Here is a 57,671-nt window from a genome sequence, read left to right on the forward strand (position 1 = left end):
GGAGAGTAGGACGCCGCCGAACTATTATTAACGGGAAACCCCCGCACCTCTGGTGCGGGGGTTTTCTGCGTTCCAGGCCCCCTAGAGGGCCTTTTTCTATTTCCCTTGTGCGTTTCAGAGGCGGCCGGCCGCCTTTAGGGACAGGTATGCGTCTGCCAGGGACGGGGCCAGGTCGTTTGGGGTCGCGTCCACGACTGTTACGCCGTGGCGGATGAGTTGTTCCGCCGTGCGGTGGCGTTCCGCGTGGGCCTGGGCGGCGGCTGCGGCGTCGTACACGGCCTCTGTTGTTCCGCGGGCCTTGGCCATCTGCTCGATGTGGGGGTCGGCCACCGATGCCAGGAGGACCGTGTGGCGTTGTGTCAGGCGGGACAGCACCGGGAGCAGGCCCTCCTCGATGGGGGCTGCGTCGAGGCTGGTCAGCAGCACGATCAGTGAGCTGCGCTTCGCGGTGCGGAGGGCTGTTGAGGTCAGGCCCCTGGCGTCCGTTTCGACGAGTTCCGGTTCGAGGGTGGCCAGGGCGTTCACGACGGAGGGAAGTACCTCGCCCGCCGCCCTGCCCTGGACCAGGGCGCGTACCCGGCGGTCGTATGCGAGGAGGTCTACGCGGTCGCCCGCTCGGGAGGCCAGGGCCGCGAGGAGCAGGGCCGCGTCCATCGAGGCGTCCAGGCGCGGGGCGTCGCCGACCCGGCCCGCCGAGGTGCGGCCGGTGTCGAGGACCAGCAGGATGTGGCGGTCGCGCTCCGGGCGCCAGGTGCGGATGGCGACCGTGGACTGCCGGGCGGTGGCGCGCCAGTCGATGGAGCGGGTGTCGTCGCCGGGGACGTAGTCGCGGAGACTGTCGAACTCGGTGCCCTGGCCGCGCGTCAGGACGCTGGTGCGGCCGTCGAGTTCGCGGAGGCGCGCCAGCTTGGACGGGAGGTGCTTCCTGCTGGTGAAGGGGGGCAGGACCCGGAGTGTCCAGGGGACTTTGTGGCTGCCCTGGCGGGTGAGGAGGCCCAAGGGGCCGTACGAGCGGATGGTGATGCGGTCCGCCTGGTGGTCGCCGCGGCGGGTAGGACGCAGGCGGGTGGTCAGGCGGCGGCGCTCGCCGGGTGGGATCGTCAACCGGTGGCGGGAGGACGCTACTTCGGTGCCGGGCTGCCAGCTGCTGGGGGGCCAGGCGTCGCGGAGCTGGGCGCGCAGGGGGCGGCCGGAGGGGTTCGTGACGGTCAGCTCGACGTCGGCGGATTCTCCGAGGCGTACGGAGGTGTCGCCTGCGCGGGTCAGGCCCAGGCGGCGTACGGGGGCGGCCAGGGCGAAGTCGCAGGCGCAGGCCAGGGCCAGTGGGGCGTTCACGGCGAGGATGCCTGTCCAGCTGGGTTCCCAGATGCCTACGGGGAGGCTGCCGAGGGCCGCGAGGAGTGCTGCGCGGCCGGTGAGGGCCATCAGCGGGGGACCGGGACGTGGGCGAGGATCGCGTTGATGACGGAGTCGGCCGTCACGCCCTCCATCTCGGCCTCCGGGCGGAGTTGCACGCGGTGGCGGAGGGTGGGCAGGGCGAGGGCCTTCACGTCGTCGGGGATGACGTAGTCGCGGCCGGTCAGCCAGGCCCAGGCGCGGGCCGTGGAGAGGAGCGCTGTGGCGCCTCGGGGGGAGGCGCCCAGGGTGAGGGACGGGGATTCGCGGGTCGCGCGGCAGATGTCCACCACGTAGGCGGTGATCTCGGGGGAGATCGAGGTCTTGGCGACCGCGGCGCGGGCTGCCTCCAGGTCGGCGGGGCCCGCGACGGGGCGGATGCCGGCGGCGTGCAGGTCGCGGGGGTTGAAGCCCTCCGCGTGGCGGGTGAGGACGTCGATCTCGTCCTGGCGTGAGGGGAGGGGGACGGTGAGCTTGAGGAGGAAACGGTCCAGCTGGGCTTCGGGGAGCGGGTACGTGCCCTCGTACTCGATCGGGTTCTGGGTGGCCGCGACGAGGAAGGGCTCGGGGAGCGGGCGAGGGGTGCCGTCGACCGTGACCTGGCGTTCCTCCATCGCTTCGAGGAGGGAGGACTGGGTCTTGGGAGGGGTGCGGTTGATCTCGTCGGCGAGGAGGAGATTGGTGAAGACCGGGCCCTGCTGGAACGAGAACTCGGTGGTGCGGGCGTCATAGATGAGGGAGCCCGTGACATCGCTCGGCATCAGGTCCGGGGTGAACTGGACGCGCTTGGTGTCGAGTTCGAGGGATGCGGCGAGGGCGCGGACGAGCAGGGTCTTGGCCACTCCGGGTACGCCTTCGAGGAGGACGTGACCGCGGCAGAGCAGGGCCACGACGAGGCCCGTCACCGCGGGGTCCTGGCCGACCACGGCCTTGGAGATCTCGGTGCGCAGGGACTCCAGCGAGGAGCGGGCGCTGGCGGAGCTCCCGGCGTTGTCAGTGGTCGGGTCCATCATGAAGTACGTACCTCTCTTTCGAGGGCGTCGAGTTGGTCGGCGAGGGTGATCAGGGCCGCGTCGTTGCCGGGCGGCGGGCCGAAGAGGAGGGGGTGCAGGTCCTGGCCCGGGGAGTGGAGCCTGGCGGTCAGGGCGGGGAGCAGGGTCTCGGGGGCGTGTGCCTGGCCGGGGGAGACGCCGATGAGGGGGGCGATGCGGGTGCGGGTGGTCGAGCGGAGGGCGGCGGCCGCGCGGTCGCGGGCGTTCGCCTTGCGGTAGAGGCGGGCTCGGCCTTCGACGGTTTCCGAGGCGCGGATGGCTACGGGGAGGCGTTCGGGGACCAGCGGGCCGAGGCGGCGGGCGCGCCAGAGGGCGGCGAGTGCGGCGGCGACGGTGAGTTGCAGGGTGCCCCAGAGCCAGCCGTCGGGGATCAGGTCGAAGAAGTCGCGGTCGGCGTCGTCGGTGGCGGCGGCGTCGGCGGGTGAGGGGAGGTACCAGACCAAGTTCGGTCGGGAGCCGAGGAGTTGCAGGGCCAGTGAGGCGTTGCCCTGCTCGTCGAGGCGGTCGTTGAAGAGGATGTCCGGGGCGCCGAGTACGACGGTGTCGCCGGGTCCGTCGGCCGCCGGGAGCTGTAGCAGGCTGGGCAGGCCGTCGCTGACGTAGCAGGCCTCGGCGTCCGGGGCGAGGGTGTCGTAGCGGAGACCGCCCACGTCGGCGGAGCCTGCACGCTTGGCTGCGGGCAGGGAGCAGCGGGGGGAGAGCTTCGAGTCGAGGCTGGGGGTGGCGTCCGCGGTGACCCCCGGTGCGAGGGTGCTTACCGAGGGGGTGCCGGGGGCGAGGAGCACGGTGCGACCTCGGGAGTCCTCGGTGGCTTCGCGCAGGCGCGACTGCTGGCGCTCGGTGAGCCGGTCGGGCGATGCCACCAGGAGCGTGGTGTCCGGGCCTGCCGCGGACCTGGCCTCTTCGGAGGTGGTGACCACGCGGGTGGAGACACCGCGGTCGGCGAGGAGTTCGGCGACGGCGCGGCTGCCGTACGGGTCGGCCGAGCGGGGGTCGAGGCGGCCGTGCTGGGCCCCGGAGCGGACGGCCGCCATGGCGATGGCGGCTGCCAGGAGGACGAACAGGGCGAGGAGGATGCCGCGGGTTCGGGTCCAGAGCTGGCGGGGGGTGGGGGTGGAGGAGGTCGTGGGGGCGGAGGAGCGGGAGGAGCGGGAGGAGGCGGACGGCCCTGGGGCGGCGTCGGGTGCGAGTGCCGTCGCGGAGGGGGCGGTGGCTGCGGCTGCGGTCGGGGTGGTGCCGGGGGCCGTTGGCGTGGTGCCGGGGGCTGTGGGTGCGGGGGCGGGGGCGGGTGTAGCTGTGCCGGGCGTTGTGTTGGCGGGGGCCGCAGCGACGGGGGCAGGTGTGCCGGGCGCGGTGTTGGCGGGGGCTGTGGGCGCGGGGGCAGGCGCAGCTGTGTCGGGCGTTGTGTTGGCGGGCGCGGGCGCGGGCGCGGGTGTAGCTGTGTTGGGCGTTGTGTTGGCGGGGGCCGCAGAGACGGGGGCAGGTGTGTCGGGCGCGGTGTTGGCGGGGGCCGCGGGGGTGGGGGCAGGTGTGTCCGGCGTTGCGTTCGTGTTCGCGGGCGCGAGCGCGGGTGCAGGTGTGCCGGGCGTTGTGTTGGTGGGGGCCGCGGGGGTGGGTGCAGGTGTGTCCGGCGTTGCGGGCGCGGGCGCGGGTGCAGGTGTGCCGGGCGTCGTGTTGGTGGGTGTAGCTGTGTTGGGCTTTGTGTTGGCGGGGGTTGGGGTGGGGGCTTCGGTGTTGGAGCTGGGGTTGCTCGCGGCCTGTCGCGAGTTCTCGCCTCTGCCGGTTCCGTCATGGCTCTCGGTCGGCGTTCCGCTCGTGTGGGCGCCGGGTTCGGCCTCGGGTCCGTTTGCCGCCGGCCGTTGCGGCTCGGAGTGCGGGGAGGTGTCGGCGTTCGTGGGGTCCTGGGGGGCCGTCACTTGGGGGCTCCCGTAGGGGTGTTGCTCAGTGTCGGCCTTGTTTGGGTCAGGGCCTTGTCCAGGGTGGTCAGTCGGCGGTACGTCGGCTCCGTGGCGGTGCGGCCGCCGTACGTGATGGCGTCGAACGACTGGGCCGCCGAATGGAGTTCCGTCGCGTGGGCGGGGAGCGTTCGGGAGGCCTCCGCCGCTGCTTCGTCTGCTGTGCGGCCCGGGCGGGGGTCCAGCAGGGCGCGTTCCTCCAGGGAGCGGACGATGGCTCGCATGCGCTCCTGGACGGCTTGGCTCCAGTGGCCCTGGGCCGCGTGTGCCTCCGCGGCCGCGCGGTGTTCCGCCGCCGTGCGGGGGCGGTCGTCGAAGAGCGCGGGGGACGACGTGGGGGCGCGGTGGGGGGTGCCCAGGCGCCACCAGAGGGCGGCGAGCAGGGCCACGATCGCGATGACGACGACCAGGAGGCCGAGGCCGCCGCCCGGGGTCGCCCCCGAGGCGGCGGTGAACAGGTCGTCGACCCACTCCCAGAAGCGGTTCAGGGCGCGCTGCAGGAGGCTGGGGTCGTTCTCGTGGTACGCCGGGTTCGACAGTTCGCGCTCGGCGGCCTCCCGCGCGGGGTCGCGCGGGATCGTGACCGGCGGGCCGTCGTCGCCGGTGCGTCGTACGAGTGGTGCGACCGCTCTCGACCCGTGCAGTGCTGCCCCCGTCACCGCATCAGCTCCCGGGGGTTCCGGGGGCGCCCGAGCCGTTGTCGCCCTGGAGGCCCGCCGCGCGCGCGAGTTCGAGGTCGAGGGCCTCGCGGCGGATCCGCTGGTCGATGTAGAGGAGCACGGTGACTCCGGCGGTGATCGGGAACGTGAGCATCGAGCCGATGACCGAGCCGATGCCGCTGACGATCAGGAAGGTCCAGCCGAGGTCGCCGGTGCCGGTGTCGAGGAAGCCGGTGACGCCGTCGCCGCTCACCGCGCCCGCGATGAGGGTGAAGGGGATGACGATGATCGACGCGATGACGTTGGCGATGATCGCGGCGAGCAGCTGGATGCCGAACACCCGCCACCAGGAGCCGCGGACCAGCTTCGCGGAGCGGGCCATCGACTTCTTCACGCCCTGCTTCTCCAGCATCAGGGCGGGCGAGGCGAGCGAGAGGCGGACCAGCAGCCAGATGGCGACGACTCCGGCGGCGAAGCCGCCGAGCACGGCGAGGCTGATGCCGGCGTCGCCGGCCCCGGCCACCGCGATCAGTACGCCGGGCAGGGTGCCGACGGCGACGACCGCCATGCCGATGAGCGGCAGCAGCAGGGTCAGGCCGATCAGCCTCGGCAGCTGCGGCTTGGCGTCCTGCCAGGCCTCCGCCGTGGTGACCGACTTGCCGAGCACGGCGCGGCTGGTGACCATCGTGAGCAGGGCGGTCGCGACGATCGTGCCGAGCAGGGTGATCAGCAGGATCACGCCGGAGCTCAGCAGGGTGTCGCCCAGGGCACGGGTCAGTTCGCCGACGGTCGCGCTCGGGTCGTCGAGGACCTCCGTGGTCTCGCTGTCGTTGAGGACGAGCCCCTGCAGCAGGATGACGACGATCTCCGTGAACACGGCGACGGCAAGCGAGATGCCGAGCACCGTGCGCCAGTACGTACGCATCGTGGAGACCGCGCCGTCCAGGATCTCGCCGACGCCGAGCGGCCGCAGCGGGATGACGCCGGGCTTGGCGGCGGGCGGCGGGCCCTGCCAGGCGCCCCAGCCGGGGTAGCCACCGGGGCCGCCGGGGCCGCCAGGTCCACCGGGGCCGGGGCCGCCAGGGTGTCCGCCGCCCCAGCCGCCACCGGGAGGCGGCGGTGGAGGAGGCGGGGTCTGGCCGGCGGCCGGCGGGCTGGGGGCGGACCACTGGGCGGGCGGCGGCTGCTCCTTGGACCACTTCGAGCCCGGACCGTCGGGCTTGTCCGCGGGCTCGGCAGGTTCGGGCTTGCCGGAGTCCTGTCCGTCGGAGGGGGCAGATCCGGGCGAAGCCCAGCCCGGAGTGTCGTTCATCGTCGCTCCTTCACGGTGCCCGTCCGCTGTCGCGGCGGCCGGTTGGCAGCCATCGTGCCACGGCACGCCCTTGCGGTGACCGGGCAGCGTATGGGCTGCACACCTTCAATTGTCCGTCAGGTACGGGGCAGACTGGGCGGATGGCTGATCAGTACGCGCAATCAGGCGAGGACACACGGCCGACCGAGACCCCGACGAACTCAGCGCCCCCAGTGAGAGCAGCGAGCCCGGCGATCCCCGCGATCCGCTGGGCCGAGCCGCCGGAGGGCCCCGTACTGGTCCTCCTCGACCAGACCAGACTGCCCGGCGAGGAGACCGAGCTAGTGTGCACGGACGCGCCCGCCCTGGTGCAGGCGATCCGCACGCTGGCGGTGCGTGGGGCGCCGCTGCTCGGCATAGCGGGCGCGTACGGCGTCGCGCTGGCCGCCGTACGCGGCTTCGACGTGGACGAGGCCGCGCTCGCGCTCGCGGGGGCCAGGCCCACCGCGGTCAACCTCGGCTCCGGCGTCCGCAGGGCCCTGACGGCGTACCGCTCGGCGGTCGCGGGCGGCGCCGACCAGGAGCTGGCGGGCGCCGCGGCGCTGGCGGCCGCGCGGGAGCTGCACCGGGAGGACGCCGAGGCCAGCGCGAGGATGGCGGTGCACGGTCTGGCGCTGCTCGACGAGATGCTGCCCGGCGGCGGTCACCGCGTCCTCACGCACTGCAACACGGGGGCGCTGGTCTCCGGCGGGGAGGGCACGGCGTTCGCGGTGGCCCTTGCCGCGCACCGGCAGGGACGTCTTCGCAGGCTGTGGGTGGACGAGACGCGTCCCTTGCTGCAGGGTTCGAGGCTGACCGCGTATGAGGCGGCGCGGAGCGGAATGGCGTACACCTTGCTTACGGACAACGCGGCGGGGTCGCTGTTCGCGGCGGGTGAGGTGGATGCCGTACTGATCGGCGCCGACCGCATCGCGGCCGACGGTTCGGTGGCCAACAAGGTGGGGAGCTATCCGCTCGCGGTGCTGGCCCGCTACCACCACGTGCCGTTCATCGTGGTGGCACCGGTCACGACCGTGGACCCGGACACCCCGGACGGAGCGTCCATCGAGGTGGAGCAGCGGGCGAGTCATGAAGTGACGGAGGTCACGGCACCCTACGTGCCGATGGCCGGAATCGAAGCGGGAAGCGGGATCGCGGTGGCACCCCTGGGGACCCAGGCGTACAACCCCGCGTTCGACGTGACACCACCGGAATTGGTGACGGCGATCGTCACCGAGGAGGGCGTCGTGTCGCCCGTGACAGCAGAGGGCCTGGGCGAGCTGTGTGCCAGGTCACGCCAGGTAACGATGAGCTAATGGGATGATGTCAGGCATGAAGGGACGAGTCCTTGTCGTCGACGACGACACCGCACTGGCCGAGATGCTCGGGATTGTGCTGCGTGGTGAAGGTTTTGAGCCGTCGTTCGTAGCTGATGGCGACAAGGCGCTGGCCGCTTTCAGGGAGGCAAAGCCGGATCTTGTACTGCTGGATTTGATGTTGCCGGGCCGTGATGGCATCGAGGTGTGCCGCCTGATCAGGGCGGAATCCGGGGTGCCGATCGTCATGCTCACGGCCAAGAGCGACACCGTGGACGTCGTGGTCGGGCTCGAGTCCGGCGCCGACGACTACATCGTGAAGCCCTTCAAGCCGAAGGAGCTCGTGGCCCGCATCAGGGCGCGGCTGCGGAGGTCCGAGGAGCCCGCGCCGGAGCAGCTGGCCATCGGTGACCTGGTCATCGACGTGGCGGGGCACTCCGTGAAGCGGGAGGGGCAGTCGATCGCGCTGACCCCGCTGGAGTTCGACCTGCTGGTCGCGCTGGCCCGCAAGCCGTGGCAGGTGTTCACGCGTGAGGTGCTGCTCGAGCAGGTCTGGGGCTACCGCCACGCGGCCGACACCCGGCTGGTGAACGTGCACGTCCAGCGGCTGCGCTCGAAGGTCGAGCGGGACCCCGAGCGGCCGGAGATCGTGGTGACCGTCCGTGGTGTCGGTTACAAGGCCGGACCGAGCTGACGTGACCCGGGACAGTTCCCCCGTACCGCCCGGGGCTCCGGGTGGCCGCTCGGGGCGGACTGGCGGGGCCCGGGGCGGTGCGGCGGGCCGGCGCGGCTCCACGTTCGCGAGGCTTCTCGACGGCGGTCTGCTGTTGCAGGACGGGGTGCAGGGCAGCCCCGTCCTGAGGCTCTTCGTGCGCTGGGTGCGGCGCCCGCTGCTGCCCGCCCTGCGGCTGTGGCGGCGCAACATCCAGCTGAAGGTCGTCGTCACGACGCTGCTCATGTCGCTGGGCGTCGTGCTGATGCTCGGCTTCGCCGTCATGAGTTCCGTGAACAACGGCCTGCTCAAGGCCAAGGTGAAGGCCTCGCAGAGCCAGGCCGACGGTGGCTTCCGGGCCGCTCAGGACGAGGCGAACTCCGCCCGGCCGCGCTCCGGGCAGGACAGCGGCACGTCCGACGGCGGGGCCACGCCGCCCACCGCCGTGTGGATGTCCGACCTGGTGGAGCAGCTCTCCAGCGGCGGCCAGAGCGCGTTCAACGTGGTGACGCTGAGCCCGACGTCCACGCCGGGCGGCGCCAGGGTGCGCGGGCCGCGCGCCTCCGGGGGCGTGGACCCGATCCAGAGCGTGCCCGAGTCGCTGCGCAGCAGCGTCGACAAGGGCACCAGGGCGTATCAGAGCAACACCCGGATCGTCTTCAACGACGGCCGTGAAGCACAGCCCGGCCTGGTCATCGGCAAGCGGCTGAACGACCTGAACGGCGAGTCCTACCAGCTGTACTACCTCTTCCCGCTCACCCAGGAGGAGGAGTCCCTCGGCGTCGTCAGGACGACCCTCGCCACCGCCGGCCTGTTCGTCGTCGTACTGCTCGGCGCCATCGCCTGGCTGGTGGTGCGCCAGGTCGTCACGCCGGTACGGATGGCGGCGGGCATCGCCGAGCGGCTGTCCGCCGGGCGCCTTCAGGAACGTATGAAGGTCACCGGAGAGGACGACATCGCGCGGCTCGGTGAGGCCTTCAACAAGATGGCGCAGAACCTCCAGCTGAAGATCCAGCAGCTGGAGGAGCTCTCGCGGATGCAGCGGCGGTTCGTCTCGGACGTCTCGCACGAGCTGCGTACGCCGCTGACGACCGTGCGGATGGCGGCCGACGTCATCCATGACGCGCGCGTGGACTTCGACCCGGTGACGGCGCGGTCGGCCGAGCTGCTCGCCGACCAGCTGGACCGGTTCGAGACGCTGCTCGCGGATCTCCTTGAGATCAGCCGGTTCGACGCGGGCGCGGCGGCCCTGGAGGCCGAGCCGATAGACCTGCGTGAGGTCGTACGACGGGTCGTGGGCGGCGCGGAGCCGCTGGCGGACCGCAAGGGGACGCACATCCGGGTCGTCGGGGACCAGCAGCCCGTGGTCGCCGAGGCCGACGCACGCCGTGTGGAGCGCGTCCTTCGTAATCTCGTGGTCAACGCCGTGGAGCACGGTGAGGGCCAGGACGTCGTGGTGCGGCTCGCGGCGGCGGGCGGCGCGGTCGCGGTCGCGGTGCGTGACTACGGAGTGGGGCTCAAGCCCGGCGAGGCGACCCGGGTGTTCAGCCGCTTCTGGCGGGCCGACCCGGCACGCGCGCGTACCACCGGTGGTACGGGCCTCGGGCTCTCCATCGCGCTCGAGGACGCTCGGCTGCACGGCGGCTGGCTGCAGGCCTGGGGCGAGCCGGGCGGCGGTTCGCAGTTCCGCCTGACGCTGCCGCGCACGGCGGACGAGGCGCTGCGGGGCTCGCCGATACCGCTGGAGCCCGACGACTCGCGGCGCCACCGCGGCCTGAACGACGCCGGTCTGCCGCTCGGCGGCGCGGCCAAGCTGGCCACGGTGCCGGCGCAGCCGTCGACGTCCGAGCGGGTGCCGCCGCCCGTCCCGGCGAGGGCTCCGATCGCGCCGCGGCTCGCGCAGGCGGCCACGGCGGACCCGGCGGCGCTGCCGGGCAGCGGGTCGCGCGTCGTGCCGCGGCGGCCCATGGACGACGACATGCCGCGTGACGAGGAGCCCGATGGCCCCGCGTCCGAGGCGAGCGGGACGGACGGGACGGACGGGACGGACCAGACGGAAACAAATCCCGCAAGGGAAGGGGAGGCCTCTCGTGGGCGCTGACCACGATCGCCGCACCTGTCGCCGCACGCACCGGCGCGCACTGCGGGCCGGTCTGCTGTTCGGCTCCTGCGGGGTGCTGCTCGCGGGCTGCGCCTCGATGCCCGACAGCGGCAACCTCAAGGCGGTCGACGCCTCCCAGCGGCCGGACTCGCAGTCCCAGGTCCGCGTCTACGCGATGCCACCGGGTGAGGACGCGAGCCCCGAGGAGATCGTCCAGGGCTTTCTTGAGGCGCTGACCAGCGACGACCCGGAATTCGCGATGGCGCGCAAGTACCTGACCAAGGACGCGTCCAGGGGCTGGGACCCGGATCTGCAGACCACGGTGCTCGAGAACGGGCCGAGCACCGGATCGGGCAGTGTCGGGGACGACGGCGAGAGCGGCCGTTCCTTCCCGCTGACCGGGCGCAAGGTCGCCACGGTCGACAAGGAGCACGCGTACCAGCTCGACAACGCCGCGTACAACCAGGTCGTCCACCTCACGCAGCAGGACGGATCCAACGGCAAGGAGTGGCGGATCGACCGGGTGCCGCCGGGCGTCGTGCTCGGGCAGTCCGACTTCCAGCGGATCTACTGGTCCGTCAACAAGTACTACTTCGCGACGCGTTCGTCCGGCGCCACCGGAGGCGGCCAGGAAGGTCTCGTCGCCGACCCCGTCTACATACGTCAGCGAATAGACCCCGTGACGGAGACCGTCAAGGCGCTCCTCGACGGGCCCACCACGTGGCTCAAGCAGGTCGTGGGCACCCGCTTCCCTACGGGTACGCGGCTCAAGGCGGACACCAGGACGCTGGCGCCCGACGACCAGGGCAAGCTGACGGTGCCGCTGAACGCGAAGGCCGATCCCATAGGCCAGGAGCGGTGCACCGAGATGGCCGCCCAACTGCTGTTCACGCTCCAGGACCTGACGTCGTCCGGCGTCGAGGAGGTGGAGCTCCAGCGCCGCAACGGCTCGCAGCTGTGCGTCCTGAGCAAGGACCGGGCCGAGTCCGTCGCCTCGCGCCGCACCGCGGACCACCCCGACTTCCAGTACCTCATCGACGACAGGCGGCGCCTGGTGCGGATGCCTGCCAGCGCCAAGGGCAAGGTCGATCCGGAGCCCGTGCAGGGGCGGTTGGGCAGTGGCGAGCAGCCGCTGCGGTCCGCCGCCGTGTCGCGGGACGAGGAGCGGGCGGCCGGGGTGTCGCTCGACGGGCGCTCGCTGTACATGGGGTCGCTGGTCTCCACGGGCGCGCTCGGCAAGCCGGAGGTGCGCAGCAGGGCCAAGTCCGAGAAGGACGGTCTCTCCACGCCCAGTTGGGACGGCCGCGGCGACCTCTGGGTGGCCGACCGTGACCCGAAGCGGCAGCGGCTGCTCTGGCTGGAGCAGGGGGCGGGAGACCCGCTGCCGGTCAAGATCTCGGGCCTCGACGGGCGGATCGAGGCGGTGCGGGTGTCGGCCGACGCCGTACGGGTCGCGCTCCTCGTGAAGAAGGACGGCAAGACGTCCCTGAAGATCGGCCGCGTCGAGCGGACGGGTGCCAAGGGCGAGCAGCCGGACATCTCGGTGGTCGAACTGCGCCAGGCGGCACCGCAGATGGAGGAGGTCACCGCCATGTCGTGGGCGGGCGGCAGCCGTCTCGTGGTGGTCGGGCGCGAGTCCGGCGGTGTGCAGCAGATGCGGTACGTCCAGTGCGACGGCTCGGTGCCCGCGGGCGCGACGCTGCCCGGCCTCACCGGCGTGAAGGAGATCGCGGCGTCCGAGGACGAGCGGCAGCCGCTGGTGGCGCACTCGGACGACGGGATCGTGCGGCTGCCGACGGGTGCGCAGTGGCAGACGGTGGTCAAGGAAGGTACGGCGCCGGTCTACCCGGGGTGAGGCGTCGCGGGTAAGGCCGCTCCTGTGCCGTGGAGTTGTCCACAGGCGGTTTTCCACAGGGGTGGCAGCGGCGCGCGCGCCTTGGCACAGTGGTGGGCATGCCGGGGTGGTGGCGGGACCTCACCGATCTGGTGCTGCCGGCCGAGTGCGGAGGCTGTGGCACACCGCGTACGGCGCTCTGCGCACAGTGCCGCGAAGCCCTGTGCGGGACCGTGCCGTGCCGGGTGAGCCCCGATCCGCGGCCGCCCGGACTGCCGGTGGTGCACGCGGCGGCTCCCTACGAGGACGGGGTGCGGGCGCTGCTGCTCGCGCACAAGGAGCGGGGCGCCCTGGGGCTCGCGGGGCCGCTGGGGGCGGGGCTGGCCGCGGCGGTGCGCGCGGGGCTGCGGAGTGACGGCGCTTGCGTGCGGGGTGACGCTTCGACGCGCGGTGCCGCTCGGGCGCGTGGTGACGCTCCGGTACTGCTGGTGCCCGTTCCGTCGGCTCCCCGGGCCGTGCGGGCGCGTGGGCACGATCCGGTACGGCGGATCGCGCTGGCGGCGGCGGGTGAGCTGCGGCGCGGCGGGACGCGGGCCCGGGTGCTCTGCGTGCTGCGCCAGCGGCGTGCGGTGGCCGACCAGGCGGGGCTCAACTCCCGGCAGCGGCAGGTGAATCTCCACGGCGCTCTGGAGGTGACCGCGGGTGGCGGGCGGCTCGTCGCCGACGGCGGCCGGATCGTGATCGTGGACGACCTGATGACCACGGGCGCGTCTTTGTCCGAGGCGGCCCGCGCAATACGTGACGTACACACGGAAGGTGAAAAGCGGGCCGCGGTGGTAACAGCCCGTGAAATAGCGTGCGAGAACAGGGTCACCGCCGCTGTTGTCGCCTCCTCACCGGATTCTTTCGGAATAAACCGGAACTGACTGGGAACTTGCATCGTTGCAGGTAGTGAGAGGGCCAATACACCTGAATGGAGGTATGCGGCGGTAGAGGGTGACGACATCCGTCCGGGCGAGATATGTTCGGTTGTGAGGAATGGCGGACGCCGCCCCTCGCATATCGGAATGCCGGTCGCCGGGTTTTTCCGCAATCACCGGGGCCGGTCGGGGTGTAGATCTTGTTCGCGGGGGAGGAGGAGGTGGAAGTCACCGAGTCCGAGGCTCCGGGAGTCACCGGGGCCTGGTGCAAAAGGGAGATGCTCCGCCACCGAAGCGGGGCGATCCGGGAACGGAGTTCTGCGTGGACATCGTCGTCAAGGGCCGCAAGACCGAGGTACCCGAGCGGTTCCGCAAGCACGTGGCCGAGAAGCTGAACCTGGAGAAGATCCAGAAGCTTGACGCCAAGGTGATCAGCCTGGACGTCGAGGTGTCCAAGGAGGCCAACCCGCGTCAGGCCGACCGTTCCGACCGCGTGGAGATCACACTCCGCGGACGTGGACCCGTGATCCGCGCGGAGGCCTCGGCAACCGATCCGTACGCGGCGCTCGACCTGGCCACCGCCAAGCTCGACGCCCGGCTGCGCAAGCAGCACGAGAAGCGCCACAACCGGCGCGGCACCGGCAGGCTCTCCGCCGCCGAGGTTGCCGAGCGGGTGCCGGACGCGGCGACTCTCAACGGAGACGGCACCGTCGTACGTGAGGAAGAGCCGGACGGTATCCCCGTCAAGAGGATCGGCTCACTGGAGATCCAGGGCGAAGGCCCGCTCGTGGTCCGCGAGAAGAGCCACGTGGCGGCCCCGATGTCGCTCGACCAGGCGCTCTACGAGATGGAACTCGTCGGGCACGACTTCTACTTGTTCGTCGACTCGGAGACGAAGGAACCGAGCGTCGTCTACCGGCGACACGCCTACGACTACGGCGTCATCCGCCTCAACACCGACCCCATGGTCACGCGGGCGGAGTCCGCGGGCGGGGGCGGTGCGCTCGGCGGCTGACCCCGGTCGGCCGAGGGCTCGATGGTGCCCCTGGAGCGCGTGTGCGCCCCCAGGGGCATCATCATGCGACCCCTGCGCGCACCGCGCGGCCGTCCGGGCATGAAATCATGGGCGGAGCCGGCCAACCGGTGTGCTGTCGCCTCGGGTTGGCGACAGCCGACGCACAACGGGCCATGGCCTTCAGGGGGAGGAACGATGGCGGACAGCTTCGGACCGATGCGGGATGAGGGTGCCGACAGCGGCATCGGCATCGGCACGGACGCGGGCGCACCGCGCAAGGAGCCCATCAGGGTCCTGGTGGTGGACGACCACGCGCTCTTCCGTCGTGGCCTGGAGATCGTCCTCGCCGCCGAGGAGGACATCCAGGTGGTCGGGGAGGCGGGCGACGGCGCGGAGGCGGTGGACAAGGCCGCGGACCTGCTGCCGGACATCGTGCTGATGGACGTACGGATGCCCAAGCGCGGCGGCATCGAGGCCTGCACCTCCATCAAGGAGGTCGCACCCAGCGCCAAGATCATCATGCTGACGATCAGCGACGAGGAGGCCGACCTCTACGACGCGATCAAGGCGGGCGCCACGGGCTACCTCCTCAAGGAGATCTCCACGGACGAGGTCGCCACGGCGATTCGCGCGGTGGCCGACGGACAGTCGCAGATCAGCCCGTCCATGGCGTCGAAACTGCTCACCGAGTTCAAGTCGATGATCCAGCGCACCGACGAGCGCAGGCTGGTGCCCGCGCCGCGGCTGACCGAGCGCGAGCTGGAAGTGCTGAAGCTGGTCGCCACGGGCATGAACAACCGCGACATCGCGAAAGAGCTCTTCATCTCCGAGAACACCGTGAAGAACCACGTCCGCAACATCCTGGAGAAGCTGCAGCTGCACTCCAGGATGGAGGCGGTCGTGTACGCGATGCGGGAGAAGATCCTCGAGATCAGGTGAGGCCGGGGGCTCCGGCTCAGCCCAGGGCGCGGACCAACTCGGCGGTCAGCTCGGGACGGTCCACCCGCTCCACCCGTACGGAATCGCAGTTGACCCAGGTCGCCGCCTCGCGGAGCGCCTGTGCCACCGCGGGCACGGACTTGGGGCCGTCCAGCGACACCTGCTTGGCGACCAGCGTGCTGCCCTCGCGGGCCGGGTCCACGCGGCCGACCAGGTGGCCAGCGGCCAGGACCGGCATCGCGAAGTAGCCGTGGATCCGCTTGGGCTTGGGGACGTACGCCTCGAGGCGGTGGGTGAAGCCGAAGATCCGCTCCGTGCGGGCCCGCTCCCAGATCAGGGAGTCGAAGGGCGAGAGGAGCGTCGTGCGGTGGCGGCCGCGCGGGACGCTCGCCAGTGCCGCGGGATCGGCCCAGGCAGGCTTGGACCAGCCCTGCACCGTCACCGGGACGAGCCCCGAGTCCGCGACCACCGCGTCGAACTGCTCGCCCTTGAGGCGGTGGTAGTCCGCGATGTCCGCGCGCGTGCCGACGCCCAGCGACTGCCCTGCCAGGCGGACCAGGCGGCGCAGGCACTCCGTGTCGTCCAGGTCGTCATGGAGCAGCGCCTCGGGGATCGCGCGCTCCGCGAGGTCGTACACCCGCTTCCAGCTGCGCCGCTCGGTGCAGACCACCTCGCCGTACATCAGCGCGCGCTCGACGGCGACCTTCGCGTCCGACCAGTCCCACCACTCGCCCTTGTTCTTCGCGCCGCCCAATTCCGTGGCCGTGAGGGGGCCTTCGGCGGTGAGCTGCTTGATCACCGTGTCGTACGCGCCGTTCGGCAGGTCGTGGTGCCAGTGCGGACGGGTGCGGTACGCGCGGCGGCGGAAGGCGAAGTGCGGCCACTCCTCGATGGGCAGGATGCACGCGGCGTGCGACCAGTACTCGAAGGCGTGCGGCCGGGCGGGGCCGGAGCCCGCCGACGCCCCGTCCCAGTACGCCGCCTCGATCCGGTCGCGGCCCACGGCGCCCAGACGTGCGTACGGAATGAGCTCGTGCGAGCGGGCCAGGACCGAGATCGTGTCGAGCTGGACCGCGCCGAGATGCCGCAGCACGCCCCGCACGCCGGACCTGCGGTCCGGGGCGCCCAAGAATCCCTGGGCGCGCAGCGCGATGCGGCGGGCCTCGTCGGCGGAGAGGTCGATGGCGGGGCGCGGCAGGCTCGTCATGCCGGAAACGATAGGCGGCGGCACTGACAACGCCCCGCGGCCTGCGGGAAGAGGCGTGAAGAGGTGGGCTGCGGGGTCGGCCTCAGTCCCCGGCCGCCTCAGTCCCGGGCCGGCAGATAGGGCTGGCTCGACGACAGGCCGAGGTCGCTCGGGAGCAGGGCGCCCACCCAGCAGTCACGCAGCGTGGACTTGTTCAGGAGGGCGCCGCGCAGGGTGCCCTCGAAGGCGAAGCCCGCCTTCTCCGCCACCGCGCGCGATCCCGTGTTGCCGACCTCGGCGCGCCACTCCAGGCGGGTGCAGCCCAGGTCGCCGAAGGCCCACCTGGCCAGGGCGAGGACGGCCTCCGTCATGTAGCCGTTGCCCCGGTGCTCCTTCGCCGTCCAGAAGCCGACCTCCCAGGCGCCCGAGCGCGGGTGGTGCAGGCTGGCGGCGGCGATCAGCGGGCCGCCGCCCCGGGGACGTACGGCAAAGGTGTACTCCGTGTCGTAGCGCCAGCCGTCCGGCACCATGCGCGTGATGAAGCCCTCCGCGTCCGTGCGCGCGTACGGGGAGGGGATCGTGGTCCAGCGCTGGATGTCGGGGTCCTGACAGGCCGCGTACGTCTCGTCGGTGTCGGCGGACGTGAAGGTGCGCAAGGTCAGGCGTTCGGTGGTGAGGGTGACGGGCTCCATCCGGTGATTCTGCGGGGGCGAGGGGCCATGGGCCAGTGCTTTTCGCCGCGCTTTCACCCGCATTTCGCCGAGCGCTGATCGGCACAACCCGGCACCTTCCAGGCCCCCCGTCCGTTGACGTATCGGCAGACCTCCCGGCGCGGCCCGCTCCTCGCTTACGATGGCCGTTGCCCTATGAGTAAACCGACCATGCCAGGCCCGACCGGCAAGGAGACCAACCCCCGTGTCCGTCCTCTCGAAGATCATGCGTGCAGGCGAAGGCAAGATCCTGCGCAAGCTGCACCGCATCGCGGACCAGGTCAACTCCATCGAAGAGGACTTTGTCAGCCTCTCCGACGCCGAGCTGCGCGCGCTGACCGAGGAGTACAAGGAGCGTTACGCCGACGGCGAGACCCTTGACGACCTCCTCCCCGAAGCCTTTGCCACGGTGCGTGAGGCCGCCAAGCGCGTCCTCGGCCAGCGGCACTACGACGTCCAGATGATGGGCGGCGCCGCGCTGCACCTCGGCTATGTGGCCGAGATGAAGACCGGTGAGGGCAAGACGCTCGTCGGCACCCTCCCCGCGTACCTCAACGCCCTGTCGGGCAAGGGCGTGCACCTGATCACGGTCAACGACTACCTGGCCGAGCGCGACTCCGAGATGATGGGCCGCGTCCACAAGTTCCTGGGCCTGTCCGTCGGCTGCATCATCGCCAACATGACGCCGGCCCAGCGCCGCGAGCAGTACGCGAGCGACATCACGTACGGCACGAACAACGAATTCGGCTTCGACTACCTGCGCGACAACATGGCGTGGTCGAAGGACGAACTGGTGCAGCGCGGCCACAACTTCGCGATCGTCGACGAGGTCGACTCGATCCTGGTGGACGAGGCCCGTACGCCGCTGATCATCTCCGGCCCCGCCGACCAGGCCACCAAGTGGTACGGCGACTTCGCCAAGTTGGTCACCCGCCTCACCAAGGGCGAGCCCGGCAACCAGCTGAAGGGCATCGAGGAGACCGGCGACTACGAGGTCGACGAGAAGAAGCGCACCGTCGCCATCCACGAGTCCGGCGTCGCCAAGGTCGAGGACTGGCTGGGCATCGACAACCTGTACGAGTCGGTCAACACCCCGCTCGTGGGTTACCTGAACAACGCCATCAAGGCCAAGGAACTCTTCAAGAAGGACAAGGACTACGTCGTCATCGACGGCGAAGTCATGATCGTCGACGAGCACACCGGCCGTATCCTCGCCGGCCGCCGCTACAACGAGGGCATGCACCAGGCGATCGAGGCGAAGGAAGGGGTGGACATCAAGGACGAGAACCAGACCTTGGCCACGATCACCCTGCAGAACTTCTTCCGCCTCTACAAGCGCCACGACCACGACGGCAAGGAGACCCCCGGTCTCTGCGGCATGACCGGTACGGCCATGACCGAGGCCGCCGAGTTCCACCAGATCTACAAGCTGGGCGTCGTGCCGATCCCGACGAACCGGCCCATGGTCCGCGCCGACCAGTCGGACCTGATCTACCGCACCGAGGTCGCGAAGTTCGCCGCCGTCGTCGACGACATCGCCGAGAAGCACGAGCAGGGCCAGCCGATCCTGGTCGGCACGACCTCCGTGGAGAAGTCGGAGTACCTCTCCCAGCAGCTCTCCAAGCGCGGCGTCCAGCACGAGGTCCTGAACGCCAAGCAGCACGACCGTGAGGCGCCGATCATCGCCCAGGCCGGCCGCAAGGGCGCCGTCACCGTCGCGACGAACATGGCCGGACGAGGCACGGACATCAAGCTCGGCGGCAACCCCGACGACCTCGCCGAGGCGGAGCTGCGCCAGCGCGGCCTCGACCCCGTCGAGCACGTCGAGGAGTGGGCCGCGGCGCTGCCCGCCGCCCTGGAGAAGGCCGAGCGCGCCGTGAAGGCGGAGTTCGAGGAGGTCAAGGACCTCGGCGGGCTCTACGTCCTGGGCACCGAGCGCCACGAGTCGCGCCGCATCGACAACCAGCTGCGCGGTCGTTCCGGCCGTCAGGGCGACCCGGGCGAGTCCCGGTTCTACCTCTCGCTGGGCGACGACCTGATGCGTCTGTTCAAGGCGCAGATGGTCGAGCGCGTGATGGCGATGGCGAACGTCCCGGACGATGTGCCGATCGAGAACAAGATGGTGACGCGCGCGATCGCGTCCGCCCAGTCGCAGGTCGAGCAGCAGAACTTCGAGACGCGTAAGAACGTCCTGAAGTACGACGAGGTCCTCAACCGCCAGCGCGAGGTCATCTACGGCGAGCGTCGCCGCGTCCTGGAGGGCGAGAACCTCCAGGACCAGGTCACGCACTTCATGGACGACACGATCGACGCGTACATCTCGGCGGAGACCGCCGAGGGCTTCGCCGAGGAGTGGGACCTGGACCGGCTGTGGGGCGCCTTCAAGCAGCTCTACCCGGTGAAGGTCACCATCGAGGAGCTGGAGGAGGACGCGGGCGACCGCGCGGGTCTGACCGCCGAGTTCATCTCCGAGTCCATCAAGGACGACATCCACCAGCAGTACGAGGCGCGTGAGGAGCAGCTCGGCTCCGAGATCATGCGTGAGCTGGAGCGACGGGTCGTCCTCTCGGTGCTCGACCGCAAGTGGCGCGAGCACCTCTACGAGATGGACTACCTCCAGGAGGGCATCGGCCTCCGTGCCATGGCGCAGAAGGACCCGCTGGTCGAGTACCAGCGCGAGGGCTTCGACATGTTCAACGCCATGATGGACGGCATCAAGGAAGAGTCCGTCGGCTACCTGTTCAACCTGGAGGTCCAGGTCGAGCAGCAGGTCGAGGAGGTTCCGGTGTCGGACGCGGCCGGGGCGACGTCCCTGGACAAGAAGGACGCCGTTCCCGCCGGTGGCGGCCGTCCCGAGATCCGCGCCAAGGGGCTCGACGCCCCGCAGCGGCCGGACCGTCTGCACTTCCAGGCGCCGAACGCCGAGGGCGGCGTCGACGAGGGCGACTTCGAGACCGAGGACGCGGGTGCGCGGTCCGAGTCGGACGGCATGACCCGGGCGGAGCGGCGCAAGGCCCAGAAGGGCGGGCGTCGCCGCAAGAAGTAGCGGCGCGCTGTAGCTGTAGCTGTAGCTGTTGGGGGCCGGGCACCGTGGGGTGCTCGGCCCCTTTGCCTTTTCATCTCCCGGGCGCGCCGACCTCCACCGCCGTGCAGCGCCACCTCTGGTCCGCGCCCAGGTGCAGGCGGAACGCCAGGGCGCTGAGGGTGGCGCCCGTGCCGATTCTCGCGAAGACCTCGTAGACGCCGGGGCACGGTTCGTAGTGGCCGATCCGGTGGATCGTGGGGCGCCGGCCGTTCACGGTCAGGGGCGTGCGTTCGGCGAGGCGGGTCAGGTCGTCGAACGCGGTGTGCGCGATGTGGCGCGCCGCCCAGTGGACCGGCTTCTGGCCGCTGAGGACCAGGAGCAGACGCTCGGTGAAGAGCTCGGTGGGGTGCGGTGGGGGCTGGGGCGGGGTCCTGGGCGGGCGCGTCGGTGTACGGGCCGCCGCGGGGCGGCGGGGGTCCGTGCGGCCCGGTGGGCGGGTGGGCGCCGGCGGGCGGGGACGGGGCCTGGTCATCACCTTCTGCATGCCGTATCGCCTCCGGCTTCGCTGGCCCGGTTCCTGGGATTTCGGTACCGGGGAGTAACTTCCGTCGGAGATCTTGTACGGGGACGAGGGCGCGGGTCGCAAGGGTCTGCCGGTGGTGGGGGCAGGGGGCGGAGGAGTCACCTATCCGGGTGATCGGGGGTGGCTCGGGCCTTGGGGGCGCTGGGGTGTGCCGGGTGAAGGGCGGGGGTGCGGGGTGACGTGGGGGGTGGGTGTGGGGCGCAGCTCGAAGGGGGACTCCCGCACGTATTCTGGAGGCCTCTTCTTTGACCTCCGACTCTCTGTCTCCACCGGTGCAGTGTGTCTACGACTGTGAAAGCGGGCCGTCATGCGCGTCTACGTTCCCCTGACCCTGAGCCGTCTCGCCGAGGCGTACAAGGCGGGCGAGCTGGGGCCCGCGCCGCTGACCGCCTATGCCGTGACGCCCGCTCTGCGTGAGTGGTACGTCTCGGACGACGTGGAGGAGCTGGAGTACGCCGCCCTCAACCGGGCCGCGCTCGCTTCGCTGCGGTTGATCGCGGGTGATCCGGGGGCGGCTCGGCGGCGGGTCGTGCTGGCCGCGGATGTGGCGGACGGGGCGGTGGAGCTCGATCCGGAGCTGGACCCGGAGCTGGACCCGGAGCTCGACCCGGAGCTCGGGCTCGGCGAGGTGCGGGTGGCCGGGGTGCTGGGCCTGAAGAAGGTCGCCGCCGTGCATGTGGATGCCGGGGATGCGGAGGCGGATGTCGCTGCGGGGGCGGAGGCTCTGGGGGTCGCGGACCAGGGGGACGATGACGCGCGGTTCACCGTGGACGGTGTCGAGGACCACGAGCTGCTGTGGTTCGCGACGCAGGAGATTCCCGGGCTGATCGCCTGAGGGTTCCCTGCGGGGCTTGGGCGGGGTCCTCTCCCACCCACCCGCCCGTCACCCCGCATCCGACCCTGGACGAACAGGCCTTCCCGCCCACCCGTCCGATTGCCCCGCAATCGGGAACGCTCCTGAGGGAACGTGCCGGTTTGTCCGCCCGGAGCACGGTTCCCGGCGCCCCGGAGCCGAAGCCGCCCCGGATGGCAGACGGTGCGTCCGGGTACCGTTTGCCTATGGGGAAGCTGCTGCGCGGGGCGCATATCGTGTGGGACTGGAACGGGACTCTGCTGCATGACATCGATGCGGTGATCGAGTCCACGAACGCCTCCTTCGCGGAGCTCGGCCTCGAGCCGATCACGCTCGAGCGGTATCGCGACCTGTACTGCGTGCCCATTCCGCTGTTCTACGAGCGGCTGATGGGGCGGCTGCCCACCGATGCCGAGTGGCTGGTCATGGACGCCGTGTTCCACAAGCACTACTGGATGCGGGTCGAGGCGTGCGCGCTGGCCGACGGCGCCGCCGAGCTGCTCGCGGGGCGGCGGGCAGCCGGGCGTACGCAGTCGCTGCTCTCGCTCGCGCCGCACGAGCACCTGGTGCCGATCGTGCGGCGGCACGGGATCGAGGAGCACTTCGTGCGCATCGACGGGCGCACGGACACCTCGCACGCGGGCAAGGCCGAGCGCATGGTGCGCCACCTGGAGGCCCTGGAGTCCGTGCCCGCGGACCGGATCGTCGTGATCGGTGACGCCGTCGACGACGCGGTGGCCGCCGCACACGTGGGCGCGCAGGCCGTGCTCTACACCGGGGGCTCGCACAGCAGGGCCAGCCTGGAGGCCGTCGGTGTCCCGGTGGTCGACAGCCTCGCGGAAGCCGTGGAGAGGGCCGAGTCGCTGGCCGCCTAGCTACGTCACCGGGGCCTTCGCCCGCAGGACCGTGAGGAACTCCCTCATCCAGCCGGAGTGGTCCGGCCAGGCACGGGCCGAGACCAGCGTGCCGTCGACCACCACCTCGGCGTCCTTGAACGTCGCGCCCGCCGTCTGCATGTCCAGCTCGAGGGCCGGGTACGCCGTGACCCTGCGACCGCTGAGGCCGCCGATCGCCGCGGTCAGGAGCGGGCCGTGGCAGATCTGCGCGACCGGCTTGTCCGCGTCGAAGAAGGACTTGAGGATCTTGCGGAGCTCCGGGTCGTTGCGCAGATACTCCGGGGCCCGGCCGCCCGGGATCACCAGAGCGGCGTACTGTCCGGGATCGACTTCCGAGAAGGCGAGGTCCGCGGGCCACGTGTAGCCCGGCTTCTCCGTGTACGTGTCGAAGCCCGGCTCGAAGTCGTGCACCACGAACTGCAGCTTCTTGCGGGCGGGGGCGGCGATGTGGACGTCGTACCCCTCCTCGCGCAGCCGCTGGAAGGGGTACAGGACCTCCAGGGACTCCGCCGCGTCACCGGTCACTATGAGGATCTTGGCTGCCATCGGTGCTCGCTCCCCTGTCGTGCGTGTCCGTCGTGTCCGTCCGTCCCGCTCAACGTGCATCCGCCCGTCCGGTTTGCCAAGAGGGCCCACCGGTCCGGAGAGCGGGTCCATCGCCGACAGATGGCGCGAAAGTCTCTGTGCAGAGTGTCAAAGTTCCACCCCTGCTTTTGTACACATACGGCTCATGACGACTCCCGGGTCGAGGGAGATAGCCTTGACCTGTGATCAGCGCGATATCCCGCGGGGGCGTGTACGCCCCCGCCCTGCGCCCGGGGAACACGGAGGACATCCGTGCCCGGGACGTCGCTGACGCTTCTTCGCGGTGCGGCCAGCCAGATCATCCCAGCCATCGGTCAGCGAAACCGCTGAAAATGGCGGATAACCGCCCGCTCATCTCTCACCGCGGCATAACGTCGACTTCGACCGGAGACCCCGCGTCGCGGCGTTACGTCGGATCACTTCCTTCTACGTCACGCAACGGCGCGCGACAGGAGTCAGAGGACAATGCAGACCAAGCTGGACGAAGCCAAAGCCGAGCTGCTCACACGGGCGGCCCGGGTAGCTGAGAACAGCCCGGTCGGTGGTCGCCTACCGAATGGGGCCACGACCGGGACGACGAACGAGGCCGCTCCTGACGAGGACACGGCCCTTGCGTTCCTCCAGCGCTACTACCTGCACACCGCCCCGGAGGACCTTGCCGACCGTGACCCGGTCGACGTCTTCGGAGCAGCCTTCTCCCATTACCGGCTGGCCGAGAACCGCCCGCAGGGCACGGCCAACGTCAGAGTGCACACCCCGACCGTCGAGGAGAACGGCTGGACGTGCAGCCACTCCGTCGTCGAGGTGGTCACCGACGACATGCCTTTCCTGGTCGACTCGGTCACCAACGAGCTCTCGCGGCAGGGGCGCGGCATCCATGTCGTCATCCACCCCCAGGTCGTCGTACGCCGTGATCTGACCGGCAAGCTCCTCGAAGTTCTCACCGACCCGGGCACCGAGCGCCCGCACGACGCGGTCACCGAGTCCTGGATCCACGTCGAGATGGACCGCGAGACGGACCGCGCGGACCTGAAGCAGATCAGCGCCGATCTGCTCCGGATTCTGTCCGACGTACGCGAGACCGTCGAGGACTGGGAGAAGATGCGCGATGCCGCGCTGCGCATCGCCGATGAGCTCCCCACCGAGCCGACCGCCGACGACCTGCGCGACCAGGAGGTCGACGAGGCCCGCGAGCTGCTTCGCTGGCTCGCCGACAACCACTTCACCTTCCTGGGCTTTCGTGAGTACGACCTGACGGAGGACGACTCGCTCGCCGCCGTGCCCGGCACCGGCCTCGGCATCCTGCGTGCCGACCCGAAGCACGAGGGCGAGGAGGACCACCCGGTCAGCCCCTCCTTCAGTCGGCTGCCCGCGGACGCGCGCGCGAAGGCCCGTGAGCACAAGCTCCTCGTCCTGACCAAGGCCAACAGCCGTGCCACCGTGCACCGGCCCAGCTACCTCGACTACGTCGGCGTGAAGAAGTTCGACGCCGACGGCAACGTCATCGGCGAGCGCCGCTTCCTCGGCCTCTTCTCGTCCGCCGCGTACACCGAGTCCGTGCGCCGCGTGCCGGTCATCCGCCGCAAGGTCCAGGAAGTCCTCAAGGGCGCGGGCTTCTCGCCCAACAGCCACGACGGCCGCGACCTGCTCCAGATCCTGGAGACGTACCCGCGCGACGAGCTCTTCCAGACCCCGCCCGACGAGCTGCGCGCCATCGTCACGTCCGTGCTCTACCTCCAGGAGCGCCGCAGGCTGCGGCTCTACCTGCGCAAGGACGAGTACGGCCGCTACTACTCGGCCCTCGTCTACCTGCCGCGCGACCGCTACACCACCGGTGTGCGGCTGCGGATCATCGACATCCTCAAGGAGGAGCTCGGCGGCACCAGCGTCGACTTCACCGCGTGGAACACGGAGTCGATCCTCTCCCGGCTGCACTTCGTGGTCCGCGTCGCGCCGGGCGGCGGGCTTCCGCAGCTCACCGACGCCGACACCGACCGCATCGAGGCCAGGCTCGTCGAGGCCGCCCGCTCCTGGGCCGACGGCTTCGGCGAGGCGCTGACCGCCGAGTGCGGTGAGGAGCGTGCCGCCGAGCTGCTGCGCCGCTACTCGGGCGCCTTCCCCGAGGGGTACAAGGCCGACCACACGCCGCGCGCCGCCGTCGCCGACCTCCAGCACCTGGAGCAGCTCAAGCACGGCCGCGAGGACTTCGCGCTCAGCCTGTACGAGCCGGTGGGCGCCGCCCCCGGCGAGCGCCGCTTCAAGATCTACCGCTCCGGCGGCCAGGTCTCGCTCTCCGCCGTCCTGCCGGTCCTCCAGCGCCTGGGCGTCGAGGTCACCGACGAGCGGCCCTACGAGCTGCGCTGCACGGACCGCACGAACGCCTGGATCTACGACTTCGGCCTTCGCCTGCCCAAGTCCCAGAACGGCAACGGCGACTACCTCGGCGACGACGGCCGCGAGCGCTTCCAGGAGGCCTTCTCGGCCGCCTGGACGGGTGAGGCCGAGGTCGACGGGTTCAACTCGCTGGTCCTGCGGGCCGGGCTCAACTGGCGCCAGGCGATGGTCCTTCGCGCCTACGCCAAGTACCTGCGCCAGGCGGGCTCCACCTTCAGCCAGGACTACATGGAGGACACCCTCCTCAACAACGTCCACACCACCCGGCTGCTCGTCTCGCTCTTCGAGGCGCGGATGTCCCCGGACCGCCAGCGCGCCGGGACCGAGCTGACCGACGGGCTCATGGAGGAGCTGGACGGCGCGCTCGACGAGGTCGCGTCCCTCGACGAGGACCGCATCCTGCGGTCCTTCCTCACCGTCATCAAGGCGACGCTGCGCACGAACTTCTTCCAGGAGGCGGAGGGCGGCAAGCCGCACACCTACGTCTCCATGAAGTTCGACCCGCAGGCCATCCCCGACCTCCCCGCGCCGCGTCCGGCGTACGAGATCTGGGTGTACTCGCCGCGCGTCGAGGGCGTCCACCTGCGCTTCGGCAAGGTCGCCCGCGGTGGTCTTCGCTGGTCCGACCGGCGTGAGGACTTCCGTACCGAGATCCTCGGTCTGGTCAAGGCGCAGATGGTGAAGAACACCGTCATCGTGCCCGTCGGCGCCAAGGGCGGCTTCGTCGCCAAGCAGCTGCCCGACCCGTCCGTGGACCGCGACGCGTGGCTCGCCGAGGGCGTGGCCTGCTACAAGACGTTCATCTCGGCGCTGCTGGACATCACCGACAACCTGGTCGCGGGCGAGGTCGTGCCGCCGGCCGAGGTCGTGCGGCACGACGAGGACGACACGTACCTCGTGGTCGCGGCCGACAAGGGCACCGCGACCTTCTCGGACATCGCCAACGAGGTCGCCCAGTCCTACAACTTCTGGCTCGGCGACGCCTTCGCCTCCGGCGGCTCCGCCGGCTACGACCACAAGGGCATGGGCATCACCGCCCGCGGCGCCTGGGAGTCCGTCAAGCGGCACTTCCGGGAGCTGGGCACCGACACCCAGACCGAGGACTTCACGGTCGTCGGCGTCGGCGACATGTCCGGTGACGTGTTCGGCAACGGCATGCTGCTCTCCGAGCACATCCGCCTGGTGGCCGCCTTCGACCACCGGCACATCGTCATCGACCCGAGGCCGGACGCCGCGACCTCGTACGCCGAGCGCCGCCGCCTCTTCGAGCTGCCGCGCAGCTCCTGGGCGGACTACAACAAGGAGCTGCTCTCCGCGGGCGGCGGGATCTTCCCGCGCAGCGCCAAGGCGATCCAGCTCAACGCCCACATCCGCGAGGCGCTCGGCATCGAGTCGGGCGTCGCGAAGATGACCCCGGCCGACCTGATGAAGGCGATCCTCCAGGCGCCGGTCGACCTGCTGTGGAACGGCGGCATCGGTACGTACGTGAAGTCGTCGGCCGAGTCGAACAGCGACGTCGGCGACAAGGCGAACGACGCGATCCGCGTGAACGGCGCCGACCTGCGCGTCAAGGTCGTCGGCGAGGGCGGCAACCTCGGTCTGACCCAGCTGGGCCGCATCGAGTTCGCGCGCGCCGGCGGGCACATCAACACCGACGCCATCGACAACAGCGCGGGCGTGGACACCTCCGACCACGAGGTGAACATCAAGATCCTGCTGAACGCGGTCGTCGCGAACGGCGACATGACCGTCAAGCAGCGCAACACGTTCCTCGCCGCGATGACGGACGAGGTCGGGACCCTGGTCCTGCGCAACAACTACGCGCAGAACACCGCCCTGTCGAACGCGGTCGCCCAGTCCCCGTCCCTGCTCCACGCCCACCAGCGCTTCATGCGCCGCCTGGGCCGCGACGGTCACCTGGACAGGGCCCTGGAGTTCCTGCCCACCGACCGGCAGATCCGCGAGCTCCTGAGCTCCGGCCGCGGGCTCAGCCAGCCCGAGCTCGCCGTGCTCCTCGCGTACACGAAGATCACGGCGGCCGACGAGCTGATCCAGACGACGCTCCCGGACGACGACTACCTGCGCGGGCTGCTGCACGCGTACTTCCCCGCGGCGCTGCGGGAGAAGTTCCCCGAGCAGATCGACGAGCACGCGCTGCGCCGCGAGATCATCACCACGGTCCTGGTCAACGACACGGTGAACACGGGTGGTTCGACCTTCCTGCACCGCCTCCGTGAGGAGACGGGGGCCTCGCTGGAGGAGATCGTGCGGGCGCAGCTCGCGGCCCGCGAGATCTTCGGTCTGAGCAAGGTCTGGGACGCGGTCGAGGCGCTCGACAACGTGGTGGCGGCCGACGTGCAGACGCGCATCCGGCTGCACTCGCGCCGCCTGGTCGAGCGCGGCACGCGCTGGCTGCTCAACAACCGGCCGCAGCCGCTCCAGCTCGCCGAGACCATCGACTTCTTCAGTGAGGGTGTCGCCGAGGTCTGGACCGAGCTGCCCAAGCTGCTTCGCGGCTCCGACCAGGAGTGGTACCAGAGCATCCGCGACGAGCTGACCGGTGTGGGTGTCCCCGACGAACTCGCCCAGCGCGTCGCCGGGTTCTCCTCGGCCTTCCCGGCGCTCGACATCGTGGCGATCGCCGACCGCACGGGCAAGACGCCGATGGCCGTCGCCGAGGTCTACTACGACCTCGCGGACCGGCTGCGGATCACCCAGCTCATGGACCGCATCATCGAGCTGCCGCGGGCCGACCGCTGGCAGTCGATGGCGCGCGCCTCGATCCGCGAGGACCTGTACGCGGCGCACGCCGCCCTGACGGCCGACGTGCTGGCCGCCGGGGACGGCGAGGACACTCCCGAGCAGCGCTTCAAGGCCTGGGAGGAGAAGAACGCGGCGATCCTGAGCCGGTCGCGGACGACCCTGGACGAGATCCAGAGCTCGGACGCGTTCGACCTGGCGAACCTGTCGGTCGCGATGCGGACGATGAGGACGCTGCTGCGCACGCACTCGTAATCCGTCAGGCGGTATGCCTGGCAGTCCGTCGAAGGGGCGCCCCGAGCCGAGAGGCCCGGGGCGCCCCTTCGCGTATCGGGACTGGGCCGATCACACCCCCCTGAAGGGCGCCAATCGGGCAATAGCGATACTTAGTAGGATGAGCTGGTATCTGACTGGAGGGACGCATGGGAGCGACAGGTGAGCGGGGGACGCCGGAGGCGCGACCCGATGTGTCCGTAGTGGTGATCGTCTACAACGACGCCGAGCGGCTGCCGACCGCCGTGCGGTCGGTGCTCGACCAGACGCTGCGCGGCGTCGAGGTCGTCCTCGTCGACGACCACAGCACGGACGGCTCGTACGACGTGGCGCGGGAACTGGCCGCCGAGCACCCCGAGCGGGTGCGGGCCTACCAGCTGCCGGAGAACAGCGGCGCGGGCGGTGAGCCCCGCAACGTGGGAATCGGCCACACCGTCGGCCGCCACGTGATGTTCCTCGACAGCGACGACGTCCTGGAGCGCAACGCCTGCCGCAACCTCCTCGAAGCCGCCGAGCGCGACGGCTCCGACATCGTCTCCGGGCTCTGCGTCCGTCTTTCCATGGACACCCGCAACAAGAAGCGCGACCAGTGGTACCCCTGGCTCTACGCCACGACCCGCACCCTGGAGTCCGTCACCGAGCTGCCCGACCTGTTCGTCTGGGACACCCTCTCCACGAACAAGCTCTACCGCCGCGACTTCCTCGTCGAGAACGGCCTGCGGTTCCCCAAGGGCATGTTCTACGAGGACCTGATGTTCATAGCCGAGGCCTATCTGGCCGCCGAGCGCATCACCCTCATCCCGAACCAGGTCTACTTCTGGCACGTCCACGAGCGCGCCGCCGACGCCGCGAAGTCCGTGACCAACCGGCGCCACGAGATGACCAACTTCCAGCACCGCCTGGAGATCCACCGACGGATCGACGCCCTGCTCGCCGAGCGCGGCCTCGACGAGCTGCGGCTCGCCAAGGACGTCAAGTTCCTCAAGCACGACCTGGTGCTCCACCTGCGCGACCTGCCGTTCCGCGACGCCGCCTACCGGCAGGAGTTCGCCGGACTCGCCCGTGACTATCTCGCCGGGCTCGACCGCGCCGCGTACGACGAGGTGCAGCCCATTCAGGCCATCTGCGGCTACCTCCTGGAGCAGGGCGACTGGGCGAACCTGCTGCCCGCCGTCGACACCCTCACCAACCGCGACAAGATCTCCTCGCCGCTCGCCGAGCGGGACGGCCGCGTGTACTGGTGCGCCGAGCACCTGGAGGACCCGGTCGGCCGCCGGGCCCTGGACGTGACCGGGCTCGGCTACCACACCAAGCGCTTCGACCAGATGTTCCTGCGCAACGTCCTGACGCGGTACGAGGAGTCCGCGGGGACGGTGAGCATGGCGGGCCGCGTCACCAACCCGCTCGGCGTCGTCGGCCCGGACGCCGTGCTCACCGCCGAGCTGGAGTTCAGCGCGCGCCGCCGCAGCCTCCAGTCCTTCCGCTTCCCGGTCTCCGCCGTGCGGTACGAGGGCGAGACCATCGCCTGGGAGGCCGCCGCCGACCTCGCGAGGCGGCTGCGTCCGCTCGGCGTGGTCGACGCGGTGTGGGACGTGCGCCTGCACCTCACCGCCGACGGCGTGCGCACCCGGACGCGGCTCACCGCGGAGGACCCGGGGCTCGCCGAGGGGAGGCTTCCGGTGCGGCCGAGGCTGACCCGCCTGGTCGCCGACCACATGGAGCCCGAGGTCTCGCAGCGCGGGCACCTCGCCTTCCGCCTCGTCACGCGCGACGCCGCCGGTGGCCGGATCCAGGAGCTGGTGGCGCGCGGCACGCAGGGCGTACCGGGACGGCTCGCCAAGTCCGGCTTCCGCAGGGCGAAGAAGCTGCGGAAGGACCTCACGTCCGGGCAGAGCAAGCTGCGCGTGTACGACGAGGTGTTCAGCCGCCTGCCGGTGAAGAAGGGCACGGTCGTCTTCGAGAGCCACCTCGGCAAGCAGTACAGCGACAGCCCCCGGGCGATCTACGAGGAGATGCGGCGCCAGGGGCTCGACTTCGACGCCGTGTGGTCCTACGCCGGGAAGCCCGAGGGCTTCCCCGAGGACGCGACGCTGGTGCGCCGCTGGTCCCTCCCGTACCTGCGGGCCCTGGCGCAGGCCGAGTTCTGGGTCGACAACCAGAGCTACCCGCTCAAGCTCACCAAGCGGCCCGGGACGACGTACATCCAGACCTGGCACGGCTCGGCGCTCAAGCGCATGGGCTTCGACGAGCCCGCCTGGAAGCTGCGCAGCAAGCCGCGGCAGGACGAGCAGCAGCGGGTGCTCGACCGCTTCGACCGCTTCCTCATCCGCTCCGAGCACGACGTGCGGACCCTGGCGAAGGCCCTGCGCCTGAAGGAGAAGGTGCTGCTGCGGGTCGGCTACCCGCGCAACGACGCGCTGGTGCGGTCGAAGCGGGCCGAGGACGCGAGCGGGGTGCGCGAACGCGGCCCGCTGGCGACGGAGTTGGGCATCCCCGAGGACAAGCAGGTGCTGCTCTACGCGCCGACGTTCCGGCGGCACGGCGGTCGGCACGGACGCTTTGAACTGCCCTTCGACGTCGAGCGGTTCGCCGAGGAGTTCGGCGACCGGTACGTACTGCTCGTGCGCTCGCACTATCTGAACCACGTGGTGCTCCCGCCGTCCGTGCGGGGCCGCGTCATCGACGTCTCCGCGCACCACGACGTCACACCGCTCTACCAGCTCGCCGACGCGATGATCACCGACTACTCGTCCGTGATGTTCGACTACGCGCTCCTGGACCGGCCGATGCTGTTCTTCACGTACGACTACGAGGAGTACGTCCACGAGGGCCGCGGCACCTACTTCGACCTGCGGGAGCGGGCTCCAGGACCGGTGGTCGACACCGAGGACGAGCTGTTCGGGGCGCTGAAGGCGCTCGACGAGCAGGCGCTGGAGTACGCGGCGGCGCGGGCGCGGTTCGTGGCCGAGTTCGGCGAGTACGACCGGGGCGATGCCGCCAAGAGTGTCGTCGATCAGTTCTTCTCGCACTGGAGCGGCAAGTGAACCGGGACATATTCTTCGTCTCCAACAGCGTCAACGAGCTGGGCGGGATCACCAGTTGGTCCCACCAGATGGCCCGCCTCTTCGTCGAGCGCGGCCACCGCGTGCACGTCATCGGCATCACGGACCCCGGCGTCCCGCAGGACGTCGGCACGGACCTGCCCTACCCCACCACGACGCTGTACGACGAGCATCCGCCGCGCGTCGGCCCGGCGCGCGGCATCAAGGGCCGGCTCAACGTGGCCGAGCACCGGCTGCGCACGAAGCGCGAGGAGGGCATGCACGAGCAGGCCGCCAAGCTGACCGCGCTGTTCGCGCAGGCCGGTCCCGGAGCCGTCGTCATCGTCACGCAGGTGTGGGCGATGGAGTGGGTCGAACTCGCCGACACCGGCGGCATGTCGGTCATCGGCATGAGCCACGAGTCGTTCGCCTACTCGCGGGCCTGCTCCCGCTTCGGGCGGGTGCGCAAGCACTACAAGGACGTCGACCGGATGCTCGCGCTGACCCGTGAGGACGCCGACCTGTGGATCAGGCAGGGCCTGGACAACGCGTCCTTCATGCCGAACCCGCTGCCCTTCATGCCCGAAGTGCCCTCCCAGCGAACCGAGAAGGTCGTCACCAGCATCGGCCGGCTGCACGACCAGAAGGGCATCGACATGCTCCTCGACACCTGGGCGGAGGTCGCGCCGCTGCACCCGGACTGGACGCTGCGGATCTACGGCTCCGGCGAGGACGAGGAGGTGCTCAAGAAGCAGTGCACGTCCCTGGGCCTGGACGGCTCCGTGGAGTGGATGGGGCGCACCAGCGACGTGCCGGGCGCGCTGCGGGGCGGGTCGGTGTTCGTGCAGTCGTCGCGGGGCGAGGGCTTCCCGCTGGCGCTGATGGAGGCGATGGCCACGGCGGTGCCGTGCGCGGCCTTCGACTGCGCGCCGGGCGTGCACGAGATCGTCCAAGACGGCGTGGACGGGCTGCTCGCGCGGCTCGGGAACACGGGTGAACTGGCGCGCAGGCTGCACACGTTGATGTCCGACAAGGAGCTGCGGGACCGGATGGGGGAGCTGGCCAGGGTGAACATCCAGCGCTACACGACGGGTGAAGTCGTGCGGCGCTGGGAGGAGTTGTTCGCGTTCCTGGAGCGGTAGGGGCGGGCGGCTTCGCTACTTCTTGCCGCCCGTGAAGCGCTCGTACTCCTTCAGGACGTCCTCCGTCGGGCCGTCCAGGCGCAGTTCGCCGTGCTCCAGCCAGAGCACGCGCTCGCAGGTGTCGCGGATCGACTTGTTGTTGTGGCTGACCAGGAAGACCGTGCCCGCGCGCTTGCGCAGCTCGCGGATGCGGGCCTCCGAGCGCTTCTGGAAGGAGCGGTCGCCGGTCGCCAGGGCCTCGTCGATGAGCAGGACGTCGTGGTCCTTGGCGGAGCCGATGGAGAAGCGCAGGCGTGCCGCCATGCCGGAGGAGTACGTGCGCATGGGGAGGGTGATGAAGTCGCCCTTCTCGTTGATGCCGGAGAAGTCGACGATGTCCTGGTAGCGCTCCTGGATCTGCTCGCGGGACATGCCCATCGCGAGGCCGCCGAGGCGGACGTTGCGCTCGCCGGTGAGGTCGTTCATCAAGGCCGCGTTCACGCCCAGGAGTGAGGGCTGGCCGTCGGTGAAGATGCGGCCGTTCTCGACGGGCAGGAGCCCCGCGACCGCCTTCAGGAGCGTCGACTTGCCGGAGCCGTTCGTGCCGATCAGGCCGATGGCCTCGCCCTTGTGGGCGGTGAAGGAGACGCCTCTGACGGCGTGCACCTTGCGTACGCCGGAGTCCTCGCCGTCCTTGCCTCCCTTGCCGCGCTTGAGGATGCGGCCGAGGGCGGCGGTCGCGCTGCCGCGGCCGGAGGGGGAGCCCGCGCCGTGCACCCGGTAGACGATGTCGACCTGGTCGGCGATGACCGTGGGGGCGGGCCCGTAGGTGGGGGGAAGCGTCTTTTCCAGGGTTGCTGTCGTCTCAGCCACGGCCGTACGTCTCCTCTGCCTTCCAGAAGTAGATGAACCCGCCGACTCCGGCGAGCAGCGCCCAGCCGATGGCCCACGCCCAGACGTGGTGCGGGAGCTGGCCCTTGGCGAAGCTGTCGATCAGGGCGAAGCGCATCAGGTCGATGTAGACGGCGGCCGGATTGCACTCCAGGAGGACTTGGAGGACGTGCGGCAGGTGCTGGTCCTTCAGGACCGCGTCGATGCTCCACATCACGCCGGACACGTACATCCACGTACGCAGCACGAACGGCATCAGCTGCGCGATGTCCGGCGTCCTGCTGCCCAGGCGGGCCATGACCAGGGCCAGGCCCGTGTTGAACGTGAACTGCAGGAGCAGGACCGGGACCACCAGGAACCAGGACATGCTCGGCGGGACGCCGAAGCAGAGCAGGATCACGACCAGCGCGCCCATGGAGAACAGGAGCTGCTGGAGCTGCTGGAGGCTGAACGAGATCGGCAGCGCGGCCCGCGGGAAGTGCAAGGCGCGCACCAGGCCGAGGTTGCCGGCGATGGCGCGGGTGCCCGCCATGACCGAGCTCTGCGTGAACGTGAAGATGAAGACGCCGGTGACCAGGAACGGGACGTAGTCCGGGACGTCGTGCTTGGTGTTCATCAGGACGCCGAAGATGAAGTAGTACACCGCGGCGTTCAGGAGCGGCGTCATCACCTGCCAGACCTGGCCGAGCTTCGCCTGGCTGTACTGGGCGGTGAGCTTGGCGGTCGCGAAGGCGGTGATGAAGTGGCGCCGCTGCCAGAGCTGCCGGACGTATCCGGGCAGCGAGGGGCGGGCGCCGCTGACGGTCAGGCCGTGCCGGGCGGCGAGCTCGGCGGCGTCGGGTACGGCGACCGCGGGGCGGGATGGAGCGTCGAGGACCTGACTCACGTCCGCTGCTTTCACTCGGAGCCATGGGGCGCTGACGTCGGGACGGGCCCGTATCGTCGCAACGTCGAGAGTAGGGCGATGTGACGTCGGAACGCAACCGTATCGTCGTCACGTTCTATGCTGTCCGTATGACGACGAGCAGGCCAGGAGATGAACAGCCGCGCCGCAGGGCGCCCGCGGGGGCCGCGGTGCTCCGTGAGGATGTGACCGAGGCCATCAGGGCCGCCGTCTTCGAGGAGCTCGCGGCGGTGGGGTACGCGCGCATGTCCATCGAGGGCATCGCGCGCCGCGCGGGCGTCGGCAAGACCGCCGTCTACCGGCGCTGGCGCTCCAAGCTGCACCTCGTGCTCGACCTGGTGGCGGCGATAGCGGTCCAGGGCCTTCCGATGCCGGACAGCGGCTCGCTGGAGGGCGATCTGCGGCTGCTGTACGAGGTGACGTCGCGCGCCCTGCGGCATCCCGTGGCCTCGCAGGTGATCCCGGACCTCCAGGCGGAGGCGGCACGCAACCCGGAGATCGCGGAAGCCCTGCAGAAGGCCCTGCGGGAAGGGCAGCACGGGGTGGCGAACGGCATCGTGCGGGCCGCCGTGGCGCGGGGAGAGGTGCGGGAGGGGGTCGACGAGGACCTCGCCCTCGACCTGGTGTCGGGGCCGCTCTACTGGCGGTCCGTGGTGGTGCGGGCCGAGCTGCCCAAGGGGTATCTGGGCAGCCTCGCCGCGGCTACGGCGGCGGGGCTCCGGGCGTTGTGAGGGGGCTGTGGGAGCGCGGTTCTAGGCGTGCTTCTCCCGCAGCAGGAACAGGGCCACGCCCGAGCCGAGCGTGACGGCGCCGGTGCACACGCTGATCAGCACCTGCCGCACGCCGTCGAAGGCGAGGCTGGTGGAGACGTCGGCGGCCAGGGTGATCGCGAGGACGAGCCAGAGCAGGGCCTTCGTGGCGGGGCCTTTGGGCCGGGGGGTGGGGCGAAGCTGGGGCTGCCGCCGAGCGACAGCGGGCACCGGCGGGTGCTGGCCGTGCTCGCGTACCTGAACAGGTCGGCCTAGCCGGGTTGTTGCCGACTCGGCCGACCTGGCGCCCCGGCCGTACCTGAGGGGTCAGGACCGCTGCTCCCGCTTGGCGAACAGCGTCACGCCGCAGGCGAGGGCGATGATCCCGGTGCCCACGCTGACGAGGGCCTGGCGTGTGTTGTCGTCGATGACGAAGCTGGACGAGATGTTGACGATGAGGGCGACGGCGAGCACGAGCCAAAGGATCTTCATGGGTCAAGTGTGCGGGACCGGACCCGACCGTCTACTCCCGCCCCGCCTCCGGATGCAGCCGCACCCACCCCGCCCACGCCGACGTCACCATCTCGCGCACGTCCCTCTTCGCCGACCAGCCGAGCTCCGTGGCGATGCGGGTCGACGCGGCCACCACGCGGGCCGGGTCGCCGGGGCGGCGGGGTGACATCGTCGGCGGGCGGTCGTAGCCCGTCACCTCGTTGATCAGCGTGGCCATCTCCAGGACCGAGACGCCCTCGCCACGGCCGATGTTGAGCGTCAGGTCCGTGCCGCGCGGCGCCGTGGCCAGCTTGCGGGCCGTGGCCACATGGGCCTCCGCCAGGTCCGCCACGTGGATGTAGTCGCGGACGCACGTGCCGTCCGGCGTCGCGTAGTCCGCGCCGAAGACGCGCGGCGCCTCGCCCTCCGTGAGCTTCTCGAAGACCATCGGGACGAGGTTGTAGACGCCCGTGTCGGCCAGCTCGGGGCTTGCCGCGCCCGCCACGTTGAAGTAGCGGAGCGACGCCGTCGACAGGCCGTGCGCGCGGCCCGTCGCGCGGACCAGCCACTCGCCGGCCAGCTTCGTCTCGCCGTACGGGCTCATCGGGAGGCACGGCGTCTCCTCCGTCACCAGGTCCACGTCGGGCATGCCGTACACCGCCGCCGACGAGGAGAGGACGAAGGACTTCACCCCGGCTTGCGTCACCGCCGACAGCAGGACCCGCAGGCCCTCCACGTTCTCGTGGTAGTAGCGCAGGGGCTGCTCGACCGACTCGCCCACCTGCTTCTTCGCCGCCAGGTGCACGACCCCCGTGATGCCGTGCTCCGCCAGCGTGCGGGACAGCAGCTCCGCGTCCAGCGTCGAGCCCGTCACCAGCGGTACGCCCTGCGGCACGCGCTCGGCGATGCCCGAGGACAGGTCGTCGTAGACCACCGCCCGCTCGCCCGCCTCCGTCATGGCGCGGACCACGTGTGCCCCGATGTAGCCGGCGCCGCCGGTGATCAGCCAGGTCATCGTCTGGGAGCCTTCCCTGTCGTCTTCGTTTCCCGAGTCGCGCCGAGCGTCGTCGGCGTTCGGACGTGCAGTGTCGCAGAGCCCCGCGTACGGACGGCGTCAGCGCCCGCCGCCGCCCACCCACCGCGCCAGCCGCCTGCGCACCACTCCCGCCAGGCCCCGCAGCCCCGGCGCGAGCCGCACGGCCAGGTTCCCCGCCTGCGTCGCGTACGGCTGGGCCAGGAGCAGACCCCGGCGCGACGGAAGCGCCGTGCGCCGCAGCAGTCCCGGGCCCGCGACCGCCCGCGCCGTCGTCTCGCGCGCCGTCCCGTCGCCGAAGTGCAGCCGCAGCCGCAGGTCCCACACGCCGCCGCCGAGCGAGCCCAGGTCCAGGACCGCCTCGGTCACCCAGGTCTCCCGGTCCTCGGCGTCCGCCGGGTCGAACGCCGCCGTGCGGCGAAGGACCGGGCCCTCGCGGTTCCTCGGCACCAGCTCCACGTCGACCGTCGTCGGGCCCGCCTCCGCCACCCGTCCGTACAGCTCGTGCAGCCGCAGCGTCAGACGGCTGCGGTGCGCGCGGGGGCGCAGCTCGGCGTCCACCGCGAGCGGGAGCAGGCGGATGGGGCGCACGAGGAGGTGCTCCAGGGTGACCTGGGGGAGGTCCGGTGACCAGATGGGCGTGCTGCCGTCCGGCGAGAGGGCGTACGGAGGCGACAGGCGCGCCGGGCGGGCCGCCACCTCCTGGAGGCGGGTCAGGTCGCGCGGCTCGGGGGACGCCAGGATCACGCGGGCGATGACCCTGCCCGGCGCGGGCGCCGCGTCCAGGTCGCCCGTGTCGAAGGTCGCGAGGTACGCGCGCGTGGCCGTCCACCACTCCCGGCGGTACTCCGGGCTCCGCGCGGTGAGCTCACGCGCGTACATCCGCAGGCTGTGGTCGATGAACTTGGCCCGTGCCGCCCGTGCAAGGCGTTTGCCCCCCGTCCCCGTGGTGCTGCGTGCCTCCCGGAGGATCTCCACCGACTGGCGGTGGGCCTCCAGGCGGGCCTGCCAGTTGTCGATGCCCGAGCGGTCCAGGGAGATGGACAGCTTGGCCGCCGTGCGGCGCACGTTCCACACGTAGACGGGGTCCGTGATCAGCGCGATGCGCGGGCCCGCCGCCAGGACGCGGGCCGTGAAGACGAAGTCCTCGTACGTGAAGCGGCCCTCGGGGAAGCGCAGCGCGTGCCGGCGCAGGAAGTCGGCGCGGTAGAGCTTGTTGACGCAGAGGGTGTCGTGGACCAGGCGCGTGCGCAGCTCGGGGCGGGCGATCAGCCGGGGCTTGTTGTAGAGCATCGGCTGCCAGGGGCTCTCGCGCCCGGAAGGCAGCTCGCGGCGTACGCAGAGGCCGGTGACCACCTCGGCGTCGTGCCGTGCGGCGGCCTTGAGGAGTGCGTCCACCGCGCCCGGCGGCAGCACGTCGTCGCTGTCGAGGAACATCACGTACGCGGACGTGGTGGCCTCGATCCCGTCGTTGCGGGGAGTGCCGCAGCCCCCGCTGTTGGCGGCCCGGCGGATGGGTTTGACGCGCGGGTCCTCCTGCGCGAGCGACGCGAGCAGCTCGCCGCTGCCGTCGGTCGAGCAGTCGTCGACGGCGATCACCTCGCGGACGGCGGGGCCCTGGACGAGGGCCGAGCGCACCGCGTCCGCGACGTGCGCCGCGTCGTTGTAGCCGATCACGACGACACAGACCTGGGGTGTCGGGGGCGACGGGGGCGAGAGGGGCGGAGAGGGGTACACAGGGGAAATTTTAGAGCTTGCCGGTAATTATCCGATTAGGGGGTCTTTTTCTGGTTCGTGTTCCCGTCGCCCACGCGCGCGAGGACCTCGCCGGTGCGCGGTCCCCACGCCACCACCACGGCCTCCTTCGGCACCCTCTGGTCGGGCGAGAGCAGCAGCCAGCGCACGTCGTAGCGGCGCACGATCCGCGCGCGTTCGGCGCGGGTCGAATCGGGGGAGAGGTAGTCGCGCACCTCCTGGAGGCGGTGGTTGCGCGTGTCCTCGGCGAGCGAGGCGTCCGGCCAGGCGGGGGCGACGAGGTTGGCGCCGTACGCGGGGACGGAGCGGGTGGGGTAGTAGCCGTTCGTCAGGACGGTGTCGCCCTTGTGCAGGTGGCTCATCGCCCAGCCGTAGCCCGGCCAGCGCGGCGGCTGGTCGAAGCCCACCGGGTCCAGGGCGCGCGGCACGACCGCCCCCGCCTGGAGCGTGAAGAAGCCGATGGCCGCCCCGGTGGCCGCGACGCCGCCCAGGGCCATGCGCCACCGGCGCCAGGGGCGCGGCGCCGCCAGCTCGATCGCGAGGGCGAACTGGAGCGGGACCAGCGTCAGGCCCAGGATGCGGCCGTAGGTGTAGTGGCCGCTGAGCCAGCCGTAGGCCACGACCGCGCAGTCCAGGGCGAACATCAGGACCAGCGGGTCGCGCCGGACCCTGCGGAACCTCAGGGCCAGCGCGGGCAGGCCGAGCAGCGCGAGCCAGAACCGCTGCGGCATCTCGGTGTAGAGCTGCCGGTGGATCCAGTCGACGCTCTCGTCGCCGACGAGCGAGAACAACGAGAAGTAGGGCCAGCTCGCCGCGACCACCGCCGCCGTCGCGCCGGTCACCGCCCACTTCCACAGCCCCGCGAAGGGCCGCGGGGCCGAGGCCGCGAACGCCACCACCCCGATCACCGCCGCCACGGACGAGATCGGGTGGACGAGCAGGATCGCCCCGCACAGCACGCCGAGCCCTCCGTACGCCCAGCCGCCGCTGGGCGACTTCGCCAGCGAACCCGCCCAGCTCCACGCCCAGAACGCCAGGCCGATCGCGAACGTCGAGGGGTACGCGAGGTTCCCCGTCATCGACATCAGACCGAGGTAGCCACTCCACCACGCCATCCGCGTGCCCCAGAGCAGCACCATCGCGAACAGCGCAAGAACCGGCGCCCATTGACGCGGCGTCAGGACCTTCACGAACCGGCCGAGCCCCGTCAGGAGCACCAGCAGGTTCAGCGGCCCCGCCAGCTTCACGACCTCCCAGCCGGCGAGCCCCGTCAGCCGCGCGAAGGCGCCCTGCGCCACCGCGTACGGCGAGTAGTACGGGCTGCCCGCCCCCGGCAGGTCCGCCATCGGATGGCGCGGGTGCAGCAGATCGGCCTTGAGCCGCTCGACGACCGCCGCGTGCTGCCCGAAGTCGCAGCACATCGGCACCCGCCAGAAGGCGAGGGACATGACGATCCAGAAGAGACCGCCGAAGACGACGTACGGGCTCGGCCGCCACCGCCTGCGTCCGTGCAGCGCCGTCGCGCCGTGGACCTGGCGGCGCGTGAGGAGGCCCGCTCCCCGCGTGGCCATGCTCATCGCATGAGCCTCTCCGCGACCCGTGCCGAGGCCTGCCCGTCGTCCAGGTCGCAGTAGGCCTCGCGGAACGCCGCGTACGCCTCCGCGTGCCGGGCCGTGATGGAGTCCAGGTCGCGCAGCGCCTCGACGACCTCGCCGGTGGAGGCGAGCAGCGGCCCCGGCGCGCTGGTCTCGAAGTCGAGGTAGAAGCCGCGGACCGTGTCGCGGTAGTGCTCCAGGTCGTAGGCGTGGAAGAGCATCGGACGCCCGGTGTGCGCGAAGTCGAACATCAGGGAGGAGTAGTCGGTCACCAACACGTCCGAGACCAGCAGGAGTTCGGCCGTGCGCGGGTGGGACGACACGTCGCGCACGAAGGGCGCGTGGGCCCCGGGCAGCCGGCCCGCCGTCAGCGGATGCTTGCGCACGAGCAGGACGTGGTCGTCGCCGAGCACCTCCTGCGCCGCGCGGAAGTCGAGCGCGGGTTCGTAGCGGAAGCGGCCGGGGGAGTAGGCGAGGTGGTCCCGGTAGGTCGGCGCGTACAGGATGATCCGCTTGTCCGGGGGGATGCCCAGCTCGCGGCGCACGCGTTCGGCGACCTTGCCGCGGTCCGCGGAGAAGAGGACGTCGTTGCGGGGCGAGCCGGCTTCCATGACCTCGCCCTCGTAGGCGAGCGCCCGCCCCAGGTGGGGAGTCGAGAAGCGGTTGGGGGACACGAGCACGTCCCACTGGCGGGAGAGCTTGGGCAGGACGTCGAGGTGGCCGTGGTCGGCGTAGAGGGTGTCGGTGAGGTCGGTGCCGATGCGCTTGAGGGGCGCGCCGTTCCAGGTCTGTACGACGGTCTGGCCGTCCCGCCGCTCGAAGAAGTCGGGCAGATGGCCCGCGGTGACGATCCGCCGGCAGCGGGCCAGCGCCTCGTACCAGGCGGCGCTGTGCTCCTCCACGCCCTTCGCGCCCGCGGGCACCCGCGTCTGCTGGTCGTGCGTCACCCACAGGTGCTCGACGTCCGCGCCGCGCCGCACCAGCTCCTCGTGGACCGCGCGCGGCGAGTCCCCGTCGAAGTAGAGCACCGCGTCCCGCAGCGGCTGGCTGCGCTGGCGCGGATAGTGCGCGGTGCGCAGCCGATGCCGCCGATAGGCCCCGCGCTCACCGCGCGCGAGCACCGACCCGGCCTCCAGCAGCAGCCGGTCCCCGAACCGCCGGTCGACGGTGAACTCCCGTCCCTCCACGGTCCGATGGAGCGGAAAGCCCGCGGAGACGGACGCGAGCAGCCGCACGGGCATGCCGTCCTGAAGCACCCCGTGCGCGGCGGTGTCGCCCCCGGCCTCCCGCAGGAACGCGTACCAGCGCCCCTCCCGCAGCACCCCGCCGCCGGGCGCCACCACGGCCCGGAATCGCCCGGCGGTGCGCTCCACCGGCACGGTCAGTTCCTCGTCGCGTCCGCTGTGCCGGAGCACCAGTTCCGCCGCGTCCCAGCTCGCGTCGGACACCGTGCCCTCGACGGTCAGCGTGCCGTCCGTGCTCCACGCGACCCGGTCGGCGATCGGCTGCCGGGTGAGCTCGACGACGAGCTGGCCCTGGTCGTTCGCCGACGCGCACAGCTCGCGGCCGCCCGTGGTGCGTGAGGTGTAGCGGCCTGGCGGCAGGTCGAGCGCCGCCGCCAGGGACTTCAGCCTGCCGTCCGGCAGGACCAGGTTGGCCTGCCAGCGGTCGCCGTGCGGGGGCTCGACCTCCTTGGGGGCCAGGTGCGGGGTCGGCGCGATGTCCTCCAGGTCCGCGAGGCGCACGCGTACGTCGAAGCGGTCGTCGCCCGGCAGCGTCACGGGGTAGTCGAACTCCGCCGACGAGTGCTTGTGCGTCAGACGCAGCGCCGTGGGCCGCAGGTGGCTGGGCAGATGGCCGCTGAGGACCATCTCGTCGCCGTCCCGGTGGTGGGCGTCGACCCGGGCCACGTAGTCCTGGATCTTCAGCACCAGGCGGCCCTTGCTGAAGCCGAGGACGAGCCGGAGCCCGTCGCCCAGTTCGCGTACGACGGACTGCGCGGCCGATCCGTCCAGCGGGCGGACCGCGGCCCGGCGCACCGAACCGTGGCCCGCGACGACCACGCCGAGCAGCCAGTTCCCCGGCCGCCACCGGCCGCCCGTCTTCAGCTGCTCGGGGTCGACGGTGAGCTCGAATCCGGAGAGGTCGTAGCAGTGCAGCCGCTGCCGGGAGTTCTCGGTGGCCTGCGGCGCGGCGACCGTCCGGGTCGCCACCTTCCTCAACTGCGCCCTGCTGTGCGCCGACTTGAGGATCGCGGCCTTGACGGAGTGCCCCGGCCGGGTCGCCTCCAGATTGCGCACGTACGCGTACCCGCTGATCCGCAGCAGCCCGTCCGGGCTCCAGCCGGCCTCCCGCACCCGGGCGATGACCGGCAGTTCGCCGCGGCCGAGCCGGGCCAGTTCCTGCGGCACCCGGATGTGACCGCCCGAGCTCCGCGGGTAGGCGGCGCTGCGCCGCAGCACCCCGCGGACCTGGAAGGCGTTCTTGTTGCGCTGCTCGAAGGTGAGCAGGTCGATCAGGTCGGCGGTGCGCCCTTCGCGTACGAGATGCCACTTCACGCGCAGCGACACCGGAAGCCCCGCGACCACCCCCGGGTCCGCGCGGCGCAGGAACGCGGCGGCGCCCTTCATGAACGTGGCGCGGTACTCGGGCCCGCCCATCGGCAGGCCCTCCAGGAAGTACACGAAGTCGTCGCGCAGGCACGAGGTGTCGTACGTCTTCCGCATCTCGGGCGCGTGCTCGGCGAGGAAGGCGCTGACGTGCGCGCACGCCGCGATCCGGTCGCGCACGCCCTTGACGTCCGTGCGCCGCCGGGTGATCGAACCCTCGCGCACCCGCCAGTAGTAGACGTGGTCGCTGAGCACGTCCACGGAGCCCGCGAGGAAGTGCGCGGGGATCATGACGGGCGTGTCCTCGTAGAGCTTGCCCTCGGGGAAGGTGAAGCCGTGCCGGTCCCAGAAGGCGCGCCGGAAGACCTTGTTCCAGGCGACGCGGTCGGCGAGCAGCTCCAGGTCGCGGCTGATGTGCGTGCGCGAGCGCGGCTCGGTGAGCCACTTGTACTGCCAGGCCTGCTGGCGTCCGCGCTCGTTCAGGCGCCAGACGTTGCCGCTCGCGAAGTCGGATCCGGTCGAGTCCAGGCTCGCGGTCATCCGCGCGTACGCGTCGTGCGGCACGACGTCGTCGCTGTCGACGAAGGTCAGGTACTCGGCGGTGGGGGTCGCGTGCCGCACCCCGGTGTTGCGGGCGGCGCTGAGTCCCGCGTTCGGCTGGCGCACATAGACGAACCGTGGATCCTTCGCCGCGAACTCACGTGCGATGCGCGGACTGCCGTCCGTCGAGCCGTCGTCGACGAGCACGGCCTCCAGGTCGGCCATGGTCTGCCCGGCGATCGACTCAAGGCACTCCTCCAGAAACTCTTCGACGTTGTAGATGGGCACGACGACGCTGAGACGGGGCTGCACGAAGACCGGCCTTTCGTACGCTCCCAGTCATGGGAGTAATCATGGGAGTACGGGCGTATTCATCCCCTTTGCCCCTTCCGGTCAATTTCTTTGCCTTCCTTCATCCCAATGAGTGATGCGCGGTCTTCGACAGGGCGTGTCCGGCTGATTACTGTCGGTGTCCATGACGCGCTTCTCGGTTGTCGTGCCCGCCCATCGCGTCCAGGGCTACCTGAGGGAATGCCTGGACTCCGTGCTCGACCAGAGCTGCACCGATCTGGAGCTGATCGTCGTGGACGACGCGTCGCCGGACGCGTCCGCCGCGATCGCCGCGGAGTGTGCGGAGCGCGACCCGCGCGTGCAACTCGTCCGTCTTCCGGCGCACGCGGGTCCGGGCCCGGCCCGCAACATCGGCGCGGACCGCGCCACCGGCACCCACCTCCTCTTCCTCGACGGCGACGACCTGCTCCTGCCGGGCGCCCTGGAGGCCATCGCCGAAGCCCTCGACGCGGCGGACGGGCCGGACGTGCTCGTCTTCGGCCACGACCGCGTCGACTGGTGGGAGAGCGTGCGCGCGGGCGGCGACGACCTGGCGGGTGACCCGCTTGCTGTCACCGTCGCCGCCTGGAACCGCGTCTTCCGGCGCGACTTCTGGCACGAGCGCCGACTGGCGTTCAGCGACGGGGCCTACGAGGACGTGGTGCCGGTGCGGCGCGCGACGCTGGCCCCCGGCGCCCGCACTGCCGTCCTGGACAAGGCCTGCGTCCGCTGGCGCGAGCGGCGCGGCGGCAGCTTCGCCAAGTCGCCGGGCCGGGAGCACTTCGCGCTCATCGGGCGCTACGAGGAACTGCTCGCCGCCGCGGACCCCGCCGACCGCGCCCGGCTCGTGCCGCACGCGGCAGCGCATCTGCTCGCCGTGCTCGACGACCCCGGGCGCGTCGCGCCGCGCGACCGCCGTGACTTCTTCCGCGGGGCGGCCCGCCTCTACCGCACGTACGGACCGGCGGGCCCCGCGCCGACCCCGGGCGAGAAGGCCCTCGCCACCGCCTCGTACGCCGCCTACGAGGCCCAGCGCAAGAGCCGCTCCCGCAGGACGGGCGTCACCCGCAGGCTCAAGGAGCGGAAGAAGAAGCTGCGCGCCCGCGCCATGCGCCTCACCTACCGGGCCGACCTGCGCCGCCCCCTGGACCCCCACCTCGCGGTCTACGGCGCCTACTGGAACCGCGGGATCTCCTGCAATCCGGCCGCCATCCACGCCAAGGCCCGCGAACTCGCCCCGCACATCCGGGGCGTGTGGGTGGTCTCGTCCCGGCACAAGCACCGCGTACCGGCCGGGATCGAGTACGTCGTCGAGGGCTCGCGGCGCTACTGGCAGACCATGGCGCGAGCGACGTACCTGATCAACAACTCCAGCTTCCCCGGCGGGTTCACCAAGCGCCCCGGCCAGGTCTATCTCCAGACCCACCACGGGACGCCGCTCAAGAAGATGGGCCTGGACCAGCGCCGCTACCCCGCGGGCACGCACGGCATCAGCTTCCAGAAGGTCCTCGACCACACCGACCAGTGGGACTTCAGCCTCTCCGCCAACCCGCACTCCACGGAGGTGTGGGAGCGGGTCTACCCCTCGACGGCGTACCAGGCCCTGGAGGCGGGCTACCCGCGCAACGACGTCTACTTCACGGCGGACCAGGAGGAAATGGCGCGCATCCGCGAGGAGCTGGGCATCGCGGACGGCCGGACGGTCCTGCTCTACGCGCCCACCCACCGCGACTACCAGAAGGGCTTTCTGCCCCGCGTCGACCTGGAGCGCTTCGTGCGCTCACTGGGCCCTTCGTACGTCGTGCTCGTGCGCGCCCACTACTTCTACGGCGCCGACGCCGGCCTGCGCGCCCACCCGCAGCTCGTCGACGTCACCGGGCACCCGCGCGTGGAGGACCTCTGCCTGGCCGCCGACGCCCTGGTCACGGACTACTCGTCGCTGATGTTCGACTACGCCTGCCTGGACCGCCCGATCGTGACGTACGCCCCCGACTGGCAGGCGTACCGCCTCGCGCGGGGCACCTACTTCGACCTGCTCTCCGGCCGCGCGGGCGAGACGCCGGGGGCCGTGGCCACCACCGAGGAGGAGCTCGTCGGGCTCTTCCGCAGCGGGGAATGGGACACGGCCGAAGCGGCACAGCTGCGCAAGGCCTTCCGGGCGCGGTTCTGTCCGTACGACGACGGGGGCGCCGCCGAGCGGGTGGTGCGGCGGCTGTTCCTGGAGGGTCAGCCCCGCTCGTAGGGGGAGCGGACCGGGAAGTACGCCGTCAGGAACGAGCGGATGGCCAGCGCCATCTCCTCGTCGGCCAGCTCGCTGTCCGGGGACTCGCCGATGCAGAAGGCCGTCTTGTTGCGGCCCTGGAGCAGCTGGCCCAGGCGCGCGTGGTCGGCGCGGCTCCCGATGTCCACGAAGTCGTAGGCGATGCCCGCCGGCACGGCCCGGCCGGTGAGGTACGCGTAGTGGTGGTGCAGGGACGACACCAGGGCGAGGTCGCCGTTGGAGCGGAAGCGGCTGTGCGCGGTGGCTTCGAGCTCGTCGGGGAAGCGCTCGGTGAGCTCCGCAAGGACGCTGCGGTGCAGGGCGTAGGGCGCGTGGAAGAAGCTGTGCGTCGCCGTCCTGCCGAACTCCCGCCTGAGCAGCTCCCGGTTGTTCTTCGCGGCGGCCAGGTAGCCCTCGTCGTCCGGGGAGACGGGCAGCGCTGGCACGGACGCCGACGACCAGAAGAAGCGGGAGGTGCCCGAGCTGAGGAAGAAGGTCTCCGGGGTGGTGGGGCGGCCCAGGAACATGTCGTCGTTGAGGTAGAGGAAGTGCTCCGACAGGCCCTCGATGCGGTGCAGTTGGCTCTCGATGGAGTGCGAGTTGAAGGTGGGCAGCGCGGTGTCCGGGTCGGCGAACAGGTCGCGGTGGTCGACGACCGTGACGTCCGGGTGGTCCTCGTTCAGCCAGGACGGGGTCTGGCCCGCGGTGACGAGGTAGATGTGCCGGATCCACGGCGCGTACATCGCCAGGGAGCGCATCGAGTAGCGCAGCTCGTCGCGGTTGCGGAAGCGGACGGCGCCGTGGTCGGCGGACGTCTCGTCGTCGGGGCCGCCGAGGGCCGCCCTGCGGCGCGCGTGCCACTCGGGGTCGGAGTCGTCGACCCAGGTGTAGACGGCGTCGATGGGGAAGTCGACGTCACCGATGAGGAGTTGGGCGAAGACGTCGAGGGTCGGGTAGGTGCGGTCGGCGACGCGGAGGGTCGCGGTGGGGGAGAGCGAGGGCAGCTCGGACCCGGCCAGGGTGGTGCCGAAGGGTGCGCGCCGGGTGTCGGTCCCGCCGGGCCCGCCGTCCGCGGTCCGTGGCCAGAACGCCACCGTGCAGGACTGCTGGACGCCGTGCCGCAGGGAGAGCGTGGTCGTGGTGACCGGCTTGAAGAGCTTGATGCCCGCGACCTCGCCGATGCCGTCGAGGCGCTCCGCGAGCACGACTCCGGGTGCGGCGTCGCGCGGATGGATCAGCTCGGCGTAGACGGGCTGCCCGTGCAGGGACTCGGCGATGGCCTTGAGCGCGCCGTCGCGTTCGTCGTCGGCCACGGCGAGGGTGTGCGTGGTGCCGGACGTGCGGACCAGGACGTAGGGAATGTCCTCCGACTCCAGCGCGGTGGCGGCCAGTTCGAGGTTCCAGTCGGTCATGTCGGGCGCCAGGACGTCGTCGCGGCGCTCGGCGAGCCGCCCCACCGAACGGATGACCAGGCCGCTGGTGTCCGCTTCGAGGATCTCGTCCTCGCGGGCGCGCTCCTCGGGGGCGGGCGCGGCGTCCAGGGTGTACGGCGTGGTGGGGCGGAAGCCGCTGCCGCCCGACGCGACGCCGAGCGCCACCCGGTCCGCGCGGTCGTCGAGCCGCTCGGGGGCGTCGCGCCGGGCCACGAGCCGGGAGTACAGCTCCTGCCAGTGGGCGGTGACGTCGGTGGAGGAGAAGCGGGCGTAGACGCCTTCGCGGGCGGCGTGCGCGTAGCTGCGCCTGGTCTCCGGGTCACCCATCAACTCGCTCATCGCGGCGGCCAGTTCATGGATCTCGCCGGGCGGCACGAGCAGTCCGTCGACGCGGTGCCTGACGATCTCGGCGGGTCCGGTCAGGACGTCGTACGCGACCACCGGCACGCCCGCGGCGAGCGCTTCGAGCAGCACGAGCGGGAACGCCTCGTTGTGCCCTGCGGTCATCAGGGTCAGCCCCGCCTTGGCCCACTCGGCGGCCATGTCCTGGCAGGGGCCCAGGAGTTCGACGCGGTCCTGGAGGCCGAAGCCGTCGACCAGGCGGCGCAGGTGCTGCTCGCGGTGGCCGCCGCCGAAGACGCGCAGGGTCCACTCCGGATAGGCGTCGGCGACCTCGGCGAAGGCCCGGACCGCGTGGTCGACGCGCTTCTCGCCGGTGAGCCGCGCGGCCATGACGATGACCTTGCTCTCGCCGTCGGCGCGCGGCCGGAAGCCGTCGGGCACGGCGTTCGGGATGACCGCCAGCTCGGGAGCGGTGGCGCCGAGGGACTCCGCGATCCAGTCGCGGGTGCGCTCGGTGAGGGTGACCAGGGCGTCCAGGCGCGGCGCGTGCAGGAGCAGCGGCTCGCCGGAGGGGCCGCGGCGCTGGGTGGGGCGGTGCTCCTGGTGCACGGTGACGACCCTGGCCGGGACGAGCCCGACGGCGGCGGCCATCAGGGCGGGCGTCGTGGTGACCAGGACGTCGGTGTCCAGGGTGGTCAGGGCGGCGGCCATCTCGACGTCCGAGAGACGGTCGAAGGCGGACTCCCAGGAGGGCTTGATCAGTTCGCTGGGCAGCGCGGCGAGGGTGCGGCAGGCGGCCTCGTCCAGACGCGAGGCGCGCACCGGGCGCTCGGGCGACGCGGTGCGGTCGACGAGATAGCGGACGGGCAGGCTGCGGGCCTCGGGGAAGAAGGGCTCGGGGCGGGTCCGGAAGACGGAGATGACCTCGACGTCGTGGCGGTCCGCGAGGTGCTGCGCCTGGGTGTAGGTGGCCAGCTCGGTGCCGCCCATCTCGTCGCCCCAGCCGAGGAGGTACGTGATCTTCATGAGCTCTCCTTCACGAGGTCTCGTTCATGAGGTCTGATCCGTGATGTCCCAGCAGGTGACGGCGAAGCCACCGGACTTGGTGAAGTGCGCGTGGGCGCGGACGAGGGAGCCGCCGGGCAGCGCGAAGACGCGGAAGGGCGTGGGGCAGGAGGCCGCGGGGTCGCGCACGTCGGAGAGCCAGCGGCCCAGCGGCAGCGTGGACCCGCCCGTGTCCGCCGTGTCGCCCGTGTCCCCCGTGACGTGGAAGTCCCACACCCACTGGCCGGGGCCGGCCCCGGCCATCTCCCCCAGGGGCAGCCGGAAGGTGAACGCGGCGCCCTCCCACACCGCCCCGACGGGCACGGTGACCCCGTCGCGCCGCCGCACGGCCCTGGCCCGCCACCGCCGCCGGGAGCCCGCCATGACGAGCCGCCCGTGCACGGTGATGCCGTCGCCGCCGGGCACGAACCGCACGAGCTCGGCCCGTGGCCGCGACCGGGTCACCTGGAGCACCGCGCGCCCGCTGCGGCACCGGACGACGCGGATGAGCGTGCCGGTGCGCGGGTCGGGGGCGTGGCGGAGGGTGGGCGTGGGCGGCAGTTCGCTCTCCCCCTCGATGCCGATGCCGCGCCGCCGGACACGCCCGAGTGCGTCGACGGTGACGACCGTGAGCCGCCAGACGCCCTCGCCGAGGCGCGCACCGGCCCGGGTGTCCCCGGCGGCGAGCACGTCGCGCAGCGTGGCGGTCCCGGCGAGCAGCAGGCCGCCGTGGGCGTGCTGTTCGAAGGCGAGCGGGACCCGGAACCTGCGGTGGCCGCGCGAGAGGACCAGCTGGGCCCGCTCGACCTGCTCGTCGGGGAGGGCGGCGACGGCGACGTTGAGCGTCCTGCTGTCCCGGATCGACAGGTGCACGGGCGCCAGGAGCGTCTGGGCCCCGTTGCCGACCCGGCCCGCGGCGGCGCGTTCCGCACGGAAGCGCGTGGCCCGTGCGGTGGTGAGGAGCCGCCGGGCCGCGGGCGGCAGGACCGGGGTCATGGCGTGAACCCAATGTGGCGCATTGGGCCACTTTGCCTGTTGTTCGTTCCCGCGCGGCCCGTTGATCGCCCCGATGCGGGTGTGGCCGCGTCCGGGTCACCCGCCTGGCGGAGGAGGGAGTGACGTGAGGCGATATGTGTAAGTTAGTCCCTTAATGATCAGTCCTCTCGCGCAGTTCCAGCGCCGCAAGGAACCATCCGCACCACCGGCCGAAGTCCCCTCTTCGGCCCGCCCGACGACCGCATCGGCCCTGTGCCGCCGCTGGGCCGACCCCGCGGCCGTGGCCCTCGCGACCCTCCTGGTCGCCTGGCGCGCGAGCGCGCTCGGCCAGTGGATCGTCGACGACGCCGCCATCACCTTCGCCTACGCCCGCAGCATCGACGAGGGCCTCGGTCCCGTGCAGCAACCGGGCGCCGACCCCGTCGAGGGGTACTCCAACCCCGCCTGGCTCGCCCTGCTCCTGATCGGCCGCAGGCTCGGCCTCTTCGACCACGGCGCGCTAGCCGGCGTCAGCGACCTGGTGCTCTACCCCAAGGCCCTCGCGCTGCTCTGCACGGCGGGCGTCCTGGCCTGCGTGGCGGCGGCGGCGCGTGCCGTCCTGCCGGGGCGGGCCTGGGCGGTCACGCTCCTGACCGGCGGCCTGCTCGCCGGGAACCTGTCGTACGTGGCGTGGTCCTTCTCGGGCCTGGAGAACCCGCTGTACGCGCTGACCGCCGCCGCGACCGGAGCGCTGCTCGTCCGGGCGGCCGTGCGCGGCACCCTGCTGCGGCCCGCCGTCGCCGCGGCGGCGGGAGCCCTCGCGCTGCTGGCCGCGCTGACCCGGCCGGACGGCGCGGTGCTCGCGGCGGCCCACCCGCTGACCGTGCTGCTGCTCCTGCGCCGGGGCGACCTCGCGCACGCGCTGCGGGCGGTGGTGCTGGGCTGCGGCACGTTCGCGCTGCCCTACACGGTCTTCCTGCTGTGGCGGTACGCGACCTTCGGGCTCTGGGTCCCGAACACCGCGGTGGCCAAGGCCCAGCAGCCCCCGCAGATCGGCCAACTGGCCACCGCCGGCGAGCTGCTGACGTACGGAGGATGGGCGCTCGCCCTGATCGGCGCGGCCTGCGTCGGCACCGCGCTCACCCGCCACGGGCCCGCCCGCAGGGCCTTGGTGGCGCTGCTCGTGCCGCTGGCCCTGACGCTCTTCGCGTACGGCGTGCTCGGCCGGGACTGGATGGCGCTCTACCGCTTCGCGACCCCGGTGTGGGTGCTCGCCGCCACCGCGTTCGCCCTGGCCGCCGCCGTCGTCTGGCGCGCCGAACGCCCGCGCGCGCGGGCCCTCGTCGGCTGCGCCGTCGCGGGCGCGCTGCTCCTGTCGGTCACCGGACAGGCCGCGCAGGACCGCAGGTTCGTCCAGCGCCCGACCCTGTCCATGTGCTTCGTCGCCGAGCGCTACGGCCACACCTTCAACGCGTACGCCCGCTACCTCGGCCTGCGCGACGCCACCGTCGCCCTGCCCGACCTGGGCGGCACGCTGCTCACCTCGCGGCTGCGCGTGGTGGACGTCGCGGGCCTGACCGACCGCCGCGTCGCCGACGCCTACGCGGCCGGCGACCCCGCCGCCCTGCGCGCCTACGTCCTGCACGAGGTGCGCCCCGAACTGCTCCACGTGCACGCCGCCTGGACCGCCAAGTCGGGCCTGACCCCGCCCCGCCTGGCCGCCGCGGGGTACGTCCCCCTCTACCGCGAGGGCAACGGCGGCGACTTCGTCCGCGCCGACGCCGTACGCGACCCGGCCCGGATCACCGCACTGCGCGAGCGCGTGAAGCCCACCCTGGACCACATGGTCGCCGAGATGCGCCCGGCGGGCTGTGGTCCGGCGCTGCGCGCGGGAGAGGGGTCCCCGGCATGACGACGGCCCTCCCCCGGCAGACCAGGCCCCTCCCCGGACCGGACGCCACCGCCGACCCCGCGTCCCGGGTCGACTCCCTCACCGGGATGCGTTTCCTCGCCGCCTTCGCGGTGTTCGTGCACCACTTCACCGGCGTCAGCTCCCACGGCGGCGTCGCCCACGCGCCGCTGCTCTTCCCGTACTCGATCATCGGCGCGACCGGCGTCGACTTCTTCTTCGTGCTCTCGGGATTCCTGCTCACCTGGGGGCACCGCCCCGGCACCCGCGCCCGCCTCTTCTACTGGCGCCGCTTCGGCCGCATCTGGCCCGCCCACCTGGTCGCGACCATCCCCTGCGTCTGGGTCTTCTACCTCTGGGGCGGTGTGCCGACGGACGCCGTCAGCTTCGTCGCCTCGCTGTTCCTCGTGCAGACGTGGTTCCCCGGCGTCACCCCGATGTTCCCCGGCAACGGCGTCGCCTGGACCCTCAGCGTCGAGGTCTTCTTCTACCTCCTCTTCCCGTACGCCGTCCGCGGCGCCCTGCGGATGCGCGCCCGCACCCTGGTCCTGCTCGCCGTCGGCGGCCTCGTCGCGATGTGGGCGCTCAACTGGTGGACGGCCACCCACCTTTCCCCCTTCTCCAGCGAATGGGTCATGCGGCACCCGCTGACCCGGCTTCCGGAGTTCGGCGTGGGCATGGCCTGCGCCCTGGCCCTGCGCCGCGGCCACCGCCTCCCCCTCCACCCGCCGGTGCTGTTCGCCTGCTTCGTCGCGTACGTGGTCGTCCACAGCAACCGCCTGGCCCTGTTCGGGCCGTACGCGGCCGGTCAACTCACCTGGGCGCTCAGGTCGGTCGCTGCCCTCTTCGCCGTCCTGTTCATCGCCGCCTACGTCCAGCGCGAGCTCGCCGGACACCGCGGCTGGCTCTGCTCGCGCCCGATGGTGCTGCTCGGGCTCTGGTCGTACGCCTTCTATCTGCTGCACCAGACCCTCAACCGGCTGATCATCGACACCTGGGGCCGCCCGCAGCCGTCCGACTACGCGGTCTTCACGCTCCTGGGCGTGGCGGTCGTGGTGACCGCGCTGTCCTGGGCGCTGTTCACGTACGTCGAGGAACCGGCGAGGAAGTGGTGCGCCCGGCACACCCCGCGCGGGTGGGGCGCCAAGAGCGCGGCGGCGAAGACGCCTGGACGACGTGACCCTTTGTGCCGATAAACGTTGAACGCGAGCAACGCGCAGAAGAACCCCTTTGGAGGAGAGCGTGCACCAGTCCGCGTACGAACAGATGGAACTCTGTGTGGAGCAGTACATGCCCCCGGGCAAGCGTCACCGGGTGGTCGATCTCGGTGCCCGGGTCTCCGACGGGCAGACCCGCACCCACAAGGCCCTGCTCGAAGGGCGTGACACGGAATACGTGGGCGTCGACGTCCTGGACGGCCGCAACGTCGACGCGGTGATGACGAAGCCGTACCGCATCCCCGTGAAGTCCCGCAGCGCCGACTTCGTCATCTCCGGGCAGGCCTTCGAGCACATCCCCTTCTTCTGGGCGACGATGCTGGACATCGCGCGCGTCCTGAAGCCGGAGGGCATCGCCTTCGTGACGGCGCCCTCGCGCGGCCACGTGCACGACGCGCAGGACTGCTGGCGCTACTACCCCGACGGGTTCCGCGCGCTGGCCGCGTACACCAGGCTCGAACTGCGCGAGGCCTACACGGACTTCCCGCCCATTAAGGGCATCCGTCACGCCTACGGCAAGATCGACGCCAAGCACGCCTACTGGGGCGACTCCGTCGGCGTGTTCCAGCGGCCCAAGAGTTACCCGAGCCTCACCATGGCGTTCGTGCGCGGCACCACCAAGTGGTGGGCGAACAAGGTCGGCGGGGTCGACGGCGTCCCGCTGCCCGAGCCCATCGAGGGCCGCGGCCTGTGCGGCAGGCCGAAGGTGGTGGCCCCGCGCTCGGTGGACGAGGAGCCCGTGGCGACGCCAAGTGACGCCAAATGAACTTATGTTGACGATGCGTGACATTGCGGACGAGTTGCGCGTACTGTCCGCTTCCATGGCATGGCGACGCGCTGTGAATGGCGCCCTGAAGCAACTGACCGGATACCAGCTGACGCGCAAACCCGTGCCGGCCCAGCGCGCGGCGGCGGTCCCCGCACCGAAGCCCGCCCCACCGGCACCGAAGGCGAAGCCCAAGCCGAAGCCCAAGGCCCTGAGCCTCCCCGCCGACTACGACGACGAGGCGAAGGAGATCATCCGTGCGGTGAAGCCGTTCACGATGACCTCTCCCGAACGGCTGAACGCCTTCATCCTGGCGACCCGGCACGTCGTCCGGCACGGCATCCCCGGCGACATCGTCGAGTGCGGTGTGTGGCGCGGCGGTTCGATGCAGGCCTGCGCCAAGGCCCTGCTCGCGGCCGGTGACACCGAGCGCGACCTGTACCTCTTCGACACCTACGAGGGCATGACCCCGCCCACCGAGGAGGACCTGCGCCTGGACGGGAAGTCCGCCGAGGAGCTGCTCAAGGTGCAGGGCAAGGACCGGCCGATCTGGGCGGTCGCCTCCCTCGACGACGTCAAGTCGGGCTTCGAGAAGGTGCCCTACCCCAAGGAGCGCGTGCACTACGTCCGGGGCAAGGTCGAGGACACCGTCCCCAAGCAGGCGCCCGAGCAGATCTCCGTCCTGCGCCTGGACACCGACTGGTACGCCTCGACCAAGCACGAACTGGAGCACCTGTACGGGCGGTTGGTCAGCGGCGGCGTCCTGCTCATCGACGACTACGGCTACTGGCAGGGCTCCCGCCAGGCCGTCGACGAGTTCATGGACAAGACCGGCGAGCGGCTGCTGCTCCTGCGCATGGACGAGGGCCGGATCGCGGTCAAGCCCTGACCGGCGCAGCACCTGAGCGGGCCCTGCGCCCGGCGGCCCGGAGCCGCCGGGTTCCGGGCCCGTCGGCGTGATCACTCGAATGGCTCCGTGCGGGTGACCCGGACGGGCGGTCGTTGTTAACCGGGTGACCCCCAGCAGGACGCGCAGCCGTGCCCGTCAGTTCTCCGGAAGGAATGTGCGCAGCGCATGACACCCCGACTCGCCATCGTCGTACCCATCTACAACGTCGAGGAGTTTCTCGGCCCTTGCCTCCGGTCACTGGCCGAGCAGACCATGCCGGACCTCGAAGTCGTCATGGTCAACGACGGCTCCACCGACGGGAGTCCGCGCATCGCCCGCGAGTTCGCCGCCGATGACGCCAGATTCCGGCTGGTCGAGCAGGAGAACGCGGGGCTCGGGGCGGCCCGCAACGCGGGGGTGCGCGAGGCGCGGGGGACCTACCTGGCGTTCGTCGACAGCGACGACGTCGTCCCACGGGACGCCTACGAGCGGATGCTGGCCGCTCTGGAGAAGTCCGGCTCCGACTTCGTCACCGGCAACGTCCACCGGCTGCGCTCGGGCGGCAGGAGCGAGCAGTCGCCGATGTTCCGCAAGGCGATGGAGTCGGACCGCAGCGGCACGCACGTCACCCGCGACTGGGAGCTGCTCGGCGATCGCATCACCTGCAACAAGGTCTTCCGCAGGGACTTCTGGGACCGGCACGGCCTCGCCTTCCCCGAGGGCGTGCTGTTCGAGGACATCTCCGTCACGATCCCCGCCCACTTCCTGGCCGAGTCCGTCGACGTACTGAAGCAGCCCATCTACCTCTGGCGCGACAGGGACGGCTCCATCAGCAAGCGCCGTGCCAACCCCCGTGCCATCCGCGACCGCACCGCCGCCGTCCTCGCGGCGAGCGGCTTCCTCGCGGGGAAGGCCGTGGAGAGGGCGGGCACGCCGCGGGCGGAGGTCTTCGCCGACGCCAAGCGGCGCTACGACACGACGGTGCTCGCCGGGGACCTGTGGATGTTCATGGAGGCCCTGCCGCAGGGCGACGCCGCGTACCACGACGCCTTCATGGAGCAGGCCAACGCCTTCCTCGACACCGTCGCCCCCGCGGTCGTCGCCGCGCTGCCGCTCGCCCTGCGCGTGCGCTGGCAGCTCATCCGCCAGCGCCGGGTCACCGACCTGCTCGCCTTCATGACGTACGAGAAGTCCCACCCCGAGGCCTTCCGGGTGCGCGGCCTGCGCCGGCGCCGGGCCGACTTCCCCGGCATCGGCGGACTGCCGCGCGAGACCGTCGCCCTCAAACGCTCCGACCTGCCGCTCAGCGCACAGCTCACCCACATCGCCTGGGACGAGCGGGGCAGGCTCCGGCTCAAGGGCTACGCCTACATCCCCAACCTGCCCGCCGGGCGGATCGGGGCGCGCGCCAGGGTGGCCTGGCTGCGGGCCGGACGGCGGCGCGTGCTGCCGCTGAAGCTGCGCACCGTGCGCGCGCGCGAGGCGACGTACCGCTCCAAGCAGGGCCTGCACAGCTACGACCGGTCGGGGTTCGAGACGGTCGTCGACCCACGCAGGACCGTCACCAAGCGGCGCAGCACCACCTGGAAGATCGAGATGGGCGTGGTCAGCGGGCTCCTGCCGCGCACCGGGCCGGTCAGGACGGGCAGCGCCCCGCGGCTTCCCGTGCGGTATCTGGAGGAGTTCCTGCGGGTGGCCGTCACCCTCAGCAAGGGGCGGCTGCGGCTGCGCACGGAGCGGGTGGCGGCGCGGCTCGTGGCGCACGAGGGGTGCGGCGGCGTCATCCGGCTGCACGGCAGGATCGCGCCGGGGGAGTCGCAGGCCGTCGACGCCCTGCGGATCGAGAACTGGCACACCAAGGAGACGCACTTCGCCCCGGCCCTGGTGAACGGTCGCGACTTCAGCGCGGACGTGCCCCTCGGCCTCTTCCACGCCGGTGAGAACGAGCGCACCGGCGCGCCCCGCAAGGCCGATCCGTGGGGTGTCTCGCTGGTCCGCGAGGGCGGCGCCCGCACACCGCTCGCCGCCTGCCCCGACGTGTCTCCGGGGCGGTACGGACTGCTGCCGGGACGCGAACTCCTCGTCCTCGCCAACCCGTCGGGGAACCTGGAGCTGCGCGACCAGACCGTGCGGCCGCTCGTCGACAGCGTGACCTGGGAGGACGAGCTGCGCATCGAGGGCAGCCACCCCGACGCCGCGGCCCGCCCCGCAGAGCTGGTCCTCGTGCACGGCGGCCACGGCGAGGAGACCGCGGCACCGGTGCGGGTCGAGGGCGGGCGGTTCGCCGCGGCACTGCGCCCCGAAGCCCTGCCGGGACCCGGAGGCATCCTGCCGCTCTCCGAAGGCCGCTGGAACCTCTTCCTGCGCGCCCCCGGCGAGACGGACCCCGACCAGTACACCCCGGTGTGCGTGGCGCCCGGCAAGGGCCGTGAACTCCCCCTCCTGCGCACCAGGTCGGGCCGTGACATCAGCCTGAAGCGGCACGCCCACGACGGCCTCCACCTGCGCTCCGGCTCCGCGCTGCCCATGGCCGACCGGGGCGCGCCGCGCCAGCGCCGACTGCGCGAGGTGTACGCGGCCCGGCGCGGGGAGCCGCTGCGCGACGCCGTCCTGTACTGCAGCTTCGACGGCAGGCAGTACTCGGACTCGCCGCGCGCCGTGCACGAGGAACTGGTCTCCAGAGGCGCCGAGTTGGAGCACCTGTGGGTGGTGCGCGACCAGCAGGTGAACCTGCCGGGGAGCGCCGCGCCCGTCACCCTGTGGAGCGCCGAGTGGTACGAGGCGCTCGCCCGCTGCCGCTACATCGTCACCAACACCCAGCTGCCCGCGTGGTTCGAGCGCGCCCACGGCCAGTACGTCGTACAGACCTGGCACGGCACCCCGCTCAAGCGCATCGGCCGTGACCTCGCGGGCCACGCGTCGGGAGACCGCGCCTACATGGCGACGCTGCCCGGCCGCGCCGACCAGTGGAGCCTGCTCGTCTCCCCCAACCGCTTCTCCACGCCCGTCCTGCGCGGCGCCTTCGGCTACACCGGCGAGGTCCTGGAACGCGGCTACCCGCGCAACGACCTGCTGCACGCCGCCGACCGCGCGAAGGTCGCCGCCTCTGTGCGCGAACGGCTCGGCATCCCCGAGGGCAAGCGCGTCGTCCTGTACGCCCCCACCTGGCGCGAGAACCAGCCCAAGCAGTCCGGCCGCTACGCCCTCGACCTCCCCCTCGACCTCGAAGCCGCCGCCCGCGCCCTCGGCGACGACCAGGTGCTCCTGGTCCGCAGGCACTACC

General features: G+C 71.5%; 39 protein-coding genes and 1 pseudogene (1 of these 40 running past the window's edge). 21 read left to right on the forward strand and 19 right to left on the reverse strand.

What is annotated here, in order from left to right; genetic code table 11:
* Positions 1 to 114 precede the first annotated feature (114 nt).
* The 5 genes from ACIGXX_RS42250 to ACIGXX_RS42270 all read right to left on the reverse strand — a co-directional run bounded on the left by ACIGXX_RS42250 (position 115) and on the right by ACIGXX_RS42270 (position 6,373).
* A complete protein-coding gene (locus ACIGXX_RS42250) occupies positions 115 to 1,425 on the reverse strand; it encodes a DUF58 domain-containing protein (protein WP_351170852.1) in 1,311 nt (436 codons plus the stop codon).
* Positions 1,425 to 2,405 carry a MoxR family ATPase gene (locus ACIGXX_RS42255; RefSeq protein ID WP_361469584.1) on the reverse strand — a complete coding sequence of 327 codons (981 nt, stop codon included), beginning with the start codon at positions 2,403 to 2,405 and terminating at the stop codon, positions 1,425 to 1,427. The genes ACIGXX_RS42250 and ACIGXX_RS42255 overlap by 1 nt, the downstream gene beginning before the upstream one ends.
* Positions 2,405 to 3,481: a DUF4350 domain-containing protein gene (locus ACIGXX_RS42260; protein ID WP_399984301.1), complete on the reverse strand. Its 1,077-nt coding sequence runs from the start codon at positions 3,479 to 3,481 to the stop codon at positions 2,405 to 2,407. Before ACIGXX_RS42260 ends, ACIGXX_RS42255 begins: the two co-directional genes overlap by 1 nt.
* An 878-nt stretch (positions 3,482 to 4,359) precedes the next feature.
* Entirely contained in the window at positions 4,360 to 5,061 is a 702-nt protein-coding gene (locus tag ACIGXX_RS42265; protein ID WP_399984304.1) for a DUF4129 domain-containing protein, read from the reverse strand.
* 4 nt (positions 5,062 to 5,065) lie between these two features.
* Positions 5,066 to 6,373, reverse strand: coding sequence for a glycerophosphoryl diester phosphodiesterase membrane domain-containing protein (locus ACIGXX_RS42270; RefSeq protein ID WP_399984307.1), 1,308 nt, complete (start codon positions 6,371 to 6,373; stop codon positions 5,066 to 5,068).
* A 140-nt stretch (positions 6,374 to 6,513) separates the two neighbouring features.
* Here ACIGXX_RS42270 and mtnA point away from each other — a divergent pair, with 140 nt between their 5' ends.
* The 7 genes from mtnA to ACIGXX_RS42305 all read left to right on the forward strand — a co-directional run bounded on the left by mtnA (position 6,514) and on the right by ACIGXX_RS42305 (position 15,228).
* Complete coding sequence (gene mtnA, locus ACIGXX_RS42275) at positions 6,514 to 7,707, forward strand: S-methyl-5-thioribose-1-phosphate isomerase (RefSeq protein WP_399984310.1); 1,194 nt, start codon at positions 6,514 to 6,516, stop codon at positions 7,705 to 7,707.
* A 4-nt stretch (positions 7,708 to 7,711) separates the two neighbouring features.
* Complete coding sequence (gene mtrA / locus ACIGXX_RS42280) at positions 7,712 to 8,401, forward strand: two-component system response regulator MtrA (protein WP_198502768.1); 690 nt, start codon at positions 7,712 to 7,714, stop codon at positions 8,399 to 8,401.
* Position 8,402: 1 nt separating this feature from the next.
* On the forward strand, positions 8,403 to 10,520 hold the full coding sequence (mtrB, locus tag ACIGXX_RS42285; protein WP_399984315.1) for an MtrAB system histidine kinase MtrB: 2,118 nt from the start codon (positions 8,403 to 8,405) through the stop codon (positions 10,518 to 10,520).
* Positions 10,510 to 12,375, forward strand: coding sequence for an LpqB family beta-propeller domain-containing protein (locus ACIGXX_RS42290; RefSeq protein WP_399984318.1), 1,866 nt, complete (start codon positions 10,510 to 10,512; stop codon positions 12,373 to 12,375). The genes mtrB and ACIGXX_RS42290 overlap by 11 nt, the downstream gene beginning before the upstream one ends.
* A gap of 98 nt (positions 12,376 to 12,473) precedes the next feature.
* A complete protein-coding gene (locus ACIGXX_RS42295; RefSeq protein WP_361469566.1) occupies positions 12,474 to 13,280 on the forward strand; it encodes a ComF family protein in 807 nt (268 codons plus the stop codon).
* A gap of 316 nt (positions 13,281 to 13,596) precedes the next feature.
* Positions 13,597 to 14,289, forward strand: a complete 693-nt coding sequence (hpf, locus tag ACIGXX_RS42300; protein ID WP_383822238.1) for a ribosome hibernation-promoting factor, HPF/YfiA family — start codon at positions 13,597 to 13,599, stop codon at positions 14,287 to 14,289.
* A 195-nt stretch (positions 14,290 to 14,484) separates the two neighbouring features.
* Entirely contained in the window at positions 14,485 to 15,228 is a 744-nt protein-coding gene (locus tag ACIGXX_RS42305) for a response regulator transcription factor (protein ID WP_351170876.1), read from the forward strand.
* A 16-nt stretch (positions 15,229 to 15,244) separates the two neighbouring features.
* Here the strand turns inward: ACIGXX_RS42305 and ACIGXX_RS42310 are convergent, their stop codons facing one another.
* Both ACIGXX_RS42310 and ACIGXX_RS42315 read right to left on the reverse strand, forming a co-directional pair.
* Positions 15,245 to 16,435 (reverse strand): winged helix-turn-helix domain-containing protein, encoded by a 1,191-nt coding sequence (locus ACIGXX_RS42310; RefSeq protein WP_399984324.1) that lies wholly within the window; start codon positions 16,433 to 16,435, stop codon positions 15,245 to 15,247.
* 98 nt (positions 16,436 to 16,533) lie between these two features.
* Positions 16,534 to 17,106 carry a GNAT family N-acetyltransferase gene (locus tag ACIGXX_RS42315; RefSeq protein ID WP_351170882.1) on the reverse strand — a complete coding sequence of 191 codons (573 nt, stop codon included), beginning with the start codon at positions 17,104 to 17,106 and terminating at the stop codon, positions 16,534 to 16,536.
* A gap of 223 nt (positions 17,107 to 17,329) precedes the next feature.
* On the opposite strand from ACIGXX_RS42315, the gene secA reads away from it, so the two are divergent.
* Positions 17,330 to 20,170: a preprotein translocase subunit SecA gene (gene secA, locus ACIGXX_RS42320; protein WP_351170885.1), complete on the forward strand. Its 2,841-nt coding sequence runs from the start codon at positions 17,330 to 17,332 to the stop codon at positions 20,168 to 20,170.
* 70 nt (positions 20,171 to 20,240) lie between these two features.
* Here secA and ACIGXX_RS42325 read toward each other — a convergent pair whose 3' ends face one another.
* The gene (locus tag ACIGXX_RS42325) at positions 20,241 to 20,681 is read right to left on the reverse strand and encodes an Rv3235 family protein (protein ID WP_366462255.1); all 441 of its coding nucleotides are present in this window, start codon (positions 20,679 to 20,681) and stop codon (positions 20,241 to 20,243) included.
* A gap of 358 nt (positions 20,682 to 21,039) precedes the next feature.
* Here ACIGXX_RS42325 and ACIGXX_RS42330 point away from each other — a divergent pair, with 358 nt between their 5' ends.
* Together ACIGXX_RS42330 and ACIGXX_RS42335 are read left to right on the forward strand one after the other, a co-directional pair.
* On the forward strand, positions 21,040 to 21,567 hold the full coding sequence (locus tag ACIGXX_RS42330; protein ID WP_399984330.1) for a DUF6912 family protein: 528 nt from the start codon (positions 21,040 to 21,042) through the stop codon (positions 21,565 to 21,567).
* A 224-nt stretch (positions 21,568 to 21,791) separates the two neighbouring features.
* Positions 21,792 to 22,460, forward strand: coding sequence for an HAD family hydrolase (locus tag ACIGXX_RS42335; RefSeq protein ID WP_351170893.1), 669 nt, complete (start codon positions 21,792 to 21,794; stop codon positions 22,458 to 22,460).
* Here ACIGXX_RS42335 and ACIGXX_RS42340 read toward each other — a convergent pair whose 3' ends face one another.
* Positions 22,461 to 23,027 carry a DJ-1/PfpI family protein gene (locus ACIGXX_RS42340; protein ID WP_351170896.1) on the reverse strand — a complete coding sequence of 189 codons (567 nt, stop codon included), beginning with the start codon at positions 23,025 to 23,027 and terminating at the stop codon, positions 22,461 to 22,463.
* Between the two features lie 504 nt (positions 23,028 to 23,531).
* On the opposite strand from ACIGXX_RS42340, the gene ACIGXX_RS42345 reads away from it, so the two are divergent.
* The 3 genes from ACIGXX_RS42345 to ACIGXX_RS42355 all read left to right on the forward strand — a co-directional run bounded on the left by ACIGXX_RS42345 (position 23,532) and on the right by ACIGXX_RS42355 (position 32,676).
* Positions 23,532 to 28,475: an NAD-glutamate dehydrogenase gene (locus tag ACIGXX_RS42345; RefSeq protein WP_399984334.1), complete on the forward strand. Its 4,944-nt coding sequence runs from the start codon at positions 23,532 to 23,534 to the stop codon at positions 28,473 to 28,475.
* 167 nt (positions 28,476 to 28,642) lie between these two features.
* Positions 28,643 to 31,537: a CDP-glycerol glycerophosphotransferase family protein gene (locus ACIGXX_RS42350; protein ID WP_399984337.1), complete on the forward strand. Its 2,895-nt coding sequence runs from the start codon at positions 28,643 to 28,645 to the stop codon at positions 31,535 to 31,537.
* Positions 31,534 to 32,676 carry a glycosyltransferase gene (locus ACIGXX_RS42355; protein WP_399984340.1) on the forward strand — a complete coding sequence of 381 codons (1,143 nt, stop codon included), beginning with the start codon at positions 31,534 to 31,536 and terminating at the stop codon, positions 32,674 to 32,676. Before ACIGXX_RS42350 ends, ACIGXX_RS42355 begins: the two co-directional genes overlap by 4 nt.
* Positions 32,677 to 32,691: 15 nt before the next feature.
* Here the strand turns inward: ACIGXX_RS42355 and ACIGXX_RS42360 are convergent, their stop codons facing one another.
* Both ACIGXX_RS42360 and ACIGXX_RS42365 read right to left on the reverse strand, forming a co-directional pair.
* Entirely contained in the window at positions 32,692 to 33,528 is an 837-nt protein-coding gene (locus ACIGXX_RS42360) for an ABC transporter ATP-binding protein (RefSeq protein WP_399984342.1), read from the reverse strand.
* On the reverse strand, positions 33,521 to 34,432 hold the full coding sequence (locus ACIGXX_RS42365) for an ABC transporter permease (protein WP_366462251.1): 912 nt from the start codon (positions 34,430 to 34,432) through the stop codon (positions 33,521 to 33,523). Before ACIGXX_RS42365 ends, ACIGXX_RS42360 begins: the two co-directional genes overlap by 8 nt.
* A gap of 128 nt (positions 34,433 to 34,560) precedes the next feature.
* Here ACIGXX_RS42365 and ACIGXX_RS42370 point away from each other — a divergent pair, with 128 nt between their 5' ends.
* On the forward strand, positions 34,561 to 35,181 hold the full coding sequence (locus tag ACIGXX_RS42370; protein ID WP_366462250.1) for a TetR/AcrR family transcriptional regulator: 621 nt from the start codon (positions 34,561 to 34,563) through the stop codon (positions 35,179 to 35,181).
* A gap of 21 nt (positions 35,182 to 35,202) precedes the next feature.
* On the opposite strand, the gene ACIGXX_RS42375 is transcribed toward ACIGXX_RS42370, so the two are convergent.
* On the reverse strand, positions 35,203 to 35,430 hold the full coding sequence (locus tag ACIGXX_RS42375; protein ID WP_399984412.1) for a hypothetical protein: 228 nt from the start codon (positions 35,428 to 35,430) through the stop codon (positions 35,203 to 35,205).
* Here ACIGXX_RS42375 and ACIGXX_RS42380 point away from each other — a divergent pair.
* Positions 35,398 to 35,475: pseudogene (locus ACIGXX_RS42380) on the forward strand (DNA-binding response regulator); the annotation flags it as partial. The gene ACIGXX_RS42375 and the pseudogene ACIGXX_RS42380 overlap by 33 nt on opposite strands.
* Positions 35,476 to 35,526: 51 nt before the next feature.
* Here the strand turns inward: ACIGXX_RS42380 and ACIGXX_RS42385 are convergent.
* The 5 genes from ACIGXX_RS42385 to ACIGXX_RS42405 all read right to left on the reverse strand — a co-directional run bounded on the left by ACIGXX_RS42385 (position 35,527) and on the right by ACIGXX_RS42405 (position 43,535).
* Positions 35,527 to 35,691 carry a hypothetical protein gene (locus ACIGXX_RS42385; protein WP_399984347.1) on the reverse strand — a complete coding sequence of 55 codons (165 nt, stop codon included), beginning with the start codon at positions 35,689 to 35,691 and terminating at the stop codon, positions 35,527 to 35,529.
* 31 nt (positions 35,692 to 35,722) lie between these two features.
* Positions 35,723 to 36,706 carry a UDP-glucose 4-epimerase GalE gene (galE, locus tag ACIGXX_RS42390; RefSeq protein ID WP_361469536.1) on the reverse strand — a complete coding sequence of 328 codons (984 nt, stop codon included), beginning with the start codon at positions 36,704 to 36,706 and terminating at the stop codon, positions 35,723 to 35,725.
* A gap of 99 nt (positions 36,707 to 36,805) precedes the next feature.
* A complete protein-coding gene (locus ACIGXX_RS42395) occupies positions 36,806 to 38,461 on the reverse strand; it encodes a glycosyltransferase family 2 protein (protein WP_399984351.1) in 1,656 nt (551 codons plus the stop codon).
* Positions 38,462 to 38,496: 35 nt separating this feature from the next.
* Positions 38,497 to 40,056: a hypothetical protein gene (locus ACIGXX_RS42400; protein WP_399984354.1), complete on the reverse strand. Its 1,560-nt coding sequence runs from the start codon at positions 40,054 to 40,056 to the stop codon at positions 38,497 to 38,499.
* Positions 40,053 to 43,535: a CDP-glycerol glycerophosphotransferase family protein gene (locus ACIGXX_RS42405; RefSeq protein WP_399984357.1), complete on the reverse strand. Its 3,483-nt coding sequence runs from the start codon at positions 43,533 to 43,535 to the stop codon at positions 40,053 to 40,055. Before ACIGXX_RS42405 ends, ACIGXX_RS42400 begins: the two co-directional genes overlap by 4 nt.
* Positions 43,536 to 43,698: 163 nt before the next feature.
* Here ACIGXX_RS42405 and ACIGXX_RS42410 point away from each other — a divergent pair, with 163 nt between their 5' ends.
* Positions 43,699 to 45,795 (forward strand): bifunctional glycosyltransferase family 2 protein/CDP-glycerol:glycerophosphate glycerophosphotransferase, encoded by a 2,097-nt coding sequence (locus ACIGXX_RS42410; RefSeq protein ID WP_351170929.1) that lies wholly within the window; start codon positions 43,699 to 43,701, stop codon positions 45,793 to 45,795.
* Here ACIGXX_RS42410 and ACIGXX_RS42415 read toward each other — a convergent pair.
* Positions 45,780 to 48,614 (reverse strand): stealth conserved region 3 domain-containing protein, encoded by a 2,835-nt coding sequence (locus ACIGXX_RS42415; RefSeq protein ID WP_366462246.1) that lies wholly within the window; start codon positions 48,612 to 48,614, stop codon positions 45,780 to 45,782. The two genes, ACIGXX_RS42410 and ACIGXX_RS42415, sit on opposite strands and share 16 nt — an antisense overlap.
* 24 nt (positions 48,615 to 48,638) lie before the next feature.
* The gene (locus tag ACIGXX_RS42420) at positions 48,639 to 49,628 is read right to left on the reverse strand and encodes a hypothetical protein (protein ID WP_399984362.1); all 990 of its coding nucleotides are present in this window, start codon (positions 49,626 to 49,628) and stop codon (positions 48,639 to 48,641) included.
* A 154-nt stretch (positions 49,629 to 49,782) separates the two neighbouring features.
* On the opposite strand from ACIGXX_RS42420, the gene ACIGXX_RS42425 reads away from it, so the two are divergent.
* The 5 genes from ACIGXX_RS42425 to ACIGXX_RS42445 all read left to right on the forward strand — a co-directional run.
* Positions 49,783 to 51,519: a hypothetical protein gene (locus ACIGXX_RS42425; protein WP_399984365.1), complete on the forward strand. Its 1,737-nt coding sequence runs from the start codon at positions 49,783 to 49,785 to the stop codon at positions 51,517 to 51,519.
* The gene (locus tag ACIGXX_RS42430) at positions 51,516 to 52,712 is read left to right on the forward strand and encodes an acyltransferase (protein ID WP_366462243.1); all 1,197 of its coding nucleotides are present in this window, start codon (positions 51,516 to 51,518) and stop codon (positions 52,710 to 52,712) included. The genes ACIGXX_RS42425 and ACIGXX_RS42430 overlap by 4 nt, the downstream gene beginning before the upstream one ends.
* A gap of 46 nt (positions 52,713 to 52,758) precedes the next feature.
* Complete coding sequence (locus ACIGXX_RS42435; protein ID WP_399984370.1) at positions 52,759 to 53,499, forward strand: class I SAM-dependent methyltransferase; 741 nt, start codon at positions 52,759 to 52,761, stop codon at positions 53,497 to 53,499.
* Positions 53,500 to 53,554: 55 nt separating this feature from the next.
* Entirely contained in the window at positions 53,555 to 54,388 is an 834-nt protein-coding gene (locus tag ACIGXX_RS42440; RefSeq protein WP_383822280.1) for a TylF/MycF/NovP-related O-methyltransferase, read from the forward strand.
* A 186-nt stretch (positions 54,389 to 54,574) separates the two neighbouring features.
* Positions 54,575 to 57,671 carry the 5' portion of a CDP-glycerol glycerophosphotransferase family protein gene (locus ACIGXX_RS42445; protein WP_399984375.1) on the forward strand. The gene runs 398 nt beyond the window's last position, so only the first 3,097 of its 3,495 coding nucleotides appear in the window; its start codon is at positions 54,575 to 54,577; its stop codon lies off the right edge, out of view.

It is taken from the genome of Streptomyces sp. NPDC055243 (assembly GCF_044544025.1).
Lineage (GTDB): Bacteria > Actinomycetota > Actinomycetes > Streptomycetales > Streptomycetaceae > Streptomyces.

Coding starts and splice junctions, on each gene's coding strand:
- ACIGXX_RS42250 (WP_351170852.1), bottom strand. CDS start 1,425: ATGGCCCTCACCGGCCGCGCAGCACTCCTCGCGGCCCTCGGCAGCCTC.
- ACIGXX_RS42255 (WP_361469584.1), bottom strand. CDS start 2,405: ATGGACCCGACCACTGACAACGCCGGGAGCTCCGCCAGCGCCCGCTCC.
- ACIGXX_RS42260 (WP_399984301.1), bottom strand. CDS start 3,481: ATGGCGGCCGTCCGCTCCGGGGCCCAGCACGGCCGCCTCGACCCCCGC.
- ACIGXX_RS42270 (WP_399984307.1), bottom strand. CDS start 6,373: ATGAACGACACTCCGGGCTGGGCTTCGCCCGGATCTGCCCCCTCCGAC.
- mtnA (WP_399984310.1), top strand. CDS start 6,514: ATGGCTGATCAGTACGCGCAATCAGGCGAGGACACACGGCCGACCGAG.
- mtrA (WP_198502768.1), top strand. CDS start 7,712: ATGATGTCAGGCATGAAGGGACGAGTCCTTGTCGTCGACGACGACACC.
- ACIGXX_RS42295 (WP_361469566.1), top strand. CDS start 12,474: ATGCCGGGGTGGTGGCGGGACCTCACCGATCTGGTGCTGCCGGCCGAG.
- ACIGXX_RS42305 (WP_351170876.1), top strand. CDS start 14,485: ATGGCGGACAGCTTCGGACCGATGCGGGATGAGGGTGCCGACAGCGGC.
- ACIGXX_RS42310 (WP_399984324.1), bottom strand. CDS start 16,435: ATGACGAGCCTGCCGCGCCCCGCCATCGACCTCTCCGCCGACGAGGCC.
- ACIGXX_RS42315 (WP_351170882.1), bottom strand. CDS start 17,106: ATGGAGCCCGTCACCCTCACCACCGAACGCCTGACCTTGCGCACCTTC.
- ACIGXX_RS42325 (WP_366462255.1), bottom strand. CDS start 20,681: ATGACCAGGCCCCGTCCCCGCCCGCCGGCGCCCACCCGCCCACCGGGC.
- ACIGXX_RS42330 (WP_399984330.1), top strand. CDS start 21,040: ATGCGCGTCTACGTTCCCCTGACCCTGAGCCGTCTCGCCGAGGCGTAC.
- ACIGXX_RS42335 (WP_351170893.1), top strand. CDS start 21,792: ATGGGGAAGCTGCTGCGCGGGGCGCATATCGTGTGGGACTGGAACGGG.
- ACIGXX_RS42340 (WP_351170896.1), bottom strand. CDS start 23,027: ATGGCAGCCAAGATCCTCATAGTGACCGGTGACGCGGCGGAGTCCCTG.
- ACIGXX_RS42345 (WP_399984334.1), top strand. CDS start 23,532: ATGCAGACCAAGCTGGACGAAGCCAAAGCCGAGCTGCTCACACGGGCG.
- ACIGXX_RS42350 (WP_399984337.1), top strand. CDS start 28,643: ATGGGAGCGACAGGTGAGCGGGGGACGCCGGAGGCGCGACCCGATGTG.
- ACIGXX_RS42370 (WP_366462250.1), top strand. CDS start 34,561: ATGACGACGAGCAGGCCAGGAGATGAACAGCCGCGCCGCAGGGCGCCC.
- ACIGXX_RS42385 (WP_399984347.1), bottom strand. CDS start 35,691: ATGAAGATCCTTTGGCTCGTGCTCGCCGTCGCCCTCATCGTCAACATC.
- galE (WP_361469536.1), bottom strand. CDS start 36,706: ATGACCTGGCTGATCACCGGCGGCGCCGGCTACATCGGGGCACACGTG.
- ACIGXX_RS42400 (WP_399984354.1), bottom strand. CDS start 40,056: ATGAGCATGGCCACGCGGGGAGCGGGCCTCCTCACGCGCCGCCAGGTC.
- ACIGXX_RS42410 (WP_351170929.1), top strand. CDS start 43,699: ATGACGCGCTTCTCGGTTGTCGTGCCCGCCCATCGCGTCCAGGGCTAC.
- ACIGXX_RS42415 (WP_366462246.1), bottom strand. CDS start 48,614: ATGAAGATCACGTACCTCCTCGGCTGGGGCGACGAGATGGGCGGCACC.
- ACIGXX_RS42420 (WP_399984362.1), bottom strand. CDS start 49,628: ATGACCCCGGTCCTGCCGCCCGCGGCCCGGCGGCTCCTCACCACCGCA.
- ACIGXX_RS42425 (WP_399984365.1), top strand. CDS start 49,783: ATGATCAGTCCTCTCGCGCAGTTCCAGCGCCGCAAGGAACCATCCGCA.
- ACIGXX_RS42430 (WP_366462243.1), top strand. CDS start 51,516: ATGACGACGGCCCTCCCCCGGCAGACCAGGCCCCTCCCCGGACCGGAC.
- ACIGXX_RS42440 (WP_383822280.1), top strand. CDS start 53,555: ATGGCATGGCGACGCGCTGTGAATGGCGCCCTGAAGCAACTGACCGGA.